At 71.7% G+C, this 56,210-nt stretch carries 53 protein-coding genes, 1 tRNA gene and 1 riboswitch (2 of these 55 cut by a window edge); of the genes, 32 read left to right on the plus strand and 22 right to left on the minus strand.

The features are described 5' to 3' along the window. The 7 genes from ABD268_RS15675 to ABD268_RS15705 all read right to left on the minus strand — a co-directional run. Positions 1 to 443: the beginning of a type II secretion system F family protein gene (locus tag ABD268_RS15675; RefSeq protein ID WP_344154165.1), read on the minus strand. It extends 490 nt beyond the left edge of the window; only the first 443 of its 933 coding nucleotides appear in the window; the start codon lies at positions 441 to 443; its stop codon lies off the left edge, out of view. Between the two features lies 1 nt (position 444). After that, entirely contained in the window at positions 445 to 2,325 is a 1,881-nt protein-coding gene (locus ABD268_RS15680) for a type II secretion system F family protein (RefSeq protein WP_344154168.1), read from the minus strand. Next, complete coding sequence (locus ABD268_RS15685; RefSeq protein WP_344154171.1) at positions 2,322 to 3,722, minus strand: TadA family conjugal transfer-associated ATPase; 1,401 nt, start codon at positions 3,720 to 3,722, stop codon at positions 2,322 to 2,324. The genes ABD268_RS15680 and ABD268_RS15685 overlap by 4 nt, the downstream gene beginning before the upstream one ends. Position 3,723: 1 nt before the next feature. Beyond that, entirely contained in the window at positions 3,724 to 4,926 is a 1,203-nt protein-coding gene (locus ABD268_RS15690; protein ID WP_344154174.1) for a CpaE/TadZ family protein, read from the minus strand. Further along, positions 4,923 to 5,696 (minus strand): Flp pilus assembly protein CpaB, encoded by a 774-nt coding sequence (gene cpaB, locus ABD268_RS15695; protein ID WP_344154177.1) that lies wholly within the window; start codon positions 5,694 to 5,696, stop codon positions 4,923 to 4,925. Before cpaB ends, ABD268_RS15690 begins: the two co-directional genes overlap by 4 nt. A 64-nt stretch (positions 5,697 to 5,760) precedes the next feature. Then, positions 5,761 to 7,428: a pilus assembly protein TadG-related protein gene (locus tag ABD268_RS15700; RefSeq protein WP_344154180.1), complete on the minus strand. Its 1,668-nt coding sequence runs from the start codon at positions 7,426 to 7,428 to the stop codon at positions 5,761 to 5,763. Beyond that, a complete protein-coding gene (locus ABD268_RS15705) occupies positions 7,428 to 7,880 on the minus strand; it encodes a TadE/TadG family type IV pilus assembly protein (RefSeq protein WP_344154183.1) in 453 nt (150 codons plus the stop codon). The genes ABD268_RS15700 and ABD268_RS15705 overlap by 1 nt, the downstream gene beginning before the upstream one ends. A gap of 229 nt (positions 7,881 to 8,109) precedes the next feature. Between ABD268_RS15705 and ABD268_RS15710 the strand changes: the two genes are divergently transcribed. The 5 genes from ABD268_RS15710 to ABD268_RS15730 all read left to right on the plus strand — a co-directional run bounded on the left by ABD268_RS15710 (position 8,110) and on the right by ABD268_RS15730 (position 10,641). Next, entirely contained in the window at positions 8,110 to 8,358 is a 249-nt protein-coding gene (locus ABD268_RS15710) for an SCO4226 family nickel-binding protein (RefSeq protein WP_344154186.1), read from the plus strand. A gap of 247 nt (positions 8,359 to 8,605) precedes the next feature. Further along, positions 8,606 to 8,824, plus strand: a complete 219-nt coding sequence (locus ABD268_RS15715; protein WP_344154189.1) for a hypothetical protein — start codon at positions 8,606 to 8,608, stop codon at positions 8,822 to 8,824. Between the two features lie 98 nt (positions 8,825 to 8,922). Next, positions 8,923 to 9,765 (plus strand): patatin-like phospholipase family protein, encoded by an 843-nt coding sequence (locus ABD268_RS15720; RefSeq protein ID WP_344154192.1) that lies wholly within the window; start codon positions 8,923 to 8,925, stop codon positions 9,763 to 9,765. A gap of 92 nt (positions 9,766 to 9,857) precedes the next feature. Further along, positions 9,858 to 10,016 carry a hypothetical protein gene (locus ABD268_RS15725; protein WP_344154195.1) on the plus strand — a complete coding sequence of 53 codons (159 nt, stop codon included), beginning with the start codon at positions 9,858 to 9,860 and terminating at the stop codon, positions 10,014 to 10,016. Positions 10,017 to 10,026: 10 nt separating this feature from the next. After that, entirely contained in the window at positions 10,027 to 10,641 is a 615-nt protein-coding gene (locus tag ABD268_RS15730) for a calcium-binding protein (protein ID WP_344154198.1), read from the plus strand. Positions 10,642 to 10,664: 23 nt separating this feature from the next. Here ABD268_RS15730 and ABD268_RS15735 read toward each other — a convergent pair whose 3' ends face one another. Next, positions 10,665 to 11,198, minus strand: coding sequence for a ribonuclease H family protein (locus ABD268_RS15735; RefSeq protein WP_344154200.1), 534 nt, complete (start codon positions 11,196 to 11,198; stop codon positions 10,665 to 10,667). Positions 11,199 to 11,387: 189 nt separating this feature from the next. On the opposite strand from ABD268_RS15735, the gene ABD268_RS15740 reads away from it, so the two are divergent. Beyond that, on the plus strand, positions 11,388 to 11,855 hold the full coding sequence (locus ABD268_RS15740) for an LURP-one-related/scramblase family protein (RefSeq protein WP_344154202.1): 468 nt from the start codon (positions 11,388 to 11,390) through the stop codon (positions 11,853 to 11,855). A 79-nt stretch (positions 11,856 to 11,934) separates the two neighbouring features. Here the strand turns inward: ABD268_RS15740 and ABD268_RS15745 are convergent, their stop codons facing one another. The 3 genes from ABD268_RS15745 to ABD268_RS15755 form a co-directional block, all read right to left on the minus strand. Further along, positions 11,935 to 13,794, minus strand: a complete 1,860-nt coding sequence (locus ABD268_RS15745) for a bifunctional metallophosphatase/5'-nucleotidase (protein WP_344154204.1) — start codon at positions 13,792 to 13,794, stop codon at positions 11,935 to 11,937. 177 nt (positions 13,795 to 13,971) lie between these two features. Next, positions 13,972 to 14,742, minus strand: coding sequence for a hypothetical protein (locus tag ABD268_RS15750; protein WP_344154206.1), 771 nt, complete (start codon positions 14,740 to 14,742; stop codon positions 13,972 to 13,974). An 18-nt stretch (positions 14,743 to 14,760) separates the two neighbouring features. Continuing rightward, positions 14,761 to 15,381, minus strand: coding sequence for a SatD family protein (locus tag ABD268_RS15755; protein WP_344154209.1), 621 nt, complete (start codon positions 15,379 to 15,381; stop codon positions 14,761 to 14,763). 199 nt (positions 15,382 to 15,580) lie between these two features. On the opposite strand from ABD268_RS15755, the gene ABD268_RS15760 reads away from it, so the two are divergent. From ABD268_RS15760 to ABD268_RS15770, 3 genes are all read left to right on the plus strand, one after another. After that, complete coding sequence (locus ABD268_RS15760; protein WP_344154212.1) at positions 15,581 to 17,524, plus strand: helix-turn-helix transcriptional regulator; 1,944 nt, start codon at positions 15,581 to 15,583, stop codon at positions 17,522 to 17,524. A 147-nt stretch (positions 17,525 to 17,671) separates the two neighbouring features. Further along, positions 17,672 to 17,986 (plus strand): YdhR family protein, encoded by a 315-nt coding sequence (locus ABD268_RS15765; protein WP_344154215.1) that lies wholly within the window; start codon positions 17,672 to 17,674, stop codon positions 17,984 to 17,986. 106 nt (positions 17,987 to 18,092) lie between these two features. Further along, complete coding sequence (locus ABD268_RS15770) at positions 18,093 to 18,644, plus strand: GNAT family N-acetyltransferase (RefSeq protein WP_344154218.1); 552 nt, start codon at positions 18,093 to 18,095, stop codon at positions 18,642 to 18,644. Positions 18,645 to 18,874: 230 nt separating this feature from the next. Here ABD268_RS15770 and ABD268_RS15775 read toward each other — a convergent pair. Then, positions 18,875 to 18,948: transfer RNA gene (locus ABD268_RS15775), tRNA-Pro, on the minus strand. Positions 18,949 to 19,102: 154 nt separating this feature from the next. Here ABD268_RS15775 and ABD268_RS15780 point away from each other — a divergent pair. Together ABD268_RS15780 and ABD268_RS15785 are read left to right on the plus strand one after the other, a co-directional pair. After that, entirely contained in the window at positions 19,103 to 20,518 is a 1,416-nt protein-coding gene (locus tag ABD268_RS15780) for an MBL fold metallo-hydrolase RNA specificity domain-containing protein (RefSeq protein WP_344154221.1), read from the plus strand. Positions 20,519 to 20,569: 51 nt separating this feature from the next. After that, the gene (locus ABD268_RS15785) at positions 20,570 to 21,484 is read left to right on the plus strand and encodes a phosphotransferase (protein WP_344154223.1); all 915 of its coding nucleotides are present in this window, start codon (positions 20,570 to 20,572) and stop codon (positions 21,482 to 21,484) included. A 10-nt stretch (positions 21,485 to 21,494) separates the two neighbouring features. Here the strand turns inward: ABD268_RS15785 and ABD268_RS15790 are convergent, their stop codons facing one another. After that, positions 21,495 to 21,899 (minus strand): pyridoxamine 5'-phosphate oxidase family protein, encoded by a 405-nt coding sequence (locus ABD268_RS15790; RefSeq protein WP_344154225.1) that lies wholly within the window; start codon positions 21,897 to 21,899, stop codon positions 21,495 to 21,497. Positions 21,900 to 22,105: 206 nt separating this feature from the next. Between ABD268_RS15790 and ABD268_RS15795 the strand changes: the two genes are divergently transcribed. Further along, positions 22,106 to 22,960, plus strand: coding sequence for an NAD(P)-dependent oxidoreductase (locus ABD268_RS15795; RefSeq protein WP_344154228.1), 855 nt, complete (start codon positions 22,106 to 22,108; stop codon positions 22,958 to 22,960). Between the two features lie 47 nt (positions 22,961 to 23,007). On the opposite strand, the gene ABD268_RS15800 is transcribed toward ABD268_RS15795, so the two are convergent. After that, positions 23,008 to 24,264, minus strand: a complete 1,257-nt coding sequence (locus ABD268_RS15800) for a DUF1501 domain-containing protein (RefSeq protein WP_344154231.1) — start codon at positions 24,262 to 24,264, stop codon at positions 23,008 to 23,010. A 5-nt stretch (positions 24,265 to 24,269) separates the two neighbouring features. Further along, complete coding sequence (locus ABD268_RS15805; protein WP_344154234.1) at positions 24,270 to 25,730, minus strand: DUF1800 domain-containing protein; 1,461 nt, start codon at positions 25,728 to 25,730, stop codon at positions 24,270 to 24,272. Positions 25,731 to 25,951: 221 nt separating this feature from the next. Here ABD268_RS15805 and ABD268_RS15810 point away from each other — a divergent pair, with 221 nt between their 5' ends. From ABD268_RS15810 to ABD268_RS15880, 15 genes are all read left to right on the plus strand, one after another. Continuing rightward, entirely contained in the window at positions 25,952 to 27,313 is a 1,362-nt protein-coding gene (locus tag ABD268_RS15810; RefSeq protein ID WP_344154237.1) for a hemolysin family protein, read from the plus strand. Then, positions 27,310 to 28,359, plus strand: a complete 1,050-nt coding sequence (locus ABD268_RS15815) for a hemolysin family protein (protein WP_344154240.1) — start codon at positions 27,310 to 27,312, stop codon at positions 28,357 to 28,359. The genes ABD268_RS15810 and ABD268_RS15815 overlap by 4 nt, the downstream gene beginning before the upstream one ends. A gap of 129 nt (positions 28,360 to 28,488) precedes the next feature. Continuing rightward, positions 28,489 to 29,091, plus strand: coding sequence for a cardiolipin synthase ClsA (gene clsA, locus ABD268_RS15820; RefSeq protein ID WP_344154243.1), 603 nt, complete (start codon positions 28,489 to 28,491; stop codon positions 29,089 to 29,091). Continuing rightward, positions 29,084 to 29,962 (plus strand): DUF881 domain-containing protein, encoded by an 879-nt coding sequence (locus ABD268_RS15825; RefSeq protein WP_344154246.1) that lies wholly within the window; start codon positions 29,084 to 29,086, stop codon positions 29,960 to 29,962. The genes clsA and ABD268_RS15825 overlap by 8 nt, the downstream gene beginning before the upstream one ends. Then, complete coding sequence (locus ABD268_RS15830) at positions 29,959 to 30,291, plus strand: small basic family protein (protein ID WP_344154249.1); 333 nt, start codon at positions 29,959 to 29,961, stop codon at positions 30,289 to 30,291. The genes ABD268_RS15825 and ABD268_RS15830 overlap by 4 nt, the downstream gene beginning before the upstream one ends. Continuing rightward, positions 30,284 to 31,069 (plus strand): DUF881 domain-containing protein, encoded by a 786-nt coding sequence (locus ABD268_RS15835; RefSeq protein ID WP_344154252.1) that lies wholly within the window; start codon positions 30,284 to 30,286, stop codon positions 31,067 to 31,069. The genes ABD268_RS15830 and ABD268_RS15835 overlap by 8 nt, the downstream gene beginning before the upstream one ends. 44 nt (positions 31,070 to 31,113) lie before the next feature. Further along, entirely contained in the window at positions 31,114 to 31,500 is a 387-nt protein-coding gene (gcvH, locus tag ABD268_RS15840) for a glycine cleavage system protein GcvH (protein WP_344154255.1), read from the plus strand. 148 nt (positions 31,501 to 31,648) lie between these two features. Continuing rightward, entirely contained in the window at positions 31,649 to 32,176 is a 528-nt protein-coding gene (locus ABD268_RS15845; RefSeq protein WP_344154258.1) for a zinc-ribbon and FHA domain-containing protein, read from the plus strand. A 7-nt stretch (positions 32,177 to 32,183) separates the two neighbouring features. Continuing rightward, positions 32,184 to 32,930, plus strand: coding sequence for a transcriptional regulator FtsR (ftsR, locus tag ABD268_RS15850; protein ID WP_344154261.1), 747 nt, complete (start codon positions 32,184 to 32,186; stop codon positions 32,928 to 32,930). 30 nt (positions 32,931 to 32,960) lie between these two features. Continuing rightward, positions 32,961 to 33,428: a bifunctional nuclease family protein gene (locus tag ABD268_RS15855; protein WP_344154265.1), complete on the plus strand. Its 468-nt coding sequence runs from the start codon at positions 32,961 to 32,963 to the stop codon at positions 33,426 to 33,428. 338 nt (positions 33,429 to 33,766) lie between these two features. Next, the gene (locus tag ABD268_RS15860) at positions 33,767 to 34,363 is read left to right on the plus strand and encodes a MerR family transcriptional regulator (RefSeq protein ID WP_344154267.1); all 597 of its coding nucleotides are present in this window, start codon (positions 33,767 to 33,769) and stop codon (positions 34,361 to 34,363) included. A gap of 32 nt (positions 34,364 to 34,395) precedes the next feature. After that, positions 34,396 to 34,502: riboswitch (glycine riboswitch) on the plus strand. Between the two features lie 122 nt (positions 34,503 to 34,624). Next, on the plus strand, positions 34,625 to 37,489 hold the full coding sequence (gene gcvP / locus ABD268_RS15865; protein ID WP_344154530.1) for an aminomethyl-transferring glycine dehydrogenase: 2,865 nt from the start codon (positions 34,625 to 34,627) through the stop codon (positions 37,487 to 37,489). Then, the gene (locus tag ABD268_RS15870; RefSeq protein WP_344154269.1) at positions 37,486 to 38,832 is read left to right on the plus strand and encodes a serine hydrolase domain-containing protein; all 1,347 of its coding nucleotides are present in this window, start codon (positions 37,486 to 37,488) and stop codon (positions 38,830 to 38,832) included. Before gcvP ends, ABD268_RS15870 begins: the two co-directional genes overlap by 4 nt. 84 nt (positions 38,833 to 38,916) lie before the next feature. Beyond that, a complete protein-coding gene (locus ABD268_RS15875; RefSeq protein ID WP_344154272.1) occupies positions 38,917 to 40,419 on the plus strand; it encodes a CYTH and CHAD domain-containing protein in 1,503 nt (500 codons plus the stop codon). Continuing rightward, the gene (locus ABD268_RS15880) at positions 40,407 to 40,781 is read left to right on the plus strand and encodes a hypothetical protein (protein ID WP_344154275.1); all 375 of its coding nucleotides are present in this window, start codon (positions 40,407 to 40,409) and stop codon (positions 40,779 to 40,781) included. Before ABD268_RS15875 ends, ABD268_RS15880 begins: the two co-directional genes overlap by 13 nt. Positions 40,782 to 40,852: 71 nt before the next feature. On the opposite strand, the gene ABD268_RS15885 is transcribed toward ABD268_RS15880, so the two are convergent. Then, positions 40,853 to 41,398 carry a hypothetical protein gene (locus tag ABD268_RS15885; protein WP_344154278.1) on the minus strand — a complete coding sequence of 182 codons (546 nt, stop codon included), beginning with the start codon at positions 41,396 to 41,398 and terminating at the stop codon, positions 40,853 to 40,855. A gap of 157 nt (positions 41,399 to 41,555) precedes the next feature. On the opposite strand from ABD268_RS15885, the gene ABD268_RS15890 reads away from it, so the two are divergent. Continuing rightward, entirely contained in the window at positions 41,556 to 41,918 is a 363-nt protein-coding gene (locus ABD268_RS15890) for a hypothetical protein (RefSeq protein ID WP_344154281.1), read from the plus strand. A gap of 22 nt (positions 41,919 to 41,940) precedes the next feature. Here the strand turns inward: ABD268_RS15890 and ABD268_RS15895 are convergent, their stop codons facing one another. Beyond that, positions 41,941 to 43,347, minus strand: coding sequence for a metallopeptidase TldD-related protein (locus ABD268_RS15895; protein ID WP_344154284.1), 1,407 nt, complete (start codon positions 43,345 to 43,347; stop codon positions 41,941 to 41,943). Further along, positions 43,347 to 44,876 (minus strand): TldD/PmbA family protein, encoded by a 1,530-nt coding sequence (locus ABD268_RS15900; protein ID WP_344154286.1) that lies wholly within the window; start codon positions 44,874 to 44,876, stop codon positions 43,347 to 43,349. The genes ABD268_RS15895 and ABD268_RS15900 overlap by 1 nt, the downstream gene beginning before the upstream one ends. Positions 44,877 to 45,093: 217 nt before the next feature. Between ABD268_RS15900 and ABD268_RS15905 the strand changes: the two genes are divergently transcribed. Further along, complete coding sequence (locus ABD268_RS15905; RefSeq protein WP_344154289.1) at positions 45,094 to 45,885, plus strand: hypothetical protein; 792 nt, start codon at positions 45,094 to 45,096, stop codon at positions 45,883 to 45,885. Between the two features lie 4 nt (positions 45,886 to 45,889). Continuing rightward, positions 45,890 to 46,228, plus strand: coding sequence for a nuclear transport factor 2 family protein (locus ABD268_RS15910; RefSeq protein ID WP_344154292.1), 339 nt, complete (start codon positions 45,890 to 45,892; stop codon positions 46,226 to 46,228). Between the two features lie 7 nt (positions 46,229 to 46,235). Here the strand turns inward: ABD268_RS15910 and ABD268_RS15915 are convergent, their stop codons facing one another. The 4 genes from ABD268_RS15915 to pepN are packed head-to-tail and all read right to left on the minus strand — an operon-like array spanning position 46,236 to position 53,769. Further along, positions 46,236 to 49,232 carry an AAA family ATPase gene (locus tag ABD268_RS15915; RefSeq protein WP_344154295.1) on the minus strand — a complete coding sequence of 999 codons (2,997 nt, stop codon included), beginning with the start codon at positions 49,230 to 49,232 and terminating at the stop codon, positions 46,236 to 46,238. Then, positions 49,232 to 50,398: an exonuclease SbcCD subunit D gene (locus ABD268_RS15920; protein ID WP_344154298.1), complete on the minus strand. Its 1,167-nt coding sequence runs from the start codon at positions 50,396 to 50,398 to the stop codon at positions 49,232 to 49,234. Before ABD268_RS15920 ends, ABD268_RS15915 begins: the two co-directional genes overlap by 1 nt. A 55-nt stretch (positions 50,399 to 50,453) precedes the next feature. Continuing rightward, entirely contained in the window at positions 50,454 to 51,284 is an 831-nt protein-coding gene (locus ABD268_RS15925) for a formate dehydrogenase accessory sulfurtransferase FdhD (RefSeq protein ID WP_344154301.1), read from the minus strand. A 13-nt stretch (positions 51,285 to 51,297) separates the two neighbouring features. Then, positions 51,298 to 53,769 carry an aminopeptidase N gene (gene pepN / locus ABD268_RS15930; protein ID WP_344154304.1) on the minus strand — a complete coding sequence of 824 codons (2,472 nt, stop codon included), beginning with the start codon at positions 53,767 to 53,769 and terminating at the stop codon, positions 51,298 to 51,300. A gap of 224 nt (positions 53,770 to 53,993) precedes the next feature. Here pepN and ABD268_RS15935 point away from each other — a divergent pair, with 224 nt between their 5' ends. Both ABD268_RS15935 and ABD268_RS15940 read left to right on the plus strand, forming a co-directional pair. Then, the gene (locus ABD268_RS15935; RefSeq protein WP_344154307.1) at positions 53,994 to 55,745 is read left to right on the plus strand and encodes a SpoIVB peptidase S55 domain-containing protein; all 1,752 of its coding nucleotides are present in this window, start codon (positions 53,994 to 53,996) and stop codon (positions 55,743 to 55,745) included. A 147-nt stretch (positions 55,746 to 55,892) separates the two neighbouring features. Next, positions 55,893 to 56,210: the 5' portion of a hypothetical protein gene (locus ABD268_RS15940; protein ID WP_344154310.1), read on the plus strand. It continues 156 nt past the right edge of the window; 318 of the gene's 474 nt are visible here — the first part of the coding sequence; it begins with the start codon at positions 55,893 to 55,895; its stop codon lies beyond the right edge, outside the window.

A 56,210-nucleotide genomic window follows, 5' to 3' on the forward strand; every position in this document is an offset into this window, starting at 1 on the left:
AGCACATAGCCGAAGGAACCGAGGCCGGCAGTCGACACGGTGGTGGTGAGAAGAGACTGGCTGCCCGCCGTCCAGAGGAACGCGAGGACACCGATCACCAGAAGGCCGAGGACCTTCAAGCCGATGATGCGGTTCACGTCCCAGGCGGGCGGGTTTCCGGCGATGTCGAGCCTGTGCTGGATTCGCTCGGCCGTGCCTGCGCGCATGATGCGACGGCCGACGCCCACGAGGCGCTCGCCGAGGGGTGCGACGACCCGCTCGGAGAACGGCTTGTCCAGGTCGGCCTTGAGCAAGACAGGCGCCGCATCGAGCGCCTGAACGGCCGTGAGGGATCGCGCCACACCGCGACGCTCGGCGGTCACCACGCCGATCAGAGACAGGGAGAGAGTAATGCCGACGAGGACGAGGAGCCCGCCAATGAACAACACAATCGTCGGGGACATCTCAGATCTCCACCTTCACGAGTCGGGACATGAAGAAGGCGCCGATGGCGAGCAGCACGCCAGCCACTCCGATCATCAGCCAGCCGATGAACTCGGTGTAGAAGACAGATACGTAGTCGCGGTTCGCGAAGAACATGTAGACGAACATCACCGCAGGCAGGGCGCCGAGGATCCAGGCCGAGATCCGCCCTTCAGCGCTCAGGCTCCTGACCTGCCTGCGCAGGTACTCGCGCTCACGCAGGGTCTCCGCCACCGTGTTGAGAATCTCGGACAGATTGCCGCCGACCTCACGCTGGATCCGGATCGCCATGACCACCCAGCCGAAATCCTCGCTCTCCATCCGCTCTGCCACCCCCTCCAGTGTGTCCTCGAGGCGGATGCCCAGACGGTGCTCGACTAGCGCACGGCGCAGCTCGCCCGCCATCGGTTCGTGTCCCTCCTGGACGACTGTGTCCACCGCCTGGGCCATCGAAAGACCCGCCGAAAGGCCGCCGGACATCAAGGTCAGCGTCTCGGGGAGATGAGCACCGAACGCCGCGAGCCGACGGCTGTGCTTGAACTTCAGGTACGTGATCGGCAGGACCGCTCCAGCCACGAGCGCGAGCATCAGCAGCGCGCCGCCGCCCAACACGAACCCAACGAGGCCTGACGCCACCGCGATCCCCGCGTTCAGCAGGATCCACTCGGCCGCCGTGTATGAAATGCCAGCGGCGTTGAGGCGCTGGGAGAGCCGGGTCTCGAAGTCGCCCTTGACCAAGGTCTCGGTGAAGGCGACGGCGGAGTCCTTGAGACCGGCCGGACCAGCGCTCGGAACGCTCTCACCGAGGTAGGCCCCGATCCGCTTCTGGGATTCCGACAGGCCTCTCGAACCGGCAAGTACCACGCCAAGGATGACGGCGAGGCCGAGGCCCAGCGCCGCTGCGCCGGCCAGCATGGCGCCCCGGCCGAGCAGGGATTTGCCGCCTTCAATCAGGGTCGGTCCGTCCGCACTAGCGCGCCCAAGGGAGACGAAGGCCGAGTCGTCGTACGTCGTCCCACCTGCCGCGAGCGAGACGTCCAGCTCGACGTCCTTGGGCGCAGTGGCCGGGCGCGGGAAGCGGACCAGCAACTGGCTGGCGAGCGCGTCCGCCTCGGCCCGGAAGACCGACTTCAGGGCCGAGGCTTCCGCCGCACGGATAACACTGCCACCGCTGCCGGCGGTGATCCTAGACAGTACCGTTCGATCCCGGGAGCTCTGGTCGAGTGCGACCACGTCGACGGAGGTGTCGTGTCCCTTGGCCGCGGCGAGCGCCTGGTCGAGGGAGCTGCCGCTGCCGGTGTCCGCACCGTCAGTGAGCAGCAGGACGGACCGCGCTCCGTCATCTCCCGACAGGTTCACGGCCTGGACGACGGCGTCGTAGACGTGCGTGCCTCTCGTGAGCCGGATCCGTTCGATCGCCGAGGCCAGCGCGTCACGATCGCTCGTGGGCGCGATGACGTCGTGGACCCTGTCGGAGAACGTCAGCAACCCGATGCGCACGTCCGGCGGCGCCGCGTCGAGGAAGGCCTCCGCGGCCGCCTTGGCCTCCTTGATGCGTGCCCCGCGCATGCTGTCGCTGGTGTCCAGGGCCAGCACGGTGGTTCGGACGACCTCACCCGCCTGGACGGTGGTGGCCGTGGCCTCGACGGGCTTGCCGTCGACGGTGACCTTGATGCTGGCCAGGTCGGGATGGGCGCCGACCGGAAGGTGATCGGCGTTGAGGAGCAGCGACACGGTGCCGTCGTCCGCGACCTCGCTGTGCCCGATGTCGATCCCGTCAGCTGCTTGCGAGGGCGCAGCGAACATGGACAAGGAGATCAGCCCCGCGGCAGCGGTGCCACGTAGCAGGGAGCGCACGGTCATCGCAGTGCCCCCGCTGGTGCGAAGAGCGTGGGGTCGACGCGGACGTTGTGGTCTGCGAGTCTGTCGAGGAAGCGTGGCCGCAGGCCTGTGGCCCGCAGATGCCCCTGAGCCCGCCCGTCCTCGTCGTACCCGGCGTGGTAGTCGAACAGGAAGACGTCCTGGAGCGTGACGATGTCACCCTCCATGCCCACCACCTCGGTGATCGCGGTGAGGCGCCGGGTGCCGTCCTTCAGCCGGGTCTGCTGGATGATCAGGTCGATCGCACTGGATGACTGCTCTCGGATCGCCTTCACCGGGAGGTCCATCCCAGCCATCATCACCATGGTCTCCACGCGGGAGAGGGCATCGCGGGGGCTGTTGGCGTGGACTGTCGACAGAGAACCGTCGTGACCCGTGTTCATCGCCTGGAGCATGTCGAGTGCCGCTGCGTCACGGATCTCACCGACGACGATTCTGTCGGGCCGCATGCGTAGTGAGTTACGCACCAGGTCGCGGATCGTCACCGCTCCTTTGCCCTCGATGTTCGCGGGGCGGGACTCGAGCCGCAACACGTGCTCCTGGTGAAGCCGCAGCTCGGCGGCGTCCTCGATGGTCACGATCCGCTCGTCGGCCGGAATGAATGACGACAGCACGTTGAGCGTCGTGGTCTTGCCGGCGCCGGTGCCGCCCGAGACTAGGATGTTCAGCCGGCCCCGGACGCATGCGGACAACAGGTCCGCGGCCGGCCTGGTCAGGGTGTCGAAGGAAATGAGGTCCTCGACGGTGTACGGGTCCTCCGAGAACTTGCGGATGGTCAGCTTCGAGCCGTCCAGCGCCAGCGGCGGGATGATCGCGTTGACCCGGCTGCCGTCAGGCAGACGGGCGTCGACCATCGGGCTGGTCTCGTCGACACGGCGGCCGATTTTTCCTACGATCTTGTCGATGGTCCGGCGCAGGTGCGCCTCGTCGGCGAAAGCGACGTCCACGCGGGTGAGGCGTCCGCCGCGCTCTACGAAGATGTTGTCCGCGCTGTTGACCATCACCTCGTTGAGGTCCGGGTCGCGCAGCAGTGGCTCCAACGGGCCGTAGCCGAGGATGTCGTCGGCGATCTCCTGGATGATGCGGGTGCGGTCCGAGCCCGACATGGGCTGGTCGGTCGTGGCGATGGCCGTCTGCAGAGCGGTGCGGACCTGCTGCTCGAGCTCGCTCTGGGTCATGTTGACGTCGTAGAGTTGCGGGCCCAGCGCGTTGACCAGCTGCATGTGCACTACGCGCTTCAGCTCGCCGAACGGGTCCCGTGGTGACACTCGTGCCGGTGATCGCCCGTTCGTGGCCCTGGTCTCGGGTTCGCTGGTGGCAGTTGAAGTCGCGCGGTTCCGGTCGCGCTGTGCGGCCATCAGCCGTTCGGACAGAGGCATGTCAGGCCACCTTCCTGGAGCGGAGCCCGCGGCGCGGAGCCCCTCGACGTGAGTGCGGCGCCGGTTCGACCTGCTCCGACGCCGGGACCGGCGGAGCGAAGACCTCAGCGAGGGAGCGGGCGAAGGACACGAGGGCTTTGCTCACCTGATGCCCCCGGTTGGCGCGAACGATGGCCTCGCCGCGGTTCACCGCCGTGAGGACGTCCCGGCTCGACGGCAGGCTGACGTCCGCCTTGAGGCCGAGTGTCTCCTCGAACTCGCCGGCGGAGAGGCCCACCTTCGCGTCTGCCCGGTTGAGCACCAGTCGCCACTTGTCACGAGAGAGGTTCAAGAGGTCCAGAGTCCCCACGGCAAGCTTGAGGCCCTTCAGCGACGGGATGTCGAGCGTCCCGACCAGCACCACGAGATCGCTGTGGTCGAGGGCGGGCAGGACGTAGTCGTCGAACATCCCGGAGGTGTCGACCACCACGACGTCGAACATGCCCTTGAGCGTCTCCAGCAGGCTGCCGATCGGCTCCGCTGGGACCGGGGATCCGAGGTGGACCGGGGCGGCCAGTACGACGAGCCGCTCGGAGTGCTCGGTGAGCAGCGACTCCACCCCGCTGGCATCGATCTGCCCGCTGAGCTGCGACAGGTCCGCCAGGCTGTGCACCGGAGTCAACTGCAGCATGATCGCCACGTCCCCGCAGTGGATGTCGAGGTCCACGACACAAACCCGGTGCCCCTCGTCCGCCATCGCGGCCGCGATGTTGGTGGCCACCAGGCTCTTGCCGACCCCACCCTTGGTGGAGAAGACGGTGACCAGGGAGCCCCCGGCGCTGACCTCCGCCGGGTGGTCCAGGCTCTCGGACATGGCCATCGCGACTTCGTGGGTGCGCCGAACCGCCTCCCTCAACGCTGCCGCGTCGTTGGTCTCGACGACCTCGCTCATACCCGAGCGAAGCGCGTCCGCGAGAACGGCCTGGTCGAGGGTGGCGCGGACCAGGATGACGCCCAGTGCCGGCCGTGCGATCCGGTTGCGCCCGGCGAACGCCGCGGCTGCCTGGTTGCCGACCGACGGGCCGAGCACGACGACCAGCTCCGTCTGGTGGCTGCGCAGGTGGTCCTCGATACTGTCGAGAGACGGCAGCACCGTGGCTGCGGAGCCCACAGTGGTGCGGAGGAACTCGGCCAGCACCGGGTCCTGCTCGACAACGGTGGTCATCGTGCGCCTCCGAAGACCTCGGGCATGATGTCTCGCGCCGTCACGCCGGGGTTGTCGGTGGCCTTGGACTTGTCGGTACGGAGCGCGAACGCAAGGTCACCATTGCGGCTGGCGTAGATGAGCCGCTCCGCCTGCTCCTGACTGACCGCAACGGTCAGGATGGTGCGCGGAATCTGCTCCGTGGTCTCCTTGCCGTCCTCGGTGGTGGTTCGGGAGGACATCGAGGTGTCGCCGACACCGATGACTTCGACACTGGTCAGCAAGATCCGGGTGTAGGGAGATAGCTTCTGGGTGGTGCCGTCGGCTTTGTAGAGCTCGGGGTCCCCCGAAGCGAAGATCGCCACCTGTGAGCCCGGGTTGACGAAACCCGCGACCCGCGCGGGGTCAGTGAGCTCGACGCTGACCGCCAGCTTGTCGTCGGGAATGGTGAGGGTGTCCTCGGACCCCGGCGACCCGAACTGCTGGCCCATGATCTGCTGGCCGGGGTAGATGGTCCCGAGAGCGACCTTGTCGTCAATCGAGGTGGTGGAGCTGAGTGCGCCCTCGACCATGTCGTCTCGGACCACCTCGGACTTCTCGAGCTTGCCGGCGGCCTGGGCGTCGGCGACGGATTCACCGGGCTCGATCACGTCAGTCGCGGTGAGAACTGCGACGCGCTGCTGGCCCTCGGTGGCTCGGGCATCGACGCCCTGGACGTAGAGGATGATCATCGCGGTGCCCAGCGCCGCGATGGCGAAGGCAACGCTGAGGAGGATGGATCGTCGTGCCATGGGTTCTGTCCTTACGGTGCTGGTGACGTGGTTGCTGTGAGTGGTGCTAGCCGCTCCCGGTCGCTTACTTGACGAGGACGATTGCCTTTGGGCCCGCCCCCGTGTAGTCGCCTTCGCCGCCCACTGTTGGGGCGACATCGGGCAAGGCAGTCCGATCGAAGAGAATGACTTTGAGTTCGCGAATGTTGTGTCCCGAGTCATCACTTACGAGCCCGTTTAGATCAGTGATGTCGCCATGGGCATCGCGCCTGTCGGTCAGGCGCTCCTCGGAGATGAATCCCGGCCTGAATTCTTTGATGGGCCAGTACTTCTTCCCGGTGTCCGGGTCGGAGTTGAAGATCGGAACCCAGAAGAATCGAGGGGAGTTGAAGATGTCCGCCGACAGTGCGTGATATCCGTCGTCCGATTCATCGCGAGAGGACACGAGGTCCCCGATCGTTGCCCCATTGGAGATGAAACAGCTCAACAAGTCGTCGTTGATATGAGTGCCCAGAATGGTCGCACTGGTCCGACTGTCGCTGTGGGCGCGACTGCAATTGCTGGTGGACGCAGAGTCAAGCCGCCCTGGGTCGTCCGCATCCACTCCCGTAATCAAACCTCGATTTGTTTCCGCTACCTTCAATCCAGGCTCGGTCGCGACGCAATTGGTGCCATCGACCGGGTTGTTGTTCTCGGAGATAAGACTGCTGCATTCACCGGTCGGTGATGGGTGAGGCTCAAGTGCTGGCTCGACTCCCCAGATGATGTTCATCTCGACGACGTGAGCGGGGTCGCTACGAGGGACATCGATAGTGCCGAAGTTTCCTTCGTTGGAGGCGTCGCAGTAGAGCTTCGGTGGTCCGACGGTGAGGGACTGGGCCGTGCTATCCGAGGACCAGGAGTTCAGGCCCTTCTTGTCCGGCGTCATGACCCGGACGAACCAGGTGTCGTCTACCGTCCTAACTTCGTTGGGTAGGGTCACCGTGATCGTCGTGGTCCCCTTGGGTGTTGTTGAAATCGTCACTTCGTGGTGTGCCGTGGCGGTCGCGAAGCCGACCTGTGTGACGCCCCCCAAGTCCTTGCCAGTCAGAGTGACGGTGACTGCATCAGTTCCAGTAGGGATCGGGTTCGGATTCGTGCTGATGGTGAAGACCAGGCTGTTGTCCTTGTCGACCGAGTCCGGGAGAAGGTCGGGCGCAGGCGGCGTGCTGGGTGTCTTGCTGTCGTTGCGGATGCTCTGAAGCCCGTAGTCGCAGCCGGTGACCGCGAAGAACGGCAAGGTTGCACCGGCCCGCGCCGCTCTGACCTGGGCCCAGGCCTCTGCATCGACGTCGACGCCATCGAAGTTGCCTGGCAGGGCACGCGCCAACCCGAAGGGCACATGTGCGTAGGGTGCCCAGAGCTTGACCGTCCAGTCTTCGCAGATGATGTATCCGTCGTTGTGGTCGAGATTGTCGAGGTCGACCGCCACGCCGCCCGAACCATCCGTGGCTTGGCCGGGGACAGCATTCTCGCTCTTCTTGAGGAACTCAGTTGCCTTAGTCACGACGTCGCTGTTACACGAGTCCTCATCGTCGAGCTCTGCTGCCGCGGCCAAGGCGGCGAGGTCGACGTCGGTCTGAATGAGCGACTTCTTGGCGTAGGCCTGGCCGAAGTCGACCGCGAAGGCGCCGATCCCGAGGAGCAGAACCGCAAGGAGGGCGAATAGAACAGCGGCCGCGCCACGCTCGTTGCGAGCTCGTGTGGAGACCATCACTTGCACCCCCCGGCCGGCAAGTACTCAACCCGCGACGTCGCGCTCTTGTCGATGGCGCCGTCGAACCACGGGAAGAACCCGATGTCGAGACTGGTGAACTGCACTCGCACCGTGATCGTGTCGCCGACCTTGGCTGGAGCGGGCCCGACGACGTCTACAGTGGGAGTGCTCGACGTCGGGGTGCCATCCAGCGTGTGCTCCCCCGTGTCTTCGATAGGGCTGGCATAACCGGGCCACTTTGCTTCATCGGGAGAGTCACACGGGTTGACCGCCGCAACGCGAGAGGACTCGCGGGCGGCATGTCCTCCGGCCTGCCAGGCCCAGAACCACAGACTGAACTGGATGATCCCGAACAGCAGGGTGAACAGAACCAGCGCGATCAGGCCGAACTCGACCGCCGCCGCTCCCTGTTCGTCGCGCCGGCGACGCAGCACATGAGTGTTCCGCATCAGAGCCTCCCCGCCCTTTGATTTCTCGTCCCGTCGAGGAGGCTCGTGGCTGCGGGAAGGCGGGACGGGGCAAATGTGGGACGTCTACCCAATGTGGGGGAGAGGTGAGGCCCTAGGCTGTCTAGCCCAGCCCGGCCCAGCGGGGCGGAAGTCCCTAACGCGGGGGAGGCGCAGGGGGCGTGTGGGGGAGAAGAGTGGTGAGCCCAAACCACGGGAGAGGGGTCGTTCGATGCCCGAGTTCATGGATGTGCACACCGGCATGGCCGGTATCACCCCGGAGGGCCTGATGGAGGCCCACAACGCCGACCTGGCCATCCAGGACGACGAGAAGGTCAACTTCAAGCACGCGTGGGCCGACCCGGAGAGCGGCATGGTCTTCTGCCTCTCCGAGGCCCCGAGTGCCGAAGCCGTCCAGAAGATCCACGAGCGGGCCGGTCACAAGGCGGACAACGTCTACGAGGTGCCGGTCCAGGCGTAGCGGGCTGCGCCCTGTGAGGCTACTTGCCTCACAGGGGCGCCGCGGACCCACCGGCGTACCTGGCCATCGACCCAGCCGTACGCGGCGGTGCCAGTACGTGCCCACCCGGTGCGAGGCCTCCTCGTGCAGGATGGGCTCGTTGGTGTGCGTGCTGGTCCCGTCGTGGCAGTGCCCTGGTCGGCTCGACCGCATGCCATGGCCGGGAGTGGGTAACCCAAGGCAGGACCTCGAGATCCGGGAGGGATCAATGGCGAACGACGAGCTCGACATCCGCGGCGACCTGCTGGCGGTACTGATCAAGAAGGTCGAGGAGGACCAGTACCCGTCCGCGACGATGATGGACATGATCGAGGACCAGCTCACGCCCGACGAGGTGTCGGAGTACGCGCGCGTGCTGCTCGACAAGGTCCAGGGGGACACCTACCCGAGCATCGACCTGATCCGCCGGCTCACCGACCTGTGCTGATGCCGCTGGCGAGGGCGGCGTAGGGAACTTCCACGAAGTGGACTAGACCTGCGGAATCCGTGGTTGAGGGTGCGTCGGATGCGGGTATCAGTCAGCCCATGGCAACCCGACGCAACATCTTCGTTCTCTCTGGTGGTGGATCTCGCGGCGCCGGTCAGGTGGGGATGCTCCGGGCCCTGTGGAACGCCGGGATTAGACCCGACGTGCTCATCGGGGGCTCGGTCGGCGCCATCAACGCCTGTTTCATGGGCGCCCACCCCAGCGCGCAGGGCATCGACGACCTCGCCGACGTCTGGCTCAACATGAGCGAGGAGGCGCTGTGCGGGCGGCGTCGGGGTGTCGTCGTCAACGTCTTCCGGCGCCGGCCCTACCTCTTCTCCGCCGACCGGTTCCGCAACCTGGTCTCGCAGTGGGTGCCGACCCACCGCCTCGAGGACCTGCCGGTCCCGGTCCGGGTGGCCACCACGGACATCGCGACCGGCCGCCCGGTCCACCACGACAGCGGCCACGTCCCCGAGATCCTCGCGGCCTCGGCCGCGCTGCCCGCGATCTTCCCACCGGTGGTGCTGGAGGGCCCCGACGGGCCCACCACCCACGTCGACGCCGGGGTCGCCGAGAACGTGCCGCTGTCCGGGGCGCTGGGCGTGGCGCAGCCGGGGGACCGGATCTGGGTGCTCGACGTGACCCGCCAGCCCACGACGCTGCGCACCCTGCGCAACCCGCTCGACGTACTCATCGCGTCCCTGGCCGCCTCGGTGCGCAACCGGGAGGAGCCGACGTTCCCCCGGGGTGCCGAGGTCATCCGGTGCAAGCTGGACGAGAGCTACGACTGCGGCGGCGTCTTCGACTTCTCGCACACCACCGAGCTGTTCCGCCTCGGAGAGGAGGCCGCGGTGGCCGCTCTCGAGTCGGTCGTGCCGACGCACGCGCTCGCCGCCTGACCCGCGGATCGGGTACGTCCGCCGTCCTTCGTGGACCGCGGACGCACCACGTGCCACTGTGGAGAGACCCCGTCTCCAGGAGGTGCAGCGCCGTGGATGAGACCCCCGAGCCGACCACCAGCGAGGCCTGTCCCGACTGTCACGCCCTGGTCGCCGACCTGGCCGCGCACAAGCGGTGGCACTCGCGGCTCGTGTCGAGCATCGCGAAGGCCGTCGAGCACGAGATCCAGCGAAGCGCCGGCGCGGGCTGAGGGGGCCTACGTGTCTCGGCGTCGCGCCGGCCCGGTCGCGCTGGCCGCGACCGGCGTCGCGCTGCTCTTCGCCGGTCCGGCCGTGGCCGCGACCATCACGGGCACCCCGGGTGACGACCGGCTGGTCGGTACGCCGCGGGCCGACACCATCTCCGGCCTGGCGGGGAGCGACGTGATCCGCTCGGGTCGCGGGGCCGACACCGTGCGGGGCGGCGACGGGAACGACGTGATCCAGCTCGGCAAGAACCCGCTGCTGGAGGGACCCCGGGGTGATCAGGCGCTGGGCGGCCGGGGCGGCGACGTCATCTTCGGGGGACCAGGGTTCGACGTCATCTCGGGCGGGTCGGGGAACGACGCGATCCGGGGTGGAGCCGGGCACAACACCCTGGAGGACGGCCGGGGCAACGACCTGCTGATCGGCGGGCGCAGCGGGGACGCGGCGTACGTGGGCCCCGGCCGGGACCGGGTCCACCTCGGCGGCGGCAGCGACGGCGTGTACATCAACGTCGACGGCAAGAGGGACGTGGTCTTCTGCGGACCCGGCCACGATCGGGTGTGGCGCGGGGCCAGGCTCGACCCCAGGGACCGGTTCCACGACTGCGAGGAGTTCAGCGACCACCCCTGACCGCGGTCACCGTCCAGGGCGACTCAGAGCTGGGAGAACAGGTCCGGCTCGTCGACGACCTGGCCGGGGCGTACGTCGGGGTGCCGAACGCGCGAGCCGGCGAACCCGGGGCCCGCGTCGGGGGCCCGACCCGCCTTCCAGGACGCGGCAGCCGAGTTGGCGACGCGATCGGCGTGCTCGTTCAGCTCGTGCCCGGCGTGCCCCTTCACCCAGCGGAACTCCACCCGGCGGCCGGCCATCGCCTCGTCGAGCGCCTTCATGATCTCGACGTTGAGCACGGGCTTCCCGTCGCCCTTCTTCCACCCGCGCCGCTTCCAGCCCGCCATCCACTTGGTGATCGAGTTGATGACGTAGGTGCTGTCACAGAAGACCAGCAGGTCCTCCGAGAGGTGCGCGGTCTGCTGGAGCAGGTCGAGCACGGCGGTCAGCTCGGCCATGTTGTTCGTGCCGTGCGCCCAGCCACCCGCCGCCCAGCACGCCTCGTCGACGTACCACCCCCAGCCCGCCGGGCCGGGGTTTCCGAGAGCCGAACCGTCCGCGGCGGCGATGATCGTCATGCGCGCATCCTGTCACGGGGCCCCGGTCCCGGATCGCCCACCACGGGTGAGGCGCGGTCGCCCGACCCGGGCCGAGGGTGGGGGGATTCCGAGAGAAGGGTGACGGACATGCCCCCTGGCAGGCGACATGAACGGCGTGAAGAGAGACGCGAGGATCGGCGCGGGGGTGGGGGAGCGGTCCACTACCAGATGCGCCAGCGCCTGGTCTCGATCGGCGACGACTACTGGATCGAGACCGACGACGGACAGCGGGCCTACAAGGTGGACGGGAAGGCGCTGCGGCTGAGGGACACCTTCGTGCTCGAGGACCCGCAGGGGCACGAGCTGGCGAAGATCCAGGAGAGGCTCATGCGGGTGAAGGACGCGATGGAGGTCGAGGACGCCGAGGGCCACCGGATGGCGATGGTCAAGAAGGCGCTGATCAGCCCGCTGCGGGACCGGTGGAAGGTCGAGGTCAGCGACGGGCCGGACCTGGAGATCCACGGCAACGTGGTCGACCACGAGTACACGTTCACCGACGGGCACCGCGAGGTGGCGTCGGTGTCGAAGAAGTGGTTCCGGGTGGCCGACACCTACGGCGTCGAGGTCGAGCCCGGTCAGGACCCCGTGACCATCCTGGCTGCCACGGTCGCGATCGACACCATGGCCCACGACTAGCGCCGGGCTCCCGAACAGCGAGGACCCCCGCTCCCGGGTGGGAGCGAGGGCCCTCGTGTGCAGCCGGACGACCGGTCGGTCAGGGCTGCTGGGTGATGCGGTCGGTGGGCGTGGGGCTCACCGGGTCGTGCGCGAGCAGGTACGAGCGGAGCGAGTCGATGTCGAGCCCGCCGATGAGCTTGGCCGTCCCCTCCTTGAAGGTGGCGAAGCCGTCACCGCCGTCGGAGAGGAAGTTGTTGGCCACGACGCGGTACGTCGTACCGTCCTCCAGCGCCACCATCGGCGTCGCCGGGTCGCCGTCGGCGTCCACCATCACGGACCCGGGCACCAGGGCGTCGGTGTCCGCGAGCGCGGCGTCCGAGGTGTCCCAGGTGTAGGTGAGGCCGGAGACCTGGAGGATCTTCTTCGAGCCCTCGTTGCCGCCGTTCCACTGCTCGTTGAGCAGCGCCTTGATCTGGGCGCCGGTCAGGTCCATCGACACGACGAAGTTGTTGAACGGCTGCACCGAGAACGCCTTGCCGTAGGTCACCTCGCCCTGCTCGTTCTCCACCAGGTCGGCGCGGATGCCGCCGGGGTTCATCAGCGCGATGACCGGCTTCTGGCCGGAGCCCGTGACGACGCTGCTGTCCGCCTTCTGCGCGTCGGCGATCAGGTTGCCCAGCGGCGAGTCCCCACCGTCGGCGTCGGCCGTCCGGGTGATCTGGCTGCCCGGCTCGATGTGGCCGATGACCTCGTTCTCGATCGGCGCGACCAGCGTCTTGTAGGTGTCGATCAGCGAGAGCAGGTCGCCCGCCGGCGTCACGGTGCTGTCGTTGCGGACGATCATGTTCCGCGCGTACTCCGCCGGACGCACGATGTCGTGGGTCCTCGGGTCGATCAGCAGGTGCAGCTTGGAGACCATGCGGCCGAACGACGAGGCGCTGGTGAGCAGCCGCGGGTTGCCCGCCGGGTCGTCCACGACGCAGTTGTAGGCCTGGTGCGTGTGGCCCGAGACGACGGCGTCGATGGCCGGGTCCAGGTTCTGCGCGATGTCGAGCGCCGGGCCGCTCGAGGCGGTGCAGTCGTTGTACGCCGTGGGGTCGGCGGGGGCGACGCCCTCGTGCAGCAGCACCACGATCGACTTGACGCCCTTGGCACGCAGCTTGGGCACCAACGCGTTCGCGGTCTCGACCTCGTCGGTGAACGTGACGCCCTGGATGCCCGCCTGGCTGACGATCGAGGCGGTGCCCTCCAGCGTCATGCCGATGAAGGCGACCTTCTGCCCCTTGACCTTGAAGATCTTGGTGCCGGGGAAGACGGTCTCGTGGCCGCCGTGTGCCGCCGGGTCGTCGAACTTCGCGTTGGCGGAGAGGTACTGGAACTTCGCGCCCTCGAAGTCCTGGCCGGCGGGGCAGGAGTCCTGGCCGTTGGCGCCGTCGCCGTCGTCGAGACAGCCGCCGTGCTGCATGCGCTTGAGCTCGCGGTAGCCCTCGTCGAACTCGTGGTTGCCGACCGAGGTGACCTGCAGGCCGATCCGGTTCATCGCCTTGATCGTGGGCTCGTCGTGGAAGGCCGCCGACAGCAGCGGCGAGGCGCCGATCAGGTCACCCGCGGCGACGGTGATCGGGACCGCGCCGTTCGCGCGCGAGGTCTTGCGCTCGTCGCGGATCTTCCGGGCGAGGTACGCCGCGCCGCCGGCGGGCGTGTTGTTGATCCGGCCGCTGGAGCTGGTGGACGGCACCGTCTCGAGGTTGCCGTGGAAGTCGTTGAGCGCGAGCAGGTCGAGCTTGACGAAGTCCTTGGTGTTGGACTTCTGGAGGTGGGTGTAGACGCTCTTGGCGTCCGGCCCGGACGGTCGAGCAGCCGTGGCGCTGGATCCAGCGACCGTGCTGATCCCGAGTGCCAGCGTGGACAGCGCGACGACCGAGAGTGCGCTGAGCCGGCGACCATGGAATGGCATGCAGAACTCCTTGTGGGTGAGAGGTCCCCGGAACCGTAACCCGCCTCACACTCCTCAGGGCACAACTCACGCAACGTGTGTGCGGCGGGGAGATGTCGGGGTCGGTGCGTCCGGTGGCTCGGGTGGGCGAGTGAAGCGTTGTGCTTCACCATGGGATAGTTCAGGAACTGGCTTGATTCAGGCCAGGTGGATGAGCGCGGCGCCGCCGAGGGCGAGCAGCCAGCTGGCGAAGCTGCCGATGAGGAAGTACTCGGTGACGTCGCTGGGCCCGTCCTGAGGAGCACCTCGGTCGCCGCGCCGCTGCGCGCGCTGGAGCTCCGGGAAGCGCAGCAAGCCCTTCGCCGCCACCACCACGGCGGCGGCGGTCAGGGCGCCGAGCGCTCCCAGCGCGACGACGAAGACGCGCTCCATCGGCCCGAGGACCCGCCCGCCCTTCAGCTGCTTCTCGTTGGTCGTGGCCGGGACGCCGACCGCGTCGAGGACCAGGCGCACGACGATGTTGGCGGTCGCCAGCTGGGCCGCCAGGACACCGAGGGCGACCACCACCGCGGGCGTCGGCCAGTGCGCCACGAGGGTGCGGTCGAGCCAGGCCGGCCACCCCGGAACCCGGTCCACGGCCTGGATGCCGAGGACGGCGATCGCGGTGCCCGCCAGCGCCGAGAGGAGCGCGAGGTTCCGGCACCGGCCGCGCCGCCGACCGGACGCTGCGGGCGTGAGCGCCGCGTCGGAGGCCACCAGCCAGCCGGCCAGGCATCCGCCGAGGAGGGCGACCAGCAGGAGGGCCCAGCCCGCGGAGGGCCGGAGCGTCATGACGCCAAGCAGCAGGACCAGCCAGCCTGCTCCGAGGCACGCCGTACGTCGGCGGTGCCCGACCGTGTCGTGGGAGGCCCGGCCGAGGTCACAGACGCCCAGGGCGGCCAGCCACACACCCACCAGGGCCAGGCTCACGGGCGGTCCTCCTCGGCGTCAGTCCTGAGCGTCCGCCGTCTCGGCGAAGCTGCGATGAGCCTCGCGCACGGCGCCGACACCCCGCGCGAACTGCTGGCTGACCGCGGACCGGCTGATCCCCTCGGTCGCGGCGATGTCGGCCTGGCTCTCGCCCCTCAGCGCGGCCGCGAGGAGCCGGTGCCCGCGGTCCCCGAGCCGGTCGACCAGGGCGTCGCGGGTCAGCAGGAACGCGTTGACCCGCCCGGCGTCCGGCCCGACGTACCAGGTCCGCTCGGTCGAGCGTCGGGGCCGGGAGAGGACCTCGAGCGCCTCCCGGGCGGACCACCAGCCGGGGCCGTCCTGCAGCAGTGGCCGTCGCCCTCCGTCGTGGACGGTGACCTCGCCGTGCCCCAGGCCGCACCGGACGTCCACCGTCGGCAGCAGGACCAGCCGGACGAGCAGGGCCGCGAGGGCGGCGTCGGCGACGGTCGTGAAGGCACCCTGGAACTCGTCCCCGACCGTCGGCTCGAGCACCTGCGCGGCCTCGACCAGGCCCGCCACCTCGTGGAGCGCGGCGCCGATCCGCTCCTGGGCGGCGGCACGGTCGTCGAGACGACGGGAACCCACCACGTCGCCGATCAGCGTGTACATCGCGGTCATGCGGTTGAGCATATGTCTTAACTTCTCAGAAGTTAAGGTTCAGGGTTGATCGACGGGCCTCGACTCCGGCGGGGCGGGTGACCTGCTGCGGCCCTGGGCACCGGTCCCCGGGACTGGTCTCGGCCAGTGACGGCGCGACGCCGGGAAGGCCTCCGCCGGGGCCATTCCCGCGGGCAGGTCTGCGATCTAGCATGCGGGAATGAGCCCGTCCCCATCCGAGGGGTCCGTGTCGGAGCGTCTGGCGGCCGCAGCGGCCTTCGCGCTCATCGGCCGCGCGGAGGAGCGCTCACGGCTCACCGAACTGCTGGCCCCGGAGGGGCCTGCCGCCGTCTTCGTGCACGGTCCCGGTGGGATCGGCAAGACGACGCTGGTCACCGGCACGCTGGCGTCCCTGCCGCTGAGGACGATCACACTCGACGCACGCCAGGTCGAACCCACCGAGCCGGGAGCTCTGGCCGCGCTCGGCGCCGCCCTCGGCGCGCCGGCACCGTCATCGGCGCCCGCGGCCGCCCACGAGATCGCGGCCGCGGGCGCCGACGTCCTCGTGATCGACAGCTTCGAGCGCCTCAACCTGCTCGACGGGTGGATCAGGAACGAGCTGGCCAGCGCTCTACCAGCCACCGTCACCGTGCTCCTGGTGGGCCGGCGTGGCCCGAACGTCGCCTGGCGCACCGCTCCCGGCTGGCGGACCCTGCTGGCCGAGCTGGTGGTGGGACCCATGACCGGCCACGACGTCGACCTGCTGCTCGCCGCGCACGGCGCCCGGGGTGACGACGCCGACCGGATACGGACCTTCGCACGCGGACATCCGCTGGCTGCCGTGGTCGCCGCCGAGGCGCTGGCTCGCCATCCCGGTCTTCCGCTCGGGTCCGGGGCGCCGGCCGACGTGGTCGAGGAGCTGTTCGCGGTGATCCTCGACGACCTGCCGCCACGGGAGCGGGCCACCGTGGAGGCGGTGTCGGTGCTGCGACGCGTGACCGTGCCGCTGCTGGCCGCGGTCGTCGACGGGCAGGACGTCGAGGAGGCCTGGCGGACCCTGCGGCGTCTGCCGTTCACCACCACCACCGCCACCGGTCTCGAGCTGTCCGGTGTGGCAGCGCCCGTCCTGCTCGAGGCGCTGGAGCTGCGCGACCCGCTCCGGGTGCGAGGGCTGCGGGCACGGGCCGCCCGGGCCGTCCTCGACTCCCTGCCCGTGGGCCCGGACTGGCAGAGCACCGCCGACCTGCTCCACCTGGTGCAGAACCCGATGATCCGCAACGCTTACGCGCCGCCGGGGATGCTGCAGCACCCGGCCGAGCAGGCCCGGGCCGAGGACCATGACGAGATCGTGGCCATAGCCCGGCGGACCACCGGTGAGGAGTCCGCTCGGCTGGCCGAGCGCTGGTGGCAGATGCGGCAGGAGGACTTCTCCGTGGTGCGGGGCGGCAACGGCGAGGTCGCCGGCTTCTCGGTCGTCGCCACCCTCGATCCCGACGACGGGCCGCCCGAGGACCCCGCCCTCCGGGCCGTGGTCGGCCATCTGCGGCGCGACCCCATGCCGCCGGGGGCGCGGGCCGTGGTGCTTCGGTGGGCACTGGGCAGCAGGCACGGCGAGCAGCCCAGCCCCGAGGTGGCGACGCTCGTGGTCGACCTCAAGCGGACCTATCTCGAGCTGCGACCGACTCTTCGCCGGGTCTACACCGTCGTCGCGGACTGGTCCGTCGCGGCGCCGGTACTGCGGGTGATGGGCTTCGACCCGCTGGAGGAGGTCCACGTGGGCGACCGGCGATTCGTCCTCGCGCGCCTGGACTTCGGGCCAGGTGGCGTGGACGCCTGGATCGGTCGGCACGTCCTCGCCGAGCAGCTGGCACCGTCCTCCGCAGCAGCGGTCGGAGATGTCGGTCCAGCCGGCAGCCCGGCGTACGCCGTCCCGGAGCCGGGCCGGGCCACGGCCGACCGGCACTCCGTGCTGGCGCTGACTGCCCGGGAGCGAGAGGTGCTGGCGCTGCTCGCCGAAGGGATGACGAACGCCCAGCTGGCCCGGACCCTCTTCATCAGCGAACGCACCGCCAACCGGCACGTCAGCAACATCTTCACCAAGCTCGGCGTGCACAACCGGACCCAGGCGACCCGGGCCGCGACGGCCGCGGGACTGACCGGCTGAGCGTCATCAGCGCGGCCGGGCCGGCCTGTCCGGCGGACGCTCCATCCGTGGATGGAGCGTCGAATGGAGCGTTCACCCGATGAACGGACGGGGGTGGAATTCCTACCGTCGGAGGACGTCAGATCCACTCCGATGAGAGGAACCACCGTGCACATCCGCATCGTCACCTTCAGCCTCGCCGTCCCCGCCGATGACTACGTCCGTCTGGCCACGGACGTCGCGCCCGCGTTCGCTTCGTGGCCGGGACTGGTGGGCAAGTGGTGGCTGGGCGACGCCGCCTCCGGGACGTACGGCGGCGTCTACCTCTTCGCCAGCCGGGAGCACGCCGATCGGTCACGGGACACCGATCTGTTCCGGGGCATGCACACCAACCCGGCCCTGAGAGACGTCAGGGTCCGGGAGTACGACGTCCTCCAAGCCCCCACCGCCGTCACCACCCCGATCCCGCACGGCGCCCGATGAGGCCGCCGCCGGTGCCGCAGCGGTTGTCCCGCGCCCCTGGCCGAATGAGTCCCATCGCCGCACCGATGACCACCTCACCCATCACCATCCCCGAGAAGGAATCCGCATGAACATCGCATCCCTCACCCGCGTCACCGTCCCCGCACCCGTCCCCCGCGCAGTCAGCGGGGACGTGGAGCTGCGGCCGCTCCGGCCGGGTGACTCTGCCGCCGTGCTCGCTGTCTTCGCCGGGATGAGTCCTCGGTCGCGCGAGCTTCGGTTCCTGGCGCCGAAGCCGCGACTCTCCACCGCGGACGTGCGGCGGCTCACCGCAGTCGACCGGCGTGACCACGTCGCCCTCCTGGCCACGTCGGCACACAAGCCGATCGGCATCGCGCGGTTCATTCGTGATCGCAACGACCCCGAGTCCGCTGAGGTGGCGGTGGCGATCGTGGACCACTGGCACCACCAGGGTGTCGGCAGCACGCTGTTGGACGCGCTGGTCCAGCGCGCCGTCGAAGTCGGCGTGCGACGTTTCACCGCGCTGGTGTCGCACGACAACACGGCCGTCCACCGGCTGCTGCACCGGTCCGCGAGCGGTCTGTCCCGTATCGGCATGGACCGCTGGACCGTGGAGTACGCCATGTCGCTGGAGGGAGAGCGCCATGAGGAGGGCTGAGGATCCTCGCGACCCTCGACCCCCAGGTCGGGGCTCGTCTCGGTGAGGGAGAACCGTTTGTGCAGCCGGGTCCGCCCCCGATGCGGGTCTCGGCGGGAACCGGGCGCCCTGGACCGCCAGGACGTCGACGGCAGGCGTTGTCGGAAGGTCCGTGACGAATCGGCGAGGCCCAGCCAGACAAAACCGCCTCTGACCTGCGATTCCGCAGGTCAGAGGCGGTTTTTGTTCGGTCGGGCTGACAGGATTTGAACCTGCGACCCCTTGACCCCCAGTCAAGTGCGCTACCAAGCTGCGCCACAGCCCGAAGGCCTTCCGTGGAAGGCCGCGTGAACACTATCGCAGCCCGGCCGAGGAACCGGAATCGGGCTCGCCACAGGCCCGGGGGAGTGTCGGACGGCCGCGATCGGGGATGACCAAGGGCCCTGCCCGGGGGTCGTACGCCGTGCCGAGACTGGGCCATGACCAGCCCCGTCCTGACCTTCCTGGGTGCCGCCGGCACGGTGACGGGGAGTCGTTTCCTGATCGAGCACGACGAGACCCGGGTGCTCGTCGACTGCGGGCTCTACCAGGGGCTCGCGAACCTCCGGCGCCGCAACTGGGAGACGCTCCCGATCGACGCCGCCAGCATCGACGCGGTCGTGGTGACCCACGCGCACCTCGACCACTGCGGCTACCTCCCGAAGCTGGTGCGCGACGGGTTCGGGGGCCGGATCGTGTGCACCGAGGACACCGCCGAGCTCGCGACCATCGTGCTGCGCGACAGCGCCCGCCTGCAGGAGGAGGACGCGGCGTACGCCAACGACGTCGGCTTCTCCAAGCACCACCCCGCGCTGCCGCTCTACGACGCCGGGGACGTCGAGAAGACCCTGCCCCTGCTGGAGCGGGTGGAGTTCCTGCAGCCCACCGAGGTCGCGCCCGGCGTCGTGGTCACGCTCCAGCCCGCCGGCCACATCCTCGGCTCGGCCACGGCCTTGGTCGAGGTCGACGGGGCCAGCGCGCTCTTCAGCGGTGACCTCGGCCGCACCGGGCACCCGCTGCTGCGCCCGCCGACGGACCCACCGGCCGCGGACGTCGTGGTGGTGGAGTCGACGTACGGCGACCGGCGCCACCCGCCGCGAGACCCGCAGGTCCTCGCAGGCGCCGTCCGGCGGACGGTCGGCCGGGGCGGCAGCGTGCTGATCCCCGCCTTCGCCGTGGACCGCACCGAGCTGGTGATCCTCGAGCTCACGCGGCTGATGCACGCGGGGGAGATCCCACGGGTGCCGATCTTCGTGGACAGCCCGATGGCCCTCGCGGCGCTGGCGGTCTACCGGCGCGCGGTGCGGCAGGAGTCGGTGCAGCTGCGCGACGAGGTGCGCGGCGCGCACGGCATCCTCGAGGACACCGACCTCCACGCGATCCGGGACGCGACCGCCTCCCAGCGGCTCAACCGCCCCACGGTGCCGTGCATCATCATCTCCGCCTCCGGGATGGCCACCGGCGGTCGTGTCGTCCACCACCTCGCCCAACAGCTGCCGGACCCCCGCAACTGCGTCGTGCTCACCGGCTACCAGGCCGTGGGCACCCGCGGGCGCCAGCTCCAGGAGGGGGCCCGCCAGGTCAAGATGCACGGACGGTACGTGCCGGTGCGCGCCGAGATCGTCGACGTCCAGGACTTCTCGGTGCACGCGGACGCCGACGAGATGGTCCGCTGGATCGGCCGCATGCCCACCCCGCCCGACAACGTGTACGTCGTCCACGGCGAGCCGCACGCGGCGGCCACCCTCGCCGCCCGCATCGACGACGAGCTCGGCTGGTGCGCGGTGGTGCCGAGGTACGGCGAGCGGGTGCGGGTCGGCGGCACCCTCCCGGCGCCCGCGGTGCCGCAGGGCTGAGCCTCGACAAACCCGGGGCGCGGTCGCCCCGGCGCGTCGTACCGTCGCGCTGTGCATCCCACCTGGCAGGACCCGTGGTGGGTCGAGGGCGCCCACGCCTGGATCGACGGTCGGCTCGACGCGCTCGGCCTCGCCCGCACCGGTGACATCGAGCAGCCCCACGTCTACGAGTGGTCGACCGTGATGCGGGTCCCGACGGCCGGCGGGGACGTCTGGTTCAAGGCCAACCACGACGCGCTGCGCCACGAGGCCGCCCTGGTCGAGCTGCTCTCGCGGCGCCGGCCCGACGTCGTGCCGCCGCTGCTGGCCCGCGACGGCGAGCACGGCTGGATGCTGATGGGCCACGCGGGCGAGCAGCTGCGGGCGCTGGTCCCGGTCGAGCGCAGCCTCGACCGGTGGTGCGACGCGCTCGCGGCGTACGCGCGCGTCCAGCTCGCCATGGTCGACGACGTGGACGAGCTCCTCGCTCTGGGGGTGCCCGACATGCGGCTGGCGCTGCTGCCCGGGAAGCTCGAGCGGCTCCTGGTCGAGATCGACGCCGAGCCGCGGTTCCACGAGGGCGTGCCGCGCGTCGCCGACCTCTGCGAGGAGCTGGCGGCCTTCGGGATCCCCGACACGATCCAGCACGACGACCTCCACGACGGCCAGGTCTTCGTGCGCGACGGCCGCCACCTCGTCCTCGACTGGGGCGACGCGTGCGTCACCCACCCCTTCCTCTCCCTGGCGGTGACCCTCGAGGGCGTGATCGCCTGGGGGCTGGACGACGTCGAGGACTCCGTGGACACCGCGCCGTTCCGCGACGCCTACCTCGGCCCCTTCGCCGAGAGGTACGACGGGGACCTCGCCGCGGCCTGCGAGATCGCGGTCCGGCTCGGCTGGGCGTGCCGGGCCGTCAACGGCCACCTCGACAGCGACGTGGCCCACACGCGCACGCGGCTGCGGATGTGGCTCGACGGGCGCGCCTGAGCTCCGGCCGTCAGTGCTCGAGGCGGAACGCGCGGCCGCTCACCGACGTGGGGCGGATCTCCACGACGTTGTACTTCACCGTCCCGAGCCAGGGGCGCAGGCCGATCTCGTCGGCCCGGTGCTCCTCGTCCTCCTCCAGGCGGCGGGCCCTCCCGCGCAGCACGACGCTGTGCGCGCTGCGCTCGTCGTAGTCGTCGATCTCGAAGACGACGTCGGGGTGCATCACGACGCCGAGGAGCTTGTCGCCCTCGGCGGTCCGGAACAGCAGCCGGTCCCCGTCGACCGCGTAGTTGACCGGGACCAGGTGGACCTCGTCACTCATCCGGAACGCCAACCGGCCGAACTCCGCCTCGCGCAGCAGCTCCCAGCACTCCTCGTGGGAGAGCACGGTCACGACGTCGTCGTCGTAGGTCATGTCCCCATCCTCGCTCGCCGACCGTAGCCGCGTCAGTCGCCAGTCCCGATGGTCACGCTCGCAGCGCCGAGGGTGCCCATGCCCGAGGATGGACCGGTCCCGGGCTCGCGGGACAGGGGAGCACGTCCCGCCCGCGGCAGACCTTGGGCCCGCTCACCGGCCACGTAGGTTCGGGGGAGCGAACCGCACCCGACGAGAGGACCCCGATGACCGTCCAGCCCACCGTCGCACTCCTCGGCACCGGCACCATGGGGGCCGGCATGGCGCGCAACATCGCGGCCGCCGGGCTCCCGCTCCGGGTGTGGAACCGGACCGCGGAGCGGGCCGAGCCGCTCGCCGGCGTGGCCACGGTCGCCGGCAGCGTCGCCGAGGCCGTCGACGGCGCCGACGTCGTGCTGACGATGCTGTACGACGCCGACAGCGTCGCGGCCACCATGGAGGAGGCCCGGGGCAAGCTCGGGGCGGACGCGATCTGGCTGCAGCAGAGCACGGTCGGCATCGCCGGCACCGAGCGGCTGGCGAGGCTCGCCGACGAGCTCGGCGTCGCCTTCGTGGACGCGCCGGTCCTCGGCACCAAGAAGCCGGCGGCGGACGGCGCCCTGGTGGTGCTGGCCTCCGGCCCGCAGCAGGTCCGCGACCGGCTCGCACCCGTGCTCGACGCCATCGGCAGCCGCACCATGTGGGTCGGCGAGGCCGGCGCCGGCTCCCGGCTCAAGCTCGCCGCGAACGCCTGGGTGTTCACCGTGGTCGAGGGGGTCGCCGAGTCGCTGGCCCTGACCCGCGACCTCGGGCTGGACCCGCGGCTGTTCCTCGAGGCGGTCCAGGGCGGCGCGCTGGACGCGCCGTACGTCCAGCTCAAGGGCGGCGCGATGCTGGACGGCTCCTTCGACCCGGCGTTCGCGCTCTCCGGGGCGCTGAAGGACGCCGAGCTGATCCTGGAGGCCGGCCGCAGCGCCGGGCTCGACCTGGCCGCGCTTCCCGGGATCCGCGAGCACTTCGCCCGGGCGGTCGAGGCGGGGCACGGCGACCTCGACATGGCCGCCACCTACCTCGAGCACTGATCTCGACAGGCTCGATCAACGAGGGGCGGCTCGATCAACGAAGGGCGCTACTGGCCCGACATCACGCCCACGCGCTCGCGCCGGAAGCCCGGGAACACCGTGCTCGTCGAGGCGCCGAACCGGGCGGCGACCACCTCCGCCAGCACGCTGCGGTAGTCGGTGGTCACCAGCAGGTCGGAGTCGACGTCGCCCTGGAGCCCCGGCCAGGTCCCGTAGTAGGCGCCGCCCCGCACCCCGGCGCCGGCCACGAACATCACGTTGCCGTAGCCGTGGTCCAGGCCCATGTTGGCGTTCTCGGCGACCCGGCGGCCGAACTCGCTGAGCGCCACGAGCGTCACCGTGTCGGCCAGCTGCCCCAGATCGGTGAAGAACGCCGCCACGGCCGAGGCGAGCTCGCCGGCGTTGCGCACCATCCGGCCGCGCTCCACGGTGCCGAGGTCGGAGTGCATGTCCCACTCGCCTTGGTCGACCGTGATCACCTCCACCCCCACGTCCCCGCGGATCACCCGCGCCACCGCGGCCATCGCCCTGCCCAGGTCGCCGTCGGGGTACGACGCGCCGTGCGCCGGCGTCGCGCTGGTCGCCCGGACCGGGTCGAACCCGTCGACGGAGGCGAACGTCGCCTGCATCGCCCGGCCGAGCGAGCTGGTGTCGGCGTCCCAGAGCGTCCGCAGCGACCGGCGCCGCTCACCGTGGTCCCACTGGTCCTCACCGGCGATGCTGACGCTGTCGAGGTTGCCGGCGGCCATCACCGGCTCGGGGCCGTAGAGGGACGCCGGCACGGTGCCGTTGCCCAGGTTGAAGCCCTGGAGGGGGGAGCGGCCGGCGTCGGTCCCGATCAGCCGGTTCAGCCAGCCGACCCGGGTGGTCGAGCCGGGGTTCGCGTCCTCGACCTCCTCCATGGCGGCGAAGTGGGACCGGTTGGGAGCCGGCAGCCCGGTCGCGTGGACGGCCGCGAGGCTGCCCGCCTGCCACAGCGGCACGAGCGGCCCGAGCTCCGGGTGCAGCCCGAACTGCGCATCCTTCACCAGCAGCCGATCGGCGGGTACGGCGATCCGCGGCCGGGCGCTGTAGTAGACGGGGTCCGCGTGCGGCACCACCAGGGAGAGCCCGTCGGCCGCCCCGCGCAGCGAGAGCACCACCAGGACCGAGGATGCGGGAGTGGCGGCCGCCGCCGACGTGCGCACCACCGCGGAGCCGAACGCGGTGCTCGCACCCGCGACCGTGAGGGCCCCGGCGAGCAGGCCGCGCCGGCTCAGCGCGGCGTACTCCCGGCAGCAGGGTGGGGTGGGGGAGGGCGTCATGGTCGTCACCTGGTCAGGAAGGCGGGGGAGTCGAGGAAGGTACTGAGCAGGCGCGGCATCCCCCACTTCACCAGCGGGTGGTCCCGGGTGATCACCTCGCCGGGCGCCAGGCCGGTGGCCTCGCAGCACGCGCGCAGCAGCCTCGACGTCGATCGTCGGTGCAGCAGCCGCTGGGAGAGATGGTCGACGAGGACGTCGAACCGCACCCGGTCCTGGGGCAGCCACGAGCGGGGCGACCGGTAGGTGATGCCCTCCGAGGGCCACCAGCCCCCGCTCATCGCCAGGTGCGCGTTCATCGACGCGAGCAGGCGCGAAGGCGAGGACCACGACTGGTTGTCGATCGGCTGGCCGTCGGGCCGCGGCCACGAGAACGGCATCGTCCCCATGTCGGCCACCTGCCAGAGCATCTGGTTGGCGGCGTCCTTCCCGGTGGTGGGCCGGGCCACCGACACCCCGAGGGCGCGGTACGTCGCGACCAGGTCCTCACCCGGGTCACGCACCTTGGCGCCCACGGCGTCCCGGAACTCCGCGGACGACACCAGCGCCCGCAGCACCGGCACGATCGCGGTGTGGTGGTCGAGGTAGACCCGGGCGAGCCGGTCCACCAGCGAGTCGGAAGGGTCGTCGCCGACGAACTTCACGGCCAGCCGCCGGGCCAGGCGGGCGGCGGTGGCCGGGTGGTGGGCGAGGTAGCGCAGGTAGCGGCGGGTCAGGTCCCGCCCGTCGGCGGCGGCGTTGGCGTCGGAGAAGCCCATCACCGTGACCGTGCCGCGCGAGTGCCGGCTCGCGTCGTACGACGGCGCCCACGTGTCCCACATGTCGACGGTCCAGCCGGTGAGGATGCGGGCGCTGTCCTTGACGTCGTCCTCGTCGTACTCGCCGCGACCGACGGTGTGCAGCTCCAGCAGCTCCCGGCCGAGGTTCTCGTTGGGGTGCCTGGCCGTCGAGACGGCGTTGTCGAGGTAGACCAGCATCGCCGGGTGCGCGACCGCGGCGTGGAGCAGTTGGTCGAACCGGCCCAGCGCCCCGGCCCGGATCGTGTCGCCGTAGTCGGTGCGGTGCACGAAGTGGGCGTCCCCGACGGCGGGCACGTTGAGGTGGTTCTCCCAGAACTCCGTCATCACCTCGAGCAGCTGGCGGCGCGAGGTCATCCGCCGCATCAGCACCCAGCGTTCGTAGTCGAGCATGACCTCCCAGCCGCCCTCGGTGCCGGAGACCTGGCGCTGCCACAGCGCGGCGGGTTGCCGAGACAGGCTCGGCCACCAGTCGCGGAGGCCGGCGACACCGGGGTCGGAGACCCGGCCCGGGGAGAGCTGCCGGTCGAACCAGGCCCGGGGGCCGCCCTGCCGCCGCACCTGCCGGGCCAGCGCCGGCGTCACGCCGTACGAGAACCGGCCGACCAGGTGCCGACCGCGCGCCGGCAGCAGCGGGTCACCGCGGAAGTGGGCGGGGGTGTAGGTCGCCATGCGTCGTGCTCCCGGATGCGAACGCTTCTGGACCACCGCAGGGTACGAGCCCAGGGCCGCCGCTGTCCGGGGAACGCGCGGGATCGCCCGCATGCGCTGATCGCGTCGGCCGCCCGGTAGAGTTCGTGGCCCGATCGCCCCCGCACGTAAGGATCACGAGCTCCTCCGATGGACGGCTCTCAAAGTCGCCCGCTCTCCCCGATGTCTGGGGGAGGGCGCCGATGACCGCGTGGATCCTGTTGGCCGCGGCGCTGCTGCTGATCGCCGCCTGTGGCGTCTTCGTGGCCGCCGAGTTCTCCTTCGTGACCGTCGACCGCAGCAAGGTCGAGCAGGCCGCGAGCGAGGGTGACGGCAAGGCCCGGGGGCTGCAGCAGGCGCTGCGCAGCCTCTCGACCCAGCTCTCCGGCGCCCAGGTGGGCATCACGGTCACGAACCTCGCCATCGGATTCCTGGCCGAGCCGGCGATCGCCACGCTCATCGACGGGCCGCTCGAGGCCGTCGGCGTGCCCACGGGCGCGGTGGCGCCGGTCGCGGTCGGCATCGGCCTGACCGTGGGCACAATCCTCACGATGATCTTCGGTGAGCTGGTGCCGAAGAACCTCGCGCTCGCCAAGCCGATGGAGGTCGCGCGGGCCACGCAGCGGTTCCAGCGCACCTTCACCGCGGTCAACCGGATCCCGATCCGGCTGCTGAACGGCTCGGCGAACGCGTTCGTCCGCAGGCTCGGGATCGAGCCGCAGGAGGAGCTGCGGTCGGCGCGCAGCTCCACCGAGCTGGCCTCGCTGATCCAGCGCTCGGCGGTCCAGGGCACGCTCGACGCCGACACCGCCGAGCTGATGGAGCGGTCGGTGGAGTTCGGCTCCCGCACCGCGGGCGAGATCATGACGCCCCGGGTCCGCACCACCAGCCTCGAGATCAACGACCGGGCGAGCGACGTGATGGAGCTGGCGCGGCAGACCGGCCACTCGCGCTTCCCGGTCCTCGACGCCGACGAGGGCGTGGTGGGCACAGTCCACGTCAAGAACGCCGTGGCGCTGCCGGTCCACGAGCGCCCCACTACCAAGGTCAAGCACCTGATGGCCAAGCCGATCGTGGTGCCCGACTCGCTGCGGCTCGACCCGCTGCTGGCCCTGCTGCGCAAGGACGGCTTCCAGATGGCGGTCGTGCTCGACGAGTACGGCGGCCAGGCCGGCATCGTCACGCTCGAGGACGTCGTCGAGGAGATCGTGGGCGACATCGCCGACGAGCACGACCGGCTCGGTGCGCGGGCCCGCCAGCGCCGGGACGGCAGCTGGACGCTGTCCGGGCTGCTGCGCCCCGACGAGGTCGAGGACCTCACCGGCGTCGCCCTGCCCGACCACGAGGACTACGACACCATCGCCGGGCTGGTGCTGCGCGCGCTCGGCCGGGTGCCCGAGCCCGGGGACCTCGCCGAGGTCCCGGTGCCCGACAACTCCGACCCCGACGAGCCGCGCGAGAAGCTCGCGATCCTGACCGTCGAGCGGATGGACGGGCGCCGGATCGACCGGGTCGGCCTGCGCGTGCTCGAGGGCGTGGAAGACCAGACGGAGGGGGAGTCATGAGCCCTCCGATCGCCCTCCTCGTCGCCGTCCTGCTGCTGCTCGGCAACGCCTTCTTCGTGGCCGCGGAGTTCGCGCTGGTCTCGGCTCGTCGTACCCAGATCGAGCCGCGCGCCGAGGCCGGGTCCCGCATCGCCCGCACCACGCTGCGCGCGATGGAGAACATCTCCCTGGTCATCGGCGTCAACCAGCTCGGGATCACCGTGTGCTCGTTGGTCCTCGGTGCCGTCGGCGAGCCCGCGGTCTCGCACCTGCTGGAGCCGGTGCTGCACGCCGCGCACGTCCCGGAGTCCTTCCTGCACCCGATCGCCTTCGTCGTCGGGCTCGCGATCGTGGTCTACCTGCACGTGGTGATGGGGGAGATGATCCCCAAGAACCTCGCGCTGGCCGGCCCCGACCGGGCAGCGCTCGCCCTGGGGCCGCCGATCTGGTTCGTCGTCAAGCTGCTCCGGCCGGTCATCGTCGTGATCAACGCGGTCGCCGCCGGCGTGCTGCGCCTGGCCGGGGTCAAGCTGATGGACGAGGTCAGCTCGACGTACACCCGCGAGGAGGTGGCCGCGCTGGTCGAGGAGTCCCGCGGCGAGGGCCTGCTCGAGGCCGACGAGTACGACCGCCTCGCGGGCGCGCTCGGCTTCACCGAGAAGACAGTCGAGTCGGTGCTGATGTCCACCGACACGCTCACCACGCTGCCGCGCGGCTCGACCGCCGCCGACGTGGAGGCGCTGTGCGCGGCCACCGGGTTCAGCCGGTTCCCGGTCGAGGGCGCCGACGGCGAGCTGCTGGGCTACCTGCACATCAAGGACGTCCTGGAGCCCGACGAGACCCGTCGCGAGCGCCCGATCGACGACAAGTGGATCCGCCCGTTCGCCACGGCCGCGGTCGCCGACAGCCTGCACGACACGCTCGAGACGCTGCAGCGCCGGGGCGCGCACATGGCGCGGGTGGTCGACACCACCGGCGTGACACTGGGCCTCGCCACCCTGGAGGACGTGATCGAGGAGCTGGTGGGCGAGATCCGCGACGCCGCCCATCTCGAGGAGCACGTCTGACCCGCCCCCGCAACGCCGCGGGTGTGTGGCACGGAGACGTGGTCCCGGTGGATAAGGTGTGTCGGGGGGCCACCTGTGTCCCCCGGGGACGAGTCACGTCCTCTTCCGAACGGCGAGAAGCAGGCACCTGTGGCGGATGACCCGACGCGCGAGAACCGCGTGTGGACCCTCCCCAACCTGCTCAGCCTGATCCGGCTGGCGGGCGTGCCCGTCTTCCTGTGGCTGGTGCTCGGTCCCGAGGCCGACGGCCTGGCGCTCGGGCTGCTGGTGGTCTCCGGCATCACCGACTTCCTGGACGGTTGGCTGGCCCGGCGTCTCAACCAGACCTCGGTGGTCGGGCAGATCCTCGACCCGGTCGCCGACCGGCTCTACATCCTCGCGGTCGTGGTCGCGCTCGCGCTGCGCGACATCATCCCGTGGTGGATCGCGCTGCTGCTGCCGCTGCGCGACCTGCTGATGTGGGGACTCGTGCCGCTGCTGCGCACCCGCGGCTACAGCGCGCTCCCGGTCCACTTCCTCGGCAAGGCCGCCACGTTCAACCTGCTCTACGCCTTCCCGCTGCTGCTGCTCGGCGACGGCGACGGCGTCGTCGCCACGCTGGCGAAGGTCTTCGGCTGGGCGTTCGCGGTGTGGGGCATCGGGCTCTACTGGTGGGCCGGCGTGCTCTACGCCTGGCAGGTGCGCAAGCTCCTGGCGACGACCGAACGGCGTACGGCGGTCCGCGATGCCTGACCACTCGGCGCGGACCGACGTGCAGCTGCCGGCGCGCGTGACGATGCCGCTGCTCACCCTGATCACCCAGCAGTCGCTGGACGAGGACTACCTGCACGTCGCCGAGCGTCGGGCCGCCGGCGCGCCGCCCCCGCCCCGCCGGCTCCCGCACCGGACGGCGGCGGTCGTGATCGCGGTGTTCGGCATCCTGGTGACCACCGCCGCGGTCCAGACCTCGCGCAACGCCGACATCACCGACGCCGGGCGGGCCACGCTGGTCTCGCAGATCGGGGACCGGCGGGCCACGCTGTCCGAGCTGCAGGACCGCATCGTCCGGGACCGGGAGCGCAACGTCGGGCTGGAGCAGCGGCTCAACCAGGTCACCAGCACCGAGGAGGAGGCCTCCTCCCGGGTGCGGCGCCTCGAGACCGTCGCGGGCTTCATCCCGGTGACCGGCGAGGGTGTCCGGGTCGTCGTCGACGACGCCCCCAACGGGGACGCCACCCAGGCGGTGCGCGACGAGGACCTCGCCAAGCTCGTGGACGGCCTGTGGTCGGCCGGGGCCGAGGCGATCGCGATCAACGGCTACCGGCTGACCGTGCTCAGCGCCATCCGCAACGTCAACGTCGCCATCCACGTCAACAGCCGGCCGCTGACCCCGCCGTACACTGTCGAGGCGATCGGGGACACCAGGACCATGCAGGCGAACCTGCTGGACAGCACCCTGGGCAGCGAGTTCTTCAGCCTGGCCGAGCAGCTGGGCTTCGTGTACTCCATGCACAACGTGGACGAGCTCTCGCTGCCCGCGGCCCGCTTCCCGCGGCTCCGGTCGGTGCAGGCGGGGACGTCGGCAGACCAGAAGACCCACATGGACGAGGAGACCAATCCGTGATCGCCGCGCTCGGGCTCTTGGTGGGCATCCTGCTGGGCCTCTGGTTCAGACCCGACGTCCCGTTGGGGCTGGAGCCCTACCTGCCCATCGCCGTGGTGGCCTCGCTGGACGCCGTCTTCGGTGGCCTGCGGGCCTACCTCGACGGGATCTTCGACGACAAGGTCTTCGTCGTCTCGTTCGTCAGCAACGTCGTCATCGCGGCCGCGATCGTCTACCTCGGCGACAAGCTCGGGGTGGGCGGGCAGCTGTCGACGGGCGTCATCGTCGTCCTCGGGATCCGTATCTTCTCCAACGTGGCGGCCATCCGCCGACACCTCTTCCATGCCTGAGACCTCCATGCCCGACACCTCCGCGCCCGAGGCCGAGCCCCGGCCCCCGGCCGGGCCCGGCACCGGCCGGCAGCGGCTGCGCACCGCGCTGATGAAGCCGTCCCGGGCGCAGGCGATCGTGGCCGTCCTGCTGGCGGTCGTCGGGTTCGCGGCCGTCACCCAGGTGCGCGCCAACGAGGTCGACAACACCTACGCCGGGCTGCGCGAGCAGGACCTGATCGACGTGCTGAACGGCCTCGCCGGGACCACCCAGCGCGCGGAGTCCGAGATCGCCCGGCTCGAGAGCACCCGTCGCGACCTCCAGAGCAGCACCGACTCCCGCCAGGCCGCCCTGGCCCAGGCCCAGGACCGAGCCGACACGCTGGCCATCCTCGCGGGGCTGGTGCCCGTGACCGGGCCCGGCATCCGGATCACCGTGACCGAGGAGAGCGCGCCGGTCGACGTCGACACCATGCTCGACACGATCCAGGAGCTGCGGGCCGCGGGGGCCGAGGCCATGCAGGTCAACGGCAAGGTGCGCATCGTCGCCCAGAGCTCGGTCGAGGAGGCCACGGGCGGGATCTACGTCGACGGCACGCTGCTGTCCGCGCCGTACGTCATCGACGTGATCGGGGAGCCGCACACCCTGACCGGAGGCATGACGTTCCTGCAGGGCCCCAAGGCGCAGTTCGAGGAGGACGGCCAGAGCGTCCAGATCGACGAGCTGCAGTCGCTCGACATCGAGAGCGTCCGCGAGCCCCAGCAACCGGACTACGCCCAGCCCGACAGCTCGCAGTAGCCTGCGTCCGACCCAGCAGCGACCGCTCACCGACAGGAGTCACCGTGTACCCCGACGACTTGAAGTACACCCCCGAGCACGAGTGGGTGCGCAGCCCCGGCGAGCACGACGGGTCGGTGCGCATCGGCATCACCCACTACGCCCAGGACGCGCTCGGTGACATCGTCTACGTCTCGCTCCCCGAGGTCGGAGACGCGGTCGAGGGTGGCAGCACCTGCGGCGAGCTGGAGTCGACCAAGTCGGTCAGCGACATCTACGCGCCGGTCTCCGGTGAGGTGGTCGCGCGCAACGACACGCTGGACGCGACGCCCGAGCTGGTCAACAACGACCCGTACGCCGGTGGCTGGCTCTTCGAGGTGGTCCCCACGGACGCCTCGCAGCTGGACTCCCTGCTGGACGCGGCCGCCTACCAGGCCACGCTCGAGGGCTGAGTGCGCCCGCGCGCCGCTGCCGTTGCCGCGCGCCCGGCTTGAACGCCCCGGCCGGACTGATACGTTTTGACCAACCGTCAACCTCAACCCGGCCCTGAGGGTTGGTCGTGGGTGATGTCGGCGGACGACCCGACCCGGAGGATGACCGATGCCGTTCTGCACAGCATGTGGCAAGCAGAACCCTGACGATGCCCGCTTCTGCTCCCAGTGCGGTACCCGCCTGGTGACTGCCGACTCCCCGGCCGGCGCGCCGACGGAGTCGGCGGGGGAGTCGACCGCGACGATCGCCATCGGCATGGGTGGCGAGAAGGTCGAGACGTCCGACCGCCAGCTCAACGCCGTGGACGCCGCTGCCGTCGACGCACTGCCCGCCGGGCACGCGCTGCTGGTGGTGCAGCGGGGCCCGGGATCGGGGAGCCGGTTCCTGCTCGACGCCGACGTGGTCAACGCCGGGCGGCACCCCGACAGCGAGATCTTCCTCGACGACGTGACGGTCTCGCGTCGGCACGCCGAGTTCCACCGCACGGGGGAGACCTTCACCGTCAGTGACGTGGGCAGCCTGAACGGCACCTACGTCAACCGCGACCGCATCGACCGGGTCCAGCTCAAGGACGGGGACGAGGTCCAGATCGGCAAGTACCGCCTGGTCTTCTTCTCCGGGCACGCGAGCGGCTGACGGCCGGATGGGTACGCCGTCGGCGACCGCGCCGTCCGGGGCATCCCGGGCGCGGATGAACATCGGGGAGGTCCTGGACCGGTTGCGTCCGGACTTCCCGGGCATCACCATCCCCAAGATCCGCTTCCTCGAGGACAAGGGCCTGATCAAGCCCGAGCGGACCCCGGCGGGGTACCGCAAGTTCTCCCACGACGACGTGGAGCGCCTGCGCTACGTGCTGCGCATGCAGCGCGACCACTACCTGCCGCTCAAGGTGATCGGCGAGCACCTCGACGCCATCGACCGGGGGCTCGAGCCGCCGCCGATCGAGGCGGTCGTCCCCACCGTGCCCCAGGTGGCGCTCGCGGCCGACGGGCTGCCCAGCGCGGAGTCCTTCACCCGCCGCGACGACCTGCGGCTCTCGCGCCGCGAGCTGGTCAAGATCGCGGAGATCTCCGAGGAGCTGCTCGACCAGCTCGAGCAGTACGGCCTGATCGCGGCACGCCCCGGGACCGGGCACTTCGACACCGACGCGCTGGTGATCGCCCGGACCGCCCGCGAGCTGGCTGACTTCGGCTTCGAACCGCGGCACCTGCGGGCCTTCAAGACCTCTGCCGACCGCGAGGTGGGCCTGGTCGAGCAGGTCGTGGCCCCGCACAAACGCGGCCGCGACGCGGCTGCGAAGGCACGCGCCGAGGAGGCCGTCAGCGAGATCGCGGCGCTGTCGGTGCGGCTGCACGCGACCCTGGTGAAGTCGGGACTGCGGACCTCCTGACCGCGCCCACCCCGGGAGTAGGGTGACTCTGTGCGCGAAGTGGATGTCATGGGAGTACGGGTCGAGATGCCCTCGAACCAGCCGATCGTGCTGCTGCGCGAGGTGACCGGGGAGCGCTACCTCCCCATCTGGATCGGGGCCGTCGAAGCCACGGCGATCGCGTTCGCCCAGCAGGGCGTGGTGCCGCCCAGACCGCTGACGCACGACCTGATGAAGGACGTGCTCGCGGCGACCGGCAACGAGCTGACCGAGGTCCAGATCACCGAGGTCCGCGACGGCGTCTTCTTCGCCAACCTCGTGTTCAGCTCGGGCGCGGAGGTCAGTGCCCGTCCCTCGGACTCCATCGCCCTCGCGCTGCGCACCGGCTCCCGGATCGTCTGCTCCGAGGAGGTCCTCGACGAGGCCGGCCTCGCCGTGCCCGCCGAGCAGGAGGACGAGGTCGAGAAGTTCCGCGAGTTCCTCGACCAGGTCACCCCCGAAGACTTCGACGCCCATTAGGGCGCCGCCCACGGGCCCTGGCTGCGTTGTCGTCGGTCGACGGCCAACCCCGGGCCGCCTTCCCTCCTCCGCCTTGCCAGGACCCGCGTGGATCGGCCCCCTAACAGTCGAGAGGCGCCGCTCGGGAACACATGCATGGTCGCACTACCCATTCAGGTCTAACCCTCAGGTAGAGGTTGAGGGTTGCGACACGCCGCTCCTGTCGTTGACCACCCTCAATCGCGGGCTTACCTTGAACTGTCTCTGTTGTAACTCCACCGTTGTGGTTGCCCTGATGACCGGGTCTCCGCACTTCCCCCGAGGGTTACGCACAACGGAGTAGACCCGCGGAGGACCGTGTGAACGAGAACGAGCAGGACCTGACGACCAGCCCCGAGGCGAGCCGCGCCGCGGAGGTGGCCGAGGAGCAGGGTCTCCTCTTCTCCGACGACGTCTCGCCGCTTCCCAGCGACGCGGGCTACCGCGGTCCCACCGCGTGCAACGCGGCCGGGATCACCTACCGCCAGCTCGACTACTGGGCCCGCACCGGGCTGGTGGAGCCCACCGTCCGCGGCGCCAGCGGCTCCGGCTCGCAGCGGCTCTACTCCTTCCGCGACATCCTGATCCTCAAGGTCATCAAGCGCCTGCTCGACGCCGGCATCTCGCTGCAGCAGATCCGCACCGCCGTCCAGCACCTGCGCAAGCGCGGGACCGACGACCTCACCCGCGTCACCCTGATGAGCGACGGCGCCTCGGTCTACGAGTGCACCAGCAACGACGAGATCATCGACCTGCTCCAGGGCGGCCAGGGCGTCTTCGGCATCGCGATCGGCGGGGTGTGGCAGGAGATCGAGGGCACGCTCGCCGAGCTGCCCAGCGAGCGCACCGCCGAGGACCAGGACCCGAGCGCGAGCGACGAGCTGGCAGCGCGCCGGGCAGCCCGCAAGATCGGCTGAGCCGGCCGGGTCGGCTAGGCTGGGGGCGCCGACTATCCCGCACGGGAGAGTCTTCGCCCGGGGGCAGATGCTCGGAGCGGAGCGCCGAAGGGGCAATTCCTCCCCGGAACCTCTCAGGCGCCAGGACCGTGCGGATGAGGCAACTCTGGAGCTCGTGAGCGACGGGTGACAGAGGGGGAGGCGACCCGATCGACCCCGATCTGAGGAGCCCCCGTGACCGACCTGTCAGCGCCCGTCCCGCACCAGCCCGCTCGCGAGCACCTGTCGCACCTCGACACGGCGCTGCCGTTCGCGCAGCGGCACATCGGTCCCCAGGCGGCCGACGTCGAGACCATGCTCGACCGGCTGGGCTTCGACTCGCTCGAGGCGCTGATGACGGCCGCGGTCCCGGGCGGCATCCGCGCCGCCGGTGACCTGGAGCTTCCGGCGCCGCTGACCGAGGAGGCCACCGCGCGCGAGCTGCGGGCCCTGGCCGAGGCCAACCGGCCGGGGGAGCCCATGATCGGGCTCGGCTACCACGCGACGGTCACCCCGCCGGTGATCCGGCGCAACGTGCTCGAGGACCCCAGCTGGTACACCGCGTACACGCCGTACCAGCCCGAGATCTCCCAGGGCCGCCTCGAGGCCCTGCTGAACTTCCAGACGGTCGTCGGTGACCTCACCGGGCTGCCGACCGCGAACGCCTCGCTGCTGGACGAGGGCACCGCCGCGGCCGAGGCGATGACGCTGGTACGCCGTGGCAACCGGAAGGCGGCCGGCCCCTTCGTCGTCGACGCCGACGCACTGCCGCAGACCATCGACGTGGTCCGCACCCGCGCCGAGGCGATGGGCATCGACGTGGTCGTCGCCGACCTCGCGGACGGGCTGCCCGACGGCGAGCTGTGCGGGGTGCTGGTGCAGTACCCCGGCGCCTCGGGCCGGATCCTCGACCCGCGGGGCGTCATCGAGGCGGCGCACGAGCGCAACGCACTCGCGGTGGTCGCCGCCGACCTGCTCGCGCTGACCCTGCTCGAGGCGCCCGGCGCCCTCGGAGCCGACGTCGTCGTGGGCTCGACCCAGCGCTTCGGCGTCCCGCTGTTCTACGGCGGCCCGCACGCGGGCTACATGGCGGTGGCGGTTGGTCTCGAGCGGCACCTGCCCGGCCGGCTGGTCGGCGTCTCGGTCGACGCCGAGGGCCGGCCCGCCTACCGGCTCGCGCTGCAGACCCGCGAGCAGCACATCCGCCGCGACAAGGCCACCTCCAACATCTGCACCGCCCAGGTGCTGCTCGCCGTGGTCGCCTCCATGTACGCCGTCTACCACGGGCCGCAGGGCCTCCGGGCGATCGCGTCGCGCACCCACCGCTACGCCGCGGTGCTCGCGCAGGCGCTGATGAAGGCCGGCATCGAGGTCGAGCACCAGCAGTTCTTCGACACGGTCTCGGCGGTCGTGCCGGGCCGCGCGACCGAGATCGTCGCCGCCGCGCACGAGCGGGGGATCCAGCTGCGCCGCGTCGATGCGGACCGGCTCGGCATCTCGACCTCGGAGTGCACCACCCGCTCGACGCTGGTGCGCCTGCTCGAGGCGTTCGGCGTCGACCTGGACGTCGACGCGGTCGACGGTGCGGCGGACGACGCGCTGCCCGCCGGCCTGCGACGCGAGACGGCGTACCTCACCCACGAGGTGTTCTCCAGCCACCAGAGCGAGACGGCGATGCTGCGCTACCTGCGCAGGCTCTCGGCCCGCGACTACGCGCTGGACCGCGGCATGATCCCGCTGGGCTCTTGCACGATGAAGCTGAACGCGACGACCGAGATGGAGCCGGTCTCGCTGCCCGGCTTCGCCGACCTGCACCCCTTCGCCCCGGCCGACGACGCGGTGGGCTACCGCCAGCTGGTCGCCGAGCTGGAGGAGTGGCTGGCGGAGGTGACCGGCTACGACCGGGTCTCGATCCAGCCGAACGCCGGCTCCCAGGGCGAGCTCGCCGGTCTGATGGCGATCCGGGGCTACCACCGGGCCAACGGCCAGGGCGAGCGCAACGTCTGCCTGATCCCGTCCTCGGCGCACGGCACCAACGCCGCGTCCGCGGTGATGGCGGGGATGAAGGTGGTGGTCGTGAAGGCGGCCGAGGACGGCGCCGTCGACCTCGACGACCTCCGTCGGCAGTGCGACCTGCACGTCGACGACCTCGCGGCGATCATGGTCACCTACCCCTCCACGCACGGCGCCTACGAGGACACCATCACCGAGCTCTGCGAGATCGTGCACGGCCACGGCGGCCAGGTCTACGTGGACGGCGCCAACCTCAACGCGCTGCTCGGCTACGCCAGGCCGGGGGAGTTCGGCGGCGACGTCTCCCACCTGAACCTGCACAAGACCTTCTGCATCCCGCACGGCGGCGGTGGCCCCGGCGTGGGCCCGGTGGCGGTGCGGGAGCACCTCGCGCCGTACCTGCCCTCGCACGCGATGCACCCCGAGGCGGAGAAGCGGGACGGCATCGGCCCGATCAGCGCCGCGCCGTACGGCTCGGCGGGCATCCTGCCGATCTCGTGGGCCTACATCCGGCTGATGGGGGCCGAGGGCCTCACCCGGGCCACGGCGGTCGCGGTGCTGTCGGCCAACTACATCGCCTCGCGCCTCGACGAGCACTTCCCGGTGCTCTACCGCGGCCACGGCGGGCTGGTCGCCCACGAGTGCATCCTCGACCTGCGCGGCCTGACCAAGGAGACCGGCGTGAGCGTCGACGACGTCGCGAAGCGGCTCGTCGACTACGGGTTCCACGCCCCGACCATGTCGTTCCCGGTCGCGGGCACCCTGATGGTGGAGCCGACCGAGTCCGAGGACCTCGCCGAGATCGACCGGTTCTGCGACGCGATGATCGCGATCCGCGCCGAGATCGAGCGGGTGCGTGCGGGGGAGTGGACCCCCGAGGACTCGCCGCTGCGCGGGGCGCCGCACACCTCGCGGGCCCTGGTCGGCGAGTGGGACCGCTCCTACAGCCGCGAGCTGGCCGTCTTCCCGACCGGCATCGCTGGACCCAATGGCGTGGCGGACAAGTACTGGCCGCCGGTGGCGCGCATCGACCAGGCCTACGGCGACCGCAACCTGGTCTGCGCGTGCCCGCCGCTCGAGGCCTTCGCGGAATGAGCACTGCGGCCGTCGCCCCGGTCACCGCCCGCCGGCTGCTGGCGCGGCTCGCGGCGGCGCAGGCCGCTGGCCGGCTGCCGTCGGTGGTCGCCGGCGTGCTCCGCGACGGTGAGCTCGTGTGGACCGGGGCGTACGGCGGCTCCGCCGTGCCCGGCCACGACCCGTTCGACGTGCAGTACCGGATCGGCTCGATCACCAAGACCATGACCGCCGTGCTGGTGCTCCAGCTCGTCCGGGACGGCCGGCTCGGCCTGGACGAGCCGGCCTCGACGTGGCTGGGCGACGTGGCGTACGCCGACCGGACCATCCGCAGCCTCCTGGCGCACAACTCCGGCATGCGCTCGGAGCCGATCGGCTCGTGGTGGGAGCGGTCCGCGGGGCTCACCTGGGAGGAGCTGGCCGACGGCCATCACGGGGCCGAGGAGATCTTCCCGGCGCTGCAGCAGTTCCACTACTCCAACCTCGGCTTCGCCCTGCTCGGCGAGGTCGTGGCGCGCGAGCACGGCGTCGACTGGTGGGAGTGCGTGCGGGCCCGGATCCTCGCGCCGCTCGGCATGAGCCGCACGTCGTACCTGCCGGTGGGCGCCGCGGCCCAGGGCCACAGCGTGCACCCCTACGCCGGGACGCTCGCGGACGAGCCGGCCACCGACACCGGCGCGATGGCCCCGGCGGGCCAGGTGTGGGCCACGCTGACGGACCTCGCGGCCTGGAACGCCTTCCTGCTCTCGGGGCACCCGGACGTGCTCGGTCTCGACGAGCTGCTGGCCGCCTCCCACCCCCAGTCCGGCGACCGGGACGACGCGCTCGGCTACGCGCACGGCCTCGGCTTCCAGCTCCAGGCGGGCGGCTCGGGGATGCTGGTCGGTCATGGCGGCTCGATGCCCGGCTTCCTCGCCGGCTGCTTCGTCGACCGCGTGCGGCGCACGGGTGCGGTGGTGCTCACCAACGCGACCGCCGGGCTGGTCCCCGCAGACCTGCTCGTCGCCCTGCTCGACGAGCTCGAGCGGAGCGAGCCCACGATCGCCTCACCGTGGGTGCCGACGGCCGCGGTGCCGCCGGAGCTCGCCGAGGTCCTGGGCGTGTGGCACTGGGGAAACACCCCGTTCGTGTTCGCGATGGACGGCACCCGCCTCGTGGCGGAGCGCGCGGGGGAGGACAAGTACACCTTCGGCGTCGTCGACGGCCGCATCATCGGCCTCTCGGGCTACCACGCGGGCGAGGAGCTGACGGTGGTCCGCCGCCCCGACGGGTCGGTCAGCCACCTCGACGTGGCGACGTTCATCTACACGCGCACGCCGTACGACCCCGACGCGCCCATCCCCGGGGGCCATCCGGGTCACTGAGGCGGTTCGCCGAGTGGGAGCAGCCGGTCCCGGATGCCCACGATGGGTGTCGCGCGTCGACCAGTGCCGGGGTACACCTGTCCCATGAGGGAGCATCGAGAGCTGGAGAGGACCTACGCGCCCGGCGCGGGGGCCTCCCTGCCGGACCTGACGGCACTGCCCGGCGTGACGGCGCTGGGGGAGCCGGAGGTCATCGAGCTCTCCGCGGCCTACTACGACACCGACGACCTGGCCCTGCTGCGGGCGGGCGTCACGCTGCGACGCCGCACGGGCGGCGCAGACGAGGGCTGGCACCTGAAGATCCCGGCAGGGGTGGGCCGCGACGAGATCCAGCTGCCGCTGGCCTCCGGGCCGGCCGCTCCGCCGGCGGAGCTGCTCGGTCTCGTCCGGGGACGGACCCGGGGCGCACCCGTGGCGGAGGTCGCGACGGTCTGCACCCGGCGCATTGAGGTTCCGCTGCTCGACGCCGAGGGCACCGTCGTCGCGGAGCTCGCCGACGACGAGGTGACGGGGCAGGCCCACGGGCGCGAGCAGCAGGTCGCCTGGCGTGAGTGGGAGCTGGAGCTGGTCGACGGGGACCCGGCGCTCCTGGGGGCCGCCGACGACCTGCTGCACGACGCCGGCGTGCCGAGCAGCGACATCCCGCGCAAGATCCTGCACGTGCTCGGCGACCGCTTGCCCGAGCCGCGTCGTCTCGCCGCGGTGGGACCCGACAAGCCGGCCGGTCGGGTGCTCCAGCGGCGGCTCGCCGAGCAGGTCGAGGAGCTGGTGCGGCGCGACAGCGAGATCCGGAGGGGCCGTCCCGAGGGCGTCCACCAGGCCCGCGTCGCCTGTCGGCGGCTGCGCGCGGCACTCGCGACGTACCGACCGCTGGTCCACCGCGAGGTCACCGACCCGCTGCGCGAGGAGCTGAAGTGGCTGGGGCAGGCGTTGGCGGACGCCCGCGACGCACACGTGGTCCGTCGCCGGCTCGAGGTGCTGCTGGACGAGGAGCCACCGGAGCCGGGCAGCGCCGCGGCCCACGCCCGGCTCGCCGCGTCGTACGACGAGCGCCGGCAGGGCGCCGACCGTCGGGTCGACGAGGTGCTCTCGTCGGACCGCTACTTCGACCTGCTGGATGCTCTGGACCGGCTGGTCGAGGACCCGCCCTGGACGGCCGAGGCGGTCCGGCCGGCGCGCGAGCTGCTCCGCCGGCGGATGCGGCGTGACTGGAAACGGCTGCGGCGACAGGTGGCCGTCGAGGTCGACGCGGTCGAGCACGACCCCGCGATGCACCAGGTGCGCAAGGACGCCAAGCGGCTGCGGTACGCGGCGGAGGCGCTGGAGCCCGTCTGGGGGAAGGACGCGGGTCGGCTGACCCGGGCGGCGAAGAAGCTCACGTCCCACCTGGGCGACCGGCAGGACACCGTCGTGAGCAGGCAGCACCTGCGGCAGCTGGCCGAGGAGGCGGAGGCGGCCGGTGAGAGCAGCTTCGTTTGGGGTCGCCTGCACGCCCACGAGGAGGCGCGGGCCGCGGACCTCGACCGGCGGTGGCCCGGGCTGTGGTCGGCGGTGTCCCGGAAGAGGTACCGCGCATGGCTGGGGTGAGCCCGAGGGCGACCGTGACGACACCGGAGCCGGACCGGGCCTACCGATGGGCCTGGCTCTCGCTCGCGTTGTACCCGCTGGCCGTCGCTGCCGCGTTCGTGGTCGGCGAGGGGCTCGCGTCGCTGTACGGCTACGAGTCCGGGTCCGAGGAGCTGGCGCCCTGGTGGGTGGCCCTCGGCGCCGGGGGGCCCGCCCTGCTGGTCCTCGCGCTGCCGATCGTGGTGACCTTCCACTTCGGGCGCCGGGCCGTCGCGGGTGGCCGGCCGGTGGCCAAGGTCCCGATGTACGTGGGCGCCGGCCTCGTGGCGCTGTTCGTGCTGCTGAACCTGGTGTCCTACGTGGTCGGGCTGCTGGTCGGGTGATGACGAGACCCGGGCGTCCCATCGCTGGGACACCCGGGTCGGTGTGGTGCGTCGCGGAGGACCTCCCGGCGTCAGCCGGTGATGTCCTCCTTGGTGACCTGCAGGTCGTAGTGGAACGCGTTGTCGCAGGCCAGCTGCACGGTCCGCTGACGCCAGGTCAGGGTGAGGTCCGTCGCGAGCGGCTTGTGGAAGCCGTCGACGGTGATGTGCTGCCCGGCGTCGTCGTACTCCTCGTGGACGGCCTTGCGCTTGCCGTGGCGCGCCGCGTAGCCGTCGATGACGGCCTTCTTGCCGCCCACCTTCAGGCTGCCGTGGACCTGCTTGTCGTGGATGAACCCGTCGGTGACCTCGCGGCCGTTGCCGACCTGGTTGTCGCCGTCGCCGATGACGACCTGGATCACGTCCTTGACGGTGTTGTTCTCGTAGAGGCTGGCCCACACGCCGCGGCCGCGGATGGTGCCGGTGCACTCGAGGACGTTGCCGAACTCGTGCGTGGTCGTCGTGGTGGCCTGCTCGGCCGAGGGGGTCAGGGCGGTGGCCGGTGCCGCGACGCCCAGCCCGGTGAGGGCGGAGGTCGCGACCGCGGCCAGGGCGCCGAGGGTGAGCTGGGTGCGCATGGTGGTGCTCCTGTGGGTCGGTGTCGGTCAGAACGAAGGGGATACGCCCGCCCGGCCGGTCCGGTTGCACCAGTGGTGCCGGTCCAGACCAGAGGTCCCAGTGGTCCCGGGGCCTTGGTCCCTGCCCCGCGGGACGCTCGCGAGCGACGCTGCCCTCATGGGCGCAGTGGCGACGGGCACTTTCACCGATCATCGTTCGGCGAGCCACGACTACCACATGGCGTGGTGGTCGCTGCTCGGCTTCGTGCTGTCCGGGGCGGCGGCGTTCCTGGTGGCGGACATCCTGGCGGACGCCTACGGCTACTCCGGGATCAACGACGACGCGGCGCCCACCTGGCTGGTGTGGGCCGCGGGCTACCCCGCCGTCCTCGTGTTCATCGTCCCGGCCTTCTTCACGACCGCCTTCGCCCGTCGCGCGCTGCACGACGGCAGGCGACAGGCGCTGGTCCCGCTGATCGTGGCGTGGGGCATCTGCGTGGTCTTCGTGGTGCAGAACGCCGTGGCGTTCCTCCTCGACTAGCCCGCCCGACCGGGGCCGGCCCTCACATCGCCTGGGAGACGCTGGACATGTTGAAGTCCGGCACCCGCAGCGCCGGCGTGGCCGTGCGGGAGAAGTAGTCGTCGCCCCACTCCCGGCTGAAGCTCGGCACCGTCTGCGAGGCGTGCGAGAAGCGACGCAGCAGGTCGATCGGGCTCTCGTTGAACCGGAAGTTGTTGACCGCACCGGTGATCTCGCCGTTCTCCACGAGGTAGACCCCGTCCCGGGTGAGCCCGGTGAGCAGCAGCGACTGCTGGTCGACCACCCGGATGTACCACAGGCAGGTGAGCAGCAGGCCACGCTCGGTGCCGGCGACCAGGTCGTCGATGCTGCCCGCGGCGCCGTCCACCGTCAGCGCGAGGTTGTCGATCATCGGGGTCACCGGCTGCTGGGTCATCGCGGCGGAGTGCCGGGTCTGCAGCAGGGAGGCGAGCCGGCCGTCGCGGATCCAGTCGGTGCGGCCGAGGGGGAGGCCGTTGTCGAAGACCGACTGCTCGTTGTCCGAGGTGGTCGCGACCGTGAACGGCGCGCACTGCAGGCCGTCGTACGCCGGGTCGGAGAAGAGGTTGACCCCGGGCCTGGTGATGACGTCGCCGATGCGGGTGCCGCCGCCCCGCTTGCTGTAGACCGACTGTCCCTCCCACGCGACGCGGGCGCCGGCGTACCAGTAGGCGTCGACCATCAGGTCGGCCAGCGCGGTCGGCGGCAGGATCGTGTCGTAGCGACCGGCGGGCAGGTCGACCCGGCGCTTGCCCCAGCCCAGGCGTTGCGCGAGGGACTCCTCCATGGCCAGCGCGTCGACGTCGGCGAAGTCGCGGGTGGCGCCGCCGACCCAGGCGCTCTGGGTGAGATCGGCGGTCTTGCCCGTGCAGCCGTAGTGCCCGGTCGGCTGCACGTGCCGCAGCCGCAGGCCTGTCGTGGAGCCGAGGTAGGTCGTGGTGAGCTCGTGGTTGACGAAGCCGTAGAGCACCCGGCCCGCGGCCGACGCGCGTCCGAACGCCTCGCCCAGCGCCGGCGCGAAGGCGTCGTACACGTGGATGTCGGTGTGGACCGGGGCGTCGTCCCAGTCCGCGGCCGCGTCGCCGGTCACCAGGTCGTTGGCGTCCTCGGCGGGCGAGCTCGCCCGGGCCGCCGCATCGGCGGCCTCGACCAGGGCGGTGACCTGGGCCTGCGAGCTGGCGCTCCCGGTGACCGACCCGGTGGCCACGCCCTCGGCGCGCCGGATGAACGAGATCACCGTGACCGTGACCCCGTGCATCACACCATTGGTGGTGAGAGTGTTGTTGGCCCAGCGCAGGTTCGCGCTGGTGGCGTCGCGGACGATGACGAGGCAGTCGTCGGCGACGGTGGTCGCCAGGGCGTGCTCGACCAGGGACTGGGGGGACACGGTGCTGGTGTGCTGGGAGGTCATCACTGCCCTGCCTCGTCGGTGGTGTTGAGGATGCGGACGCCGCGGAACAGCGACGTGGGGCAGCCGTGGCTGACGCTCGCGACCTGCCCGGGCTGGGCCTTGCCACAGTTGAACGCGCCGCCCAGCACCCAGGTGTCCGGGCCGCCCACGGCCTCCATGGAGCGCCAGAAGTCGGTCGTGGTGGCCTGGTAGGCGACGTCGCGGACCTGGCCGACGAGCTCGCCGTCGGCGATCCGGTAGAACCGCTGGCCGGTGAACTGGAAGTTGAAGCGCTGCATGTCGATCGACCAGCTCTTGTCGCCGACGACGTAGAGGCCGCGCTCGACGCGGCTGATGAGCTCCTCGGTGCTGGGCCCGTCCGGCGCCGGCTGGAGCGACACGTTGGCCATCCGCTGGATCGGGATGTGGCCGGGGGAGTCGGCGTACGCGCACCCGTTGGAGCGGCCTTCCCCCGAGGCGGCCGGGTTGAGCTCGGGCTTCATGTGGGCCATCGCCCGGTCCAGCTGGTAGCCGACCAGGACCCCGTCCTTCACGATGTCCCACGCCTGGGTCTGCACGCCCTCGTCGTCGTAGCCGATCGTGGCCAGCCCGTGCTCGACGGTGCGGTCCCCGGTCACGTTCATGACGGGGGAGCCGTACTGCAGGGTGTTGAGCTTGTCGTAGGTCGCGAACGACGTGCCGGCGTAGTTGGCCTCGTAGCCCAGCGCCCGGTCCAGCTCGGTGGCGTGGCCGATCGACTCGTGGATCGTCAGCCAGAGGTTGGAGGGGTGGATCACCAGGTCGTAGCTGCCGGCCTCGACGCTCGGCGCCTTGAGCTTCTCGGCGAGCAGCTCGGGGACCTGCTCGATCTCGCCGTCCCAGTCGTAGGAGCCGTCGGTGAGGTACTCCCACCCGCGGCCCACGGGCGGTGCGATGGAGGCCATCGAGTCGAAGGTGTCGGCGCCGGTGCCCATCGCCTCGAACCCCGGCTGCAGCCGGACCCGCTGCTGGGTGGTGCGGGAGCCGGCGAGGTCGGCGTAGTACTTGTTCTCCTGCACCTGCTGCAGGTCGGCCGACGCGTGGTCGACCGCCGCGCCGCTGCGCAGCCGGTTCGTCCAGTCGACGAGCAGCGCGGCCTTCTCGGCCACGGGCACCTCGAGCGGGTTCACGGCGTACGACGAGACCCAGGTGACGTCGTCGTGGACCGGCTCCGTGGCGATCTCGACCGGGGTCGAGGTCATCTCGGCCGCCACGAGCGCCACCGCGACCGCGCTCTCGGCGACGCGGACCGCCTCGTCGGTCGTCAGCACCACCCCGGAGGCGAATCCCCAGGCGCCGCGGTGGATCACGCGGACCGCGAAGCCGAGGTCCTCGTGGTCGCTGGCCCCCTGCAGGACGCCGTCGCGGACGCCGAGGTGCTGGTAGCGGACCCGCTCGAAGCGGAAGTCGGCGTGGCTCACGCCGAGCTCGCGGGCCCGGGTCAGCGCCGCGTCCCCGAGGCTGCGGTAGGGCAGGGAGGTGAAGGTCGGGTCGAGTCCCGGAGCGCTCATGGGAGCGAACCTATCGGACACCGCCACCCGATTATCGGCATCGTGGCCGGGAGCCAGCGGGTGGCACGACCGGCTGGGTGATCCTTGACCAACTCTGGTGACGACACGGCCGCCGGGGTTCCTGAGACTCGAGGGGAGTGACCAAATCCGGGGAGGCTGAATGCCCGCTGGCACCGGACGCGACCGTCCCGCCCGCAGGACCCGGACAGCCGGGTGGGTGCCGATCGTCGTCACGGTGCTGGCCCTGCTGCTGTCCGGGTGCCTGGGCGCCGCCGACCCGGCCACCGAGGACGCGTCCGGCAGTGGCGCGACGCGATGCCCGTCCGCCTATCCCATCCGGCTCCCGATCACGACCGACGCGACCGTGGGGGTGCCGCCGCTCTACCGGCTGCGGGCCTGCGCCGTCGACGCCCGGCGCGGACCGGTGCTGCTGATGAACGACGGCAACGCGGCCTGGGCCACGGTGGCCCCCGGGCACGAGTTCAACCTGGTCCAGGGTGACGAGCCGGCCAACTGGCTCCGGGAGCGGGTCGCGGTCCCGCCCGGCATGGTGCTCCCGGGGACGGCCATCGTCGTGCAAGCGCGACCCTCGGAGGTCTCCTGGCGGCTGAGCCGCGAGTGGACGGTCGGCTGGGCCGGCTTCGAGGCCGGGATGCATGCGCTCGCGCCGCGCGGGCGCGACACGGTGGCGCGGGCGATGGACCCGGACGCCGCCCGCGGCCAGGCGCTGGTCAGCTGCGCGCTGACGGCCTATCACCTGTACCTCACCGCGCAGGGCGACCCGCTGCCCGTCCACGACGGGTTCGGTGCGCTCCAGCTGACGTGGAGCGCCGCCTCGACGGCCTGTGCCGCCGACTGGCTCCGGGCCGACCGGCTGCTGACCGCACAGGGGGCGCGGGCCACCGGCTGGTCGCTCGCGGTGATCCGGGCCGACTCGTGGGTGACCAAGTCGAAGCGCGCGCTGGGCTGGCTGGCCCCGGCCGCGCCCGTGGTGATCGGAGTGAGGTGACCCGGTGGCAGCCGGCATGGACGACCCGGTGATCGCGCAGGTCGCCGCCTACAACGCCCACGACGTGGACGGCTTCGTGGCCTGCTACGCGACCGACGCCGAGATCGTCGACGGCGCCTCGGGGCGCACCCTCATGTCCGGCCACGCCGAGATGCGGGAGCGCTACGCCCGACTCTTCGCGACCCATCCCGACGCCCACGCGGACATCAGGGAACGGATGCGCGAGGGCGACTGGGTCGTCGACCACGAGCTGGTCCGGACCGGCGGCGAGCAGCGGGGGTACGTCGTCGCCTATCGGCTGCGGGCCGGGCTGATCTCCCGGGTGCTCATCCTGGGCGGCTGACCCACCATCAGCAGGTCAGCGAGACCGTGGACCCCTGGCGTGACTTGGTCACGACCAGCTGGGTGGGGATCCGGTCCCGCATCTCCGCCACGTGGCTCACCACGCCGACCACCCGTCCGCCGTCGCGCAGCGAGTCGAGGGTGTCCATGACGTCGTCGAGGGTGTCCGCGTCGAGCGAGCCGAACCCCTCGTCGACGAAGAGCGTGTCGAGGTCGGCGCCGCCGGCCTCCTGGGTGATGACGTCCGCCAGACCGAGCGCGAGGGCCAGGGAGACGACGAACGTTTCGCCGCCCGAGAGCGTGGCCGGGTCCCGGGTCTCGCCGGACCAGTCGTCGCGCACCAGCAGGCTCAGGCCGCCCCGGGTCTCACCGGCGCCACGGCGACCGGTGTGCTCGAGGGAGTAGCGCCGGTCGCTCATCCGGGCCAGTCGCTCGTTGGCCGCGGCGACCACCTGGGAGAGGCGGTAGGCCAGGACGTAGCCGGAGAGCCGCATCTGCAGCCGGTTGTCGGGGGCCTTGCCCTCGACGAACGCGCAGAGGTGGTTGGTCAGGCGCGCGTCCTCCAGGACCGGTGCCCAGTCCGCCAGGGCTGCGCGCAACCGTTCGTCCAGCCCGGAGAGCCGCTGGTGGCGCGAGGTCCACAGCGAGCTGACCGCGCGGGCGTCTCCCAGGGCCGCGAGCGCGTCGGCCCGGGCGGCTGCGAGTGCGTCGACGTCGGGCAGCGGGGCACGGGCCAGCTCGTCGGACCCGGGCTCGGCGAGCACGGCCGCCACGGCCGACACCCGCCGGTCGTGGTCGGCGACCCGCCGCGCCAGCTCGTCCGCCTCGCCGGCCGGCCTCGCCGCCTCGACGGCTGCGGCGGTGGAGGCGAACCCGGCGTCCTCGACCGCGGTGGCCAGCGCGGCGGTGGCCTCGGCCAGCGCCGACTCGGCGTTGGCCAGTGCGTCGACGGCCTGGACGGCGCGCCGGGCGGTGGCGGCGCGTTCGAGGTGTGCGTCGAGGAGGGCCGGCAGGTCGGCGCACCCGGTCTCGGCGAGCATCCTCTCGAGGTCGCGGCGCAGCTCCTCGGCCTCGGCACGCAGGTGCGTGGCGCGGGACTCCAGCGTGGCGGCCTCCAGCTCGAGGTCGCGGAGCTCGCGGCCGAGCCGGTCCTGGTCGGCGACCGCCGTCGCGAGCGCGCCCTCGAGCGGCTCGGCCCGGCCGGCGTCGGTCTCGAGCCGGGCGATCTGGGTGCGGAGCGTGGCGCGCCCGACCTCCAGCTCGGCCGGGGTGGCCCCACCTGCCCTGCCGGTCGCGGTGGCGAGCCGGGTCGTCAGCTCGCGGACCTTGAGGTCGCGCACGTGCTCGTCGGCCTTGGCGTCGTCGAGGGCCCGCTGCGCGGCCTTCTCGGCCTCGCCGTCGGGGGCCCCGGGTGCCGGGCTGGCCTTCTGGGGATGCTCGTCCGAGCCGCAGACGGGACAGCAGGCCCCCACGGCGAGCGCGCCGGCGATCTCGGCGGCCATCCCCTCGATCCGCGCCTGCCGGAGTGCGAGGAGCTGCTCGTGCCTGGCCAGCGCGGTCTCCCGGACCTCCAGCCAGTCGGTCCGCGCGGCTTCGAGCTCGGTGGTCGCGGACGCGACCTCGACCACGGCGGCCGCCCGGTCGTCGAGGTCGGCGAGCCGGGCGCGGGCCTGCGGCAGCTCCGCACGCGCTGCCTCGGCGGCGGACAGCTCCGCACGCAGGGTGGTGATCCGCTCGGGCAGGGCGGCCTGCTCCGCGCCGGCACCGGCGACCCGCTCCGCGAGCTCGCCCCGTCGCGCGTCCACCGCGCCGACCTCGGCCTCGACGGCCTCGAGCCGGGCCTGTCGCGGCAACGCGGCGCGGACGCCGGCCGCCGCATCGGCGGCCTCGGCGGCCGCGTGGTCCAGGGTCTCCCGGTCGACGAGCAGCAGGCCGAGGCCGTCCGCGGCCGTGGTGGTGGCCTCGGAGGCAGCCTGCGCAGCGCGGTCGCGGGTGGCGGTCGCGGCGGTGACCATCCGGTGCACGGGGATCACGGTCGCCGCTCGTCGTGCGGCATCGAGCGCACGTCGCGCAGCGTCCACCCGCTCGGTCTGCTCCAGCAGCCGCTGGTGCTCCCCGGCGGCGGTGTCGAGCCGGGCCCGGCGCTCGAGGAGGCTGCGGGCGGCGTCGAGCCGGGCGTGGGCGGCGGCTTCGGCCTCGGCGGCGACGGCGGACGCGCGGGAGGACTCGTCGCGGGTGGCGGCCGCCTCCTCGCAGAGCCCCGCGGCCCAGGCGGCCAGCGCGCCGTCGGCGGCCGGGCCGGTGAGGTCGCGGATGTCCCACTCCCCGGGGAGGCCGGCGTCGGTTGCCTCGCTGACCCGGCTGACCAGGTCGGCGACTGCCTGGTGGCACGCCTCGGACCTCCGGCGCAGCGTCACCCGGCGGTCGCGCAGCCAGCGCTCGACGTCCTCGAACCGTCCGGTGCGGAAGAGCCGTTGCAGCAGCTGGTGACGCTCCTCGGACCTGGCGCGCAGGAAGGCCTGGAAGCGACCCTGGGGAAGCATCGCCACCTGGGTGAACTGGGCGAGGTTCATGCCGACGAGGCGGGTCACCAGGTGCCCGGTCTCGTCGAGGCGGCTGGAGAGCGGCGTCCAGGCGCCCTCGACCCGCTCGGAGATCGTCACCGAGGCCTGCTGCGTGGTCGTGCCCGAGCCGCGCTTCTTCGGGCGCTCCCACGCCGGCGAGCGGACGATCCGGAACCGGCGCCCGGCCAGGGTCGCCTCCAGGGTGACGGTCGGGGCGACCCCCGGCGCGGCCTGGTCGCACCGCAACCGCTTGGCGACTCCTCGGTCGCCGGGGACGTCGCCGTACAACGCGAAGCAGACCGCGTCGAGCACGCTGGTCTTCCCGGCCCCCGTGGGCCCGGAGAGCAGGAAGAGACCGGCCTCGGAGAGCCGGTCGAGGTCGATCGCGACGTGCCCGGCGAAGGGGCCGAAGGCCTGGACCTCGAGGTGGTGGAGTCGCATCAGGCGCCGGCCCCCGTCACGAGGACGTCGAAGTCGGGGTCCTCGCAGCAGGCGTCGAAGGCGTCCCGCAGCAGGCCGGCCTCCTCGTCGCTGGCGGCGGCGCCGCGCATCTCGGCGACGAAGTCGAGGGCGATGTCGTGGTCGCTGCGCCCGTGGAGGCGCGCCGCCGGCGCTGCGGCGCGGTCGCCGGAGGCAGGCTCGAAGCCGAGGACCAGGGTGTGCGGGAAGCGGGCCCGGAGCCGGTCCATGGCCTGGTGCGGCCGGACGTCGTCGGTCAGCGTGGCCTGGACCCACGAGCGCTCGTGGACCGCGAGCGCCGGGTCCGCCAGCAGCCCCTCGAGCGTGCCGCGCAGGCGGGCCAGCGGCCGGGGGACCGGCGCGTCGACGAACTCGGCGGCGGCCACGCCGTCGCGGCCGAGGTCGACCAGCCACGAGCCCTTGCGGTGGGTGGCCTCGGAGAAGGAGTAGGCCAGTGGGGAGCCGCTGTAGCGCACCGTCTCCGTGAGGGTGTGCCGTCCGTGGAGGTGGCCCAGCGCGGCGTAGTCGACGCCGTCGAAGACCGAGGTGGGTACGACGGAGACGCCACCCACGCTGATGTCCCGCTCGGAGTCGCTCGGCTCCGCTCCCGCCACGAAGGCGTGGGCGAGCACCACCGAGCGCGTCCCCGGGCGCCCGGCCAGGTCCGAGCGGACCCTGCGCATCGCCTCGGTCAACGCCGCCTCGTGGGAGCGCCCGGCGAGCCCCCACGGCTCACGCACGGCGTCGGGGTCGAGGTAGGGGATCCCGTGGACGGCGACCGGCCCGTGCTCGTCCTCCAGCAGCACCGGGGTGCCGACGGTGCCGGCGTCGGTGCGGATGAACACGCCCGCGGCGTCGATCAGCCGGGAGCTGAAGCCGAGCCGCTGCGCGGAGTCGTGGTTGCCGCTGGTCAGCACGACCTTCGCCCGGGACGCGGCCAGCCGGGCCAGCGTCTCGTCGGCGAGGCGGACCGCGTCGACGTGGGGGAGGGCCCGGTCGTAGACGTCGCCGGCCACCACGACCAGGTCGACCCGCTCCGCGGCGACGACCTCGAGCAGGTGGTCGACGTGGGCCGCCTGGTGGGTGAGCATCCCCTCACGGTGGAACGACCGGCCCAGGTGCCAGTCGGAGGTGTGGAGGATGCGCATGGGACCAACCTAGGAAGGGCCACCGACAGTCCGTCGCACCCACGCCGGGGAGGGCTCAGGTGTAGCGCACGCAACGCTGCGGCGAGGTGAAGCCGTAGAGCACCAGGCCGGCCCCTTCGGCCAGCCGCACCGACAGGCTGGTGGGTGCCCCCACCGCGACCAGCGAGCCGACACCGGCGGAGATCGCCTTCTGCACCAGCTCGAAGCCGGCCCGCCCGCTCACCACGAGGCAGGCCTCCGCCGGTGCCGCCCCGGCGAGCATCCGGGCGCCGGACACCTTGTCCACGGCGTTGTGCCGGCCCACGTCCTCGCGCACGACCAGCGGCTCGCCGGCCGCCGTGAACAGGCCCGCGGCATGGACCCCGCCGGTCCGGGAGAAGACGGTCTGGCGCTCCCGCAGCAGCTCCGGCAGGCGGCGTACGACGGGGGCACCGGGCAGCTCGCCGGTCCACGGCTCGCCACGGGGCACGTCGAGCGCCGAGGCGACGCTGTCCTTGCCGCAGACCCCGCAGGCCGAGGAGCCGGCCGACAGGCCGGTGTGCCGGTGGCCGGGGTCGCGCGCCGGGGGACCGTCGAGGGTCACGGTCACGACGTTGAACTCCTGCTCGGGCGCGAGGTCGGTGTCGGTGCAGTACGCGACCTCGTGCACGTCCCCGGGCCGGACGAGTCCCTCGTGGAGCAGCCAGCCTGCCGCGAGCTCGAAGTCGTGCCCCGGCGTCCGCATGGTGACCCAGACCCGGCGCGCGGCCGCACCGGGCCAGGCCAACCGGATCTCCAGGGGCTCCTCGGTGGCAAGCCGGTCCTCGTGCCGGCGTTCGCCGTCCGCGGTGAGCTCGTGGACACGGGTCCGGACGGTGGGTCCGGGACGGCGCGCGCGCTCGCTCACGACAGGGGTCCCGTCATCGTGCGGGGTAGGCCCGCCGGATCGCGAGCCGCCGCTCGAGCTCGTCGGTGAGGTCGACCACGCGCCGCTGGATCGACGCGTCCAGCCCGTCGAGGTCGATCAGCGCCCGTGCCTTCGCGAGGGTCTCCTCGGTCAGGGAGGTGGCCGGGAAGAAGAACTGCGCCGCCTCGGCCAGCACCCAGCCGCTCCGCACCTCCACGGTGCGCGGGACGTCGGCGAAGTAGCGGTCGACGTACTCGTCGGTGAGGTGCTCCTGACCGGTCCGCCACAGCCCCGCCCCGGCGGCCTCGAGCTCGTAGTTGGGCACGTCCACCTCGCCGGTGAAACGCGCCCAGGCCCAGGCCTTGGCCTCGGCGTCGGGCAGCGAGGCCGTCGCCCGGGTGTGCTCCACGCGGGAGCGCGCCGTCGGCTCGGCCTCGAGGGCCGCCCCGAGCTCGTCGCGGTCGGTCTCGCCGAGCACGGCGAGCTGGACCAGGATCCGCCAGCGCAGGTCGAGGTCCACCTCCACGCCGTCGGGCAGCACCCGACCGTCCAGCCAGCTGCGCAGCTGCCCGGCGTCGGTGGCGCTGCTGACCGCGGCCTGGAAGGCCGAGAGCTGCAGGGTCGACCCGGGGACGCTGTCGCCGACCTTCGCGAGCGCCGCGGTGTTGATGCGCCGCAAAGCCGCCGCAGGGTCGGCGGTCAGGGGCGCGACCTTCGTGATCGCCCAGGGCATCGTGTAGAAGACCGCGTCGTCGCTGTCCTCCACGGGCAGCCCGGCCTCGAGCAGGTCGATGACGTCGGCCGGGTCGATGGCCGCGTTGTGGAAGGCGCTGCGGACGTTGTTCCACACGCCGGCGCGCAGCCGGGTCTCGTCTGTGGCCGGGAGCAAAGACTTCAGGGCCGCCACCGTGGTGGCGTCGGGCTGGACCAGCGCCCAGGTGTCCTCGTAGGGGTCGAGCACCACGGCCCTGCCCTCGGCGACGTCGAGGGCGGTCTCGGGGGAGTCGACCGTGAGCGTCGAGACCTCCCACTTGCCCTCGGGGGCGGCGGTGGCGACCCGGAGGGTGTGCGGGCGGTCCGCCGGGTGGCCGGCCGGGGGAGTGCGCCGCACGGTGCCGGCCGCGCGGTCGAGCACGATGGTGTCCGGGCCGGCGGTGCGCAGCCAGCTGCTGGTGAACGCGCTCAGGTCGCCCGCGCCGGCCTGCTCCCAGCTCGCGAACAGGTCGTGCATCGTCGCGTTCCCGAAGCGGTGCCGGGTGAAGTGGTCGATCGCGCCCGCGAAGAACACCTCGTCACCGAGCGTGGCGTTGAGCTGCTTGAGGATGCTCGACCCCTTGGCGTAGGAGATGCCGTCGAAGTCCTGCAGCGCGGCGGTCGCGTCGACCGCGCCGTTGCCGGCCACCGCGTGGGTGCTGGGCCGCTGGTCGGCGACCAGGCCCCACTGGCGCCGGGCGTAGGCGTTGTGGGTCCAGGCGTCGTCGTACTCGGTGACGTCGGCGGTGACCCGGTTGCCCATGTACTCGGCGAAGGACTCGTTGAGCCACAGGTCGTCCCACCACTTCGGGGTGACGATGTTGCCGAACCACTGGTGGGCCATCTCGTGGGCGACCGTGGTGGCGCGGGCGATCCGGACGCCGCGGGTGACGCGGGAGGAGAAGATCAGCGGGTCGCGGAACGTGACGCAGCCGGGGTTCTCCATCGCGCCGGCGTTGAACTCGGGGACGAACGCCTGGTGGTACTCGCCGAACGGGTAGCGGATCCCGAAGAGCCGGTGGAACTCGTCGAAGCACTGCTTGGTCATCGTGAACAGCTCGTGGGCGTCGGCGTCCAGGTCCTTGGCGATGCTCGCCCGCGAGGAGAGCCCCAGCGGGATCCCGTCGTGCTCGTCGCGGATCAGGTGGTACGGGCCGGCGACGAGCGTGACGAAGTACGTCGAGAGCGGCTGGGTCTGCTCGAGCTCCCACACGCCCGGCTCCGGGTTGCTGCCCGGGGCGTTGCCGACGACGACCCAGTCGGCCGGCGCGGTGACGTGGAAGGTGTACGGCGCCTTCAGGTCGGGCTGGTCGAAGCAGGCGAAGATGCTGGGGGCGGCGTCCATGAAGCACATGCCGTAGACGTAGTGCCTGCCGTCGGCCGGGTCCACGCTGCGGTGCAGCCCCTCGCCGTCGTTGCGGAACCGCATCACCGCGTCGACGACCAGCTCGTTGGCGCCCTCGACCGTCTCCAGGGGCAGTCGGCCGCGCTCGAGCAGGTCGGCGTCCAGGGGCGAACCGTTGAAGCGGATCTCGTTGACCCGCGCCGGCTTGAGGTCGAGGAAGGTCGGCCCGCCCCGGGAGGTGAACCGGATCGTCGTCACGGAGCGGAACGTCGCCTCGTCCGAGGCGAGGTCGAGGGCCACGTCATACGCGTCGACGGCGAGGAGGTCGAAACGGGCCCGCGCCTCGGCGTGCTGGAGGCTGTGGAAGGGGCTCTGGTTGGCAGTCACGCGGCACACCCTATGCCCGGCCCCCTCAGCCGTCCCCGGGGTCGGGAGGTCACGGATCGGTGACGACGGCGCGGACTTGCGGTGCCGGCGAGCCGGAGGACGTACCTTCCTCCGAGGACCGGGAATTTCGTCCGCGCAGGCAGGCAACCATTCGGAGGCTCGTCGCGTCATAGGGGTCACTGGGGGCGTCAGTCACGCCCGTCTTCGGGAAAGGGAGTGGCTCGATGCAGCCAACGCTTGTCCACCGCCGGGGCCGTGCCCTGGCCTCACTCACCGCGGTCATGGGCCTGGCCCTGGGCGCTGCCGCCGTCGGCAACGCCCCGGCACAGTCGGCCGCGCCGACGCCGGACTGCACGCCGTACTCCGGCGCGCTCACCAAGGGCGACGCCGTGACCGCCATGTCGGTCACCTCGGGCACCACGCCCCAGGAGTTCGACGGCCAGGTGCTCGGCGTCCTCCAGGACGGCATCGCACCCGACCTCGACATGATCATGGTCGAGATCACCGCGCCGGACCCCGACAAGATCGGCGGGATCTGGCAGGGCATGTCCGGCTCGCCGGTCTACGCGAGCAACGGTGAGGTCATCGGCGCGATCGCCTACGGGCTCTCCTGGGGTCCGTCGTGGATCGCCGGCGTGACGCCGTTCGCCGACATGGACGACTACATGACCGCGGCCGCAGCGCCGGCCAAGGTCAAGGTGTCCGACGCGCAGGCCCTCACCATCGCGCGGAGCTCCGACGTCACCCGGACGCAGGCCGCCGCGGGCTTCAGCCAGCTGCCGATGCCGACCGGCGTCTCCGGCGTGAGCAACCGTCGCCTCAACCAGGCGGAGAACCACCGCGCCAAGCACAAGTGGGTGCCCAAGAGCTCCTACCGGATGGGCTCCGCAGCCGTCGCGGGCGACGCGAACGCGGCCGGCCCCGAGACGATCGAGCCGGGCGGCAACCTCGCCGCGTCGCTGTCCTACGGTGACATCACCATGGGTGGTGTCGGCACCGTGACCGCGGTCTGCAACGACAAGGTGGTCGGCTTCGGCCACCCGATGACGTTCCTCGGTGAGACGACGCTGACGCTGCACCCGGCCGACGCTCTCTTCATCCAGCCCGAGTCGCTCGGTGCGCCGTTCAAGGTCGCGAACCTGGGCGCTCCCGCCGGCACCATCTCCGACGACCACCTGACCGGGATCACCGGCTTCCTCGGCGCGGCGCCGGCCACGACCGATGTCACCTCGACGGTCGCCTTCCGCGACCGGGAGCGCAGCGGCACCACCCACGTCTCGGTCCCCGAGGCGATGGCCAGCACCGTGTTCTACGAGTCGGTGGGCAACCACGACCGCGTGGTCGACGGGGCCATCGCCGGCTCCGAGCTGCTGGAGTGGACGATCGCGGGTCACGACAGCGACGGGACGCCGTTCAACCTCCAGGTCACCGACCGCTTCGCCTCCGACTACGACATCACCTACGAGTCGGCCTGGGACCTCGCCGACTTCGTGTGGTCCCTGAGCCGGATCCCGGGCGTCACCCTCGACGGCGTCACCATGGACTCCCAGGTCGACGTCGACCACTCGGTGTGGGAGCTGTCGAAGCTCCAGCAGCGCATCGGCGGTGCGTGGGTCAAGGCCGGCAAGGGCGCGCCGGTTCTCGCCAGGGCGGGCAAGGCCCTGAAGATGCGTGCGGTGCTCACCAGCGGCTCGGCCACCCGGACCGTCCCGGTCTCGGTCAGCATCCCCGCGAACGCCTCCGGCGGTGAGGGCCGCATCGAGTTCACCGGCGGTGCCTACCTCTGGTCGGAGGACGCCTACCCGCGTTCGATCGAGCAGGCCGAGAAGTACGCCGCCACGATGGTCCGCAACGACGAGGTCCAGGTCCAGCTCGGCCTCTACTCGAAGCGCAAGCAGATCCAGAAGAGCGCCACGAGCGAGCCGCAGGACAAGGTCGTGACCGGCCACAAGCACGTCCGGGTCTTCGTCAAGTGACCCTCTGACGCGCAGTCACGGCGGGCCGGGAGCAGGTTGCTCCCGGCCCGCCGTCGTACGTCCGGCGGACGGTCCGCCCGGGACGTTGGCCCCTGTCCCGCGTCGGGTCCCTCGGGCAGCCTGACGGCACCGACCGGGGAGGCACGCATGAGGCTGCCAGGACGCGGGGCGCCGTACGTCGGGGTCCCGCCCGCCGACGGAGCCGTCGCGTGGGACGCGTGGGCGGCCGGCTGGGGCGGTGCCGTGGGGCTCGCGTTCGCCAACGCGGCGTTGCACCGGGCCTACGGGGAGGTGCTGCCCGAGCTCACGGCCGACCAGCTCGCGGGCGTCCTGCTGCTCGCGCTCGTCCTGCGCTGGACGGTGCACGTCGAGGGACGCAACCCGCTGGACGAGCCCCGCGACGCCGCGCTGGTCGGGCTGGCCTGGGCGGGCGCCACGGTGACCTTCGAGCTCACGTTCGGTCAC

It is taken from the genome of Nocardioides koreensis (genome assembly GCF_039531775.1).
In the GTDB taxonomy this organism is placed as follows: domain Bacteria; phylum Actinomycetota; class Actinomycetes; order Propionibacteriales; family Nocardioidaceae; genus Nocardioides; species Nocardioides koreensis.

Coding starts and splice junctions, on each gene's coding strand:
- ABD268_RS15915 (WP_344154295.1), bottom strand. CDS start 49,232: ATGCGACTCCACCACCTCGAGGTCCAGGCCTTCGGCCCCTTCGCCGGG.
- ABD268_RS15700 (WP_344154180.1), bottom strand. CDS start 7,428: ATGGTCTCCACACGAGCTCGCAACGAGCGTGGCGCGGCCGCTGTTCTA.
- ABD268_RS15810 (WP_344154237.1), top strand. CDS start 25,952: ATGACCGCGTGGATCCTGTTGGCCGCGGCGCTGCTGCTGATCGCCGCC.
- ABD268_RS15935 (WP_344154307.1), top strand. CDS start 53,994: ATGCAGCCAACGCTTGTCCACCGCCGGGGCCGTGCCCTGGCCTCACTC.
- ABD268_RS15740 (WP_344154202.1), top strand. CDS start 11,388: ATGCGCCAGCGCCTGGTCTCGATCGGCGACGACTACTGGATCGAGACC.
- ABD268_RS15900 (WP_344154286.1), bottom strand. CDS start 44,876: ATGAGCGCTCCGGGACTCGACCCGACCTTCACCTCCCTGCCCTACCGC.
- ABD268_RS15825 (WP_344154246.1), top strand. CDS start 29,084: ATGCCTGACCACTCGGCGCGGACCGACGTGCAGCTGCCGGCGCGCGTG.
- ABD268_RS15745 (WP_344154204.1), bottom strand. CDS start 13,794: ATGCCATTCCATGGTCGCCGGCTCAGCGCACTCTCGGTCGTCGCGCTG.
- ABD268_RS15760 (WP_344154212.1), top strand. CDS start 15,581: ATGAGCCCGTCCCCATCCGAGGGGTCCGTGTCGGAGCGTCTGGCGGCC.
- ABD268_RS15815 (WP_344154240.1), top strand. CDS start 27,310: ATGAGCCCTCCGATCGCCCTCCTCGTCGCCGTCCTGCTGCTGCTCGGC.
- ABD268_RS15890 (WP_344154281.1), top strand. CDS start 41,556: ATGGGCGCAGTGGCGACGGGCACTTTCACCGATCATCGTTCGGCGAGC.
- ABD268_RS15705 (WP_344154183.1), bottom strand. CDS start 7,880: ATGCGGAACACTCATGTGCTGCGTCGCCGGCGCGACGAACAGGGAGCG.
- ABD268_RS15690 (WP_344154174.1), bottom strand. CDS start 4,926: ATGACCACCGTTGTCGAGCAGGACCCGGTGCTGGCCGAGTTCCTCCGC.
- cpaB (WP_344154177.1), bottom strand. CDS start 5,696: ATGGCACGACGATCCATCCTCCTCAGCGTTGCCTTCGCCATCGCGGCG.
- ABD268_RS15875 (WP_344154272.1), top strand. CDS start 38,917: ATGAGGGAGCATCGAGAGCTGGAGAGGACCTACGCGCCCGGCGCGGGG.
- ABD268_RS15795 (WP_344154228.1), top strand. CDS start 22,106: ATGACCGTCCAGCCCACCGTCGCACTCCTCGGCACCGGCACCATGGGG.
- ABD268_RS15720 (WP_344154192.1), top strand. CDS start 8,923: ATGGCAACCCGACGCAACATCTTCGTTCTCTCTGGTGGTGGATCTCGC.
- ABD268_RS15805 (WP_344154234.1), bottom strand. CDS start 25,730: ATGGCGACCTACACCCCCGCCCACTTCCGCGGTGACCCGCTGCTGCCG.
- ABD268_RS15755 (WP_344154209.1), bottom strand. CDS start 15,381: ATGACCGCGATGTACACGCTGATCGGCGACGTGGTGGGTTCCCGTCGT.
- ABD268_RS15835 (WP_344154252.1), top strand. CDS start 30,284: ATGCCTGAGACCTCCATGCCCGACACCTCCGCGCCCGAGGCCGAGCCC.
- ABD268_RS15735 (WP_344154200.1), bottom strand. CDS start 11,198: ATGACGATCATCGCCGCCGCGGACGGTTCGGCTCTCGGAAACCCCGGC.
- ABD268_RS15685 (WP_344154171.1), bottom strand. CDS start 3,722: ATGCCTCTGTCCGAACGGCTGATGGCCGCACAGCGCGACCGGAACCGC.
- ABD268_RS15845 (WP_344154258.1), top strand. CDS start 31,649: ATGCCGTTCTGCACAGCATGTGGCAAGCAGAACCCTGACGATGCCCGC.
- ABD268_RS15770 (WP_344154218.1), top strand. CDS start 18,093: ATGAACATCGCATCCCTCACCCGCGTCACCGTCCCCGCACCCGTCCCC.
- ABD268_RS15895 (WP_344154284.1), bottom strand. CDS start 43,347: ATGACCTCCCAGCACACCAGCACCGTGTCCCCCCAGTCCCTGGTCGAG.
- ABD268_RS15710 (WP_344154186.1), top strand. CDS start 8,110: ATGCCCGAGTTCATGGATGTGCACACCGGCATGGCCGGTATCACCCCG.
- ABD268_RS15885 (WP_344154278.1), bottom strand. CDS start 41,398: ATGCGCACCCAGCTCACCCTCGGCGCCCTGGCCGCGGTCGCGACCTCC.
- ABD268_RS15780 (WP_344154221.1), top strand. CDS start 19,103: ATGACCAGCCCCGTCCTGACCTTCCTGGGTGCCGCCGGCACGGTGACG.
- ABD268_RS15920 (WP_344154298.1), bottom strand. CDS start 50,398: ATGCGCATCCTCCACACCTCCGACTGGCACCTGGGCCGGTCGTTCCAC.
- ftsR (WP_344154261.1), top strand. CDS start 32,184: ATGGGTACGCCGTCGGCGACCGCGCCGTCCGGGGCATCCCGGGCGCGG.
- ABD268_RS15870 (WP_344154269.1), top strand. CDS start 37,486: ATGAGCACTGCGGCCGTCGCCCCGGTCACCGCCCGCCGGCTGCTGGCG.
- ABD268_RS15680 (WP_344154168.1), bottom strand. CDS start 2,325: ATGACCGTGCGCTCCCTGCTACGTGGCACCGCTGCCGCGGGGCTGATC.
- ABD268_RS15800 (WP_344154231.1), bottom strand. CDS start 24,264: ATGACGCCCTCCCCCACCCCACCCTGCTGCCGGGAGTACGCCGCGCTG.
- ABD268_RS15790 (WP_344154225.1), bottom strand. CDS start 21,899: ATGACCTACGACGACGACGTCGTGACCGTGCTCTCCCACGAGGAGTGC.
- ABD268_RS15715 (WP_344154189.1), top strand. CDS start 8,606: ATGGCGAACGACGAGCTCGACATCCGCGGCGACCTGCTGGCGGTACTG.
- ABD268_RS15880 (WP_344154275.1), top strand. CDS start 40,407: ATGGCTGGGGTGAGCCCGAGGGCGACCGTGACGACACCGGAGCCGGAC.